Origin of the sequence: Rufibacter glacialis (assembly GCF_008271745.1) — a bacterium.
Taxonomy (GTDB): Bacteria; Bacteroidota; Bacteroidia; order Cytophagales; family Hymenobacteraceae; genus Nibribacter; species Nibribacter glacialis.
Window position 1 is genome coordinate 1 of the sequence record NZ_VKKZ01000022.1, and the last position, 57671, is coordinate 57671.

General features: G+C 51.0%; 48 protein-coding genes and 1 rRNA gene (1 of these 49 running past the window's edge). 25 read left to right on the forward strand and 24 right to left on the reverse strand.

Annotated elements, in window-relative coordinates; genetic code table 11:
• Window positions 1-9 precede the first annotated feature (9 nt).
• A 5S ribosomal RNA gene (rrf, locus tag FOE74_RS14060) occupies window positions 10-121 on the forward strand.
• Between the two features lie 490 nt (window positions 122-611).
• Here rrf and purB read toward each other — a convergent pair.
• Window positions 612-1964, reverse strand: a complete 1353-nt coding sequence (purB, locus tag FOE74_RS14065; protein WP_149099269.1) for an adenylosuccinate lyase — start codon at window positions 1962-1964, stop codon at window positions 612-614.
• 226 nt (window positions 1965-2190) lie between these two features.
• Here purB and FOE74_RS14070 point away from each other — a divergent pair, with 226 nt between their 5' ends.
• On the forward strand, window positions 2191-4191 hold the full coding sequence (locus FOE74_RS14070; protein ID WP_149099270.1) for a biosynthetic peptidoglycan transglycosylase: 2001 nt from the start codon (window positions 2191-2193) through the stop codon (window positions 4189-4191).
• Window positions 4192-4485: 294 nt separating this feature from the next.
• Here FOE74_RS14070 and FOE74_RS14075 read toward each other — a convergent pair whose 3' ends face one another.
• The 3 genes from FOE74_RS14075 to hemG form a co-directional block, all read right to left on the reverse strand.
• Window positions 4486-5445, reverse strand: coding sequence for a TerC family protein (locus tag FOE74_RS14075; RefSeq protein WP_149099271.1), 960 nt, complete (start codon window positions 5443-5445; stop codon window positions 4486-4488).
• 162 nt (window positions 5446-5607) lie between these two features.
• Window positions 5608-6369: a polyprenol monophosphomannose synthase gene (locus tag FOE74_RS14080; protein WP_149099272.1), complete on the reverse strand. Its 762-nt coding sequence runs from the start codon at window positions 6367-6369 to the stop codon at window positions 5608-5610.
• A 24-nt stretch (window positions 6370-6393) separates the two neighbouring features.
• Entirely contained in the window at window positions 6394-7734 is a 1341-nt protein-coding gene (gene hemG, locus FOE74_RS14085) for a protoporphyrinogen oxidase (protein WP_149099273.1), read from the reverse strand.
• A 134-nt stretch (window positions 7735-7868) separates the two neighbouring features.
• On the opposite strand from hemG, the gene FOE74_RS14090 reads away from it, so the two are divergent.
• Entirely contained in the window at window positions 7869-8408 is a 540-nt protein-coding gene (locus FOE74_RS14090) for a D-glycero-alpha-D-manno-heptose-1,7-bisphosphate 7-phosphatase (RefSeq protein ID WP_149099274.1), read from the forward strand.
• A gap of 310 nt (window positions 8409-8718) precedes the next feature.
• On the opposite strand, the gene FOE74_RS21255 is transcribed toward FOE74_RS14090, so the two are convergent.
• Together FOE74_RS21255 and FOE74_RS14095 are read right to left on the reverse strand one after the other, a co-directional pair.
• Entirely contained in the window at window positions 8719-8883 is a 165-nt protein-coding gene (locus FOE74_RS21255; RefSeq protein WP_188686759.1) for a hypothetical protein, read from the reverse strand.
• Window positions 8884-8969: 86 nt separating this feature from the next.
• A complete protein-coding gene (locus FOE74_RS14095) occupies window positions 8970-10370 on the reverse strand; it encodes a type III PLP-dependent enzyme domain-containing protein (protein WP_149099275.1) in 1401 nt (466 codons plus the stop codon).
• Window positions 10371-10455: 85 nt separating this feature from the next.
• Between FOE74_RS14095 and FOE74_RS14100 the strand changes: the two genes are divergently transcribed.
• The 4 genes from FOE74_RS14100 to FOE74_RS14115 all read left to right on the forward strand — a co-directional run bounded on the left by FOE74_RS14100 (window position 10456) and on the right by FOE74_RS14115 (window position 14942).
• Window positions 10456-11436: an arginase gene (locus FOE74_RS14100; RefSeq protein ID WP_149099276.1), complete on the forward strand. Its 981-nt coding sequence runs from the start codon at window positions 10456-10458 to the stop codon at window positions 11434-11436.
• Between the two features lie 6 nt (window positions 11437-11442).
• A complete protein-coding gene (argS, locus tag FOE74_RS14105) occupies window positions 11443-13239 on the forward strand; it encodes an arginine--tRNA ligase (protein ID WP_149099277.1) in 1797 nt (598 codons plus the stop codon).
• A gap of 169 nt (window positions 13240-13408) precedes the next feature.
• On the forward strand, window positions 13409-13993 hold the full coding sequence (locus tag FOE74_RS14110) for a glutathione peroxidase (RefSeq protein ID WP_149099278.1): 585 nt from the start codon (window positions 13409-13411) through the stop codon (window positions 13991-13993).
• Window positions 13994-14003: 10 nt separating this feature from the next.
• Window positions 14004-14942 carry a 1,4-dihydroxy-2-naphthoate polyprenyltransferase gene (locus FOE74_RS14115; protein ID WP_225840824.1) on the forward strand — a complete coding sequence of 313 codons (939 nt, stop codon included), beginning with the start codon at window positions 14004-14006 and terminating at the stop codon, window positions 14940-14942.
• A gap of 80 nt (window positions 14943-15022) precedes the next feature.
• Here the strand turns inward: FOE74_RS14115 and FOE74_RS14120 are convergent, their stop codons facing one another.
• Window positions 15023-16528 (reverse strand): DEAD/DEAH box helicase, encoded by a 1506-nt coding sequence (locus FOE74_RS14120; RefSeq protein ID WP_225840825.1) that lies wholly within the window; start codon window positions 16526-16528, stop codon window positions 15023-15025.
• A 599-nt stretch (window positions 16529-17127) separates the two neighbouring features.
• On the opposite strand from FOE74_RS14120, the gene FOE74_RS14125 reads away from it, so the two are divergent.
• The 4 genes from FOE74_RS14125 (at window position 17128) to FOE74_RS14140 (ending at window position 23763) form a co-directional block, all read left to right on the forward strand.
• The gene (locus FOE74_RS14125) at window positions 17128-18699 is read left to right on the forward strand and encodes a T9SS type A sorting domain-containing protein (RefSeq protein ID WP_149099279.1); all 1572 of its coding nucleotides are present in this window, start codon (window positions 17128-17130) and stop codon (window positions 18697-18699) included.
• 727 nt (window positions 18700-19426) lie between these two features.
• Complete coding sequence (locus FOE74_RS14130) at window positions 19427-21640, forward strand: T9SS type A sorting domain-containing protein (protein WP_149099280.1); 2214 nt, start codon at window positions 19427-19429, stop codon at window positions 21638-21640.
• Window positions 21641-21785: 145 nt separating this feature from the next.
• The gene (locus tag FOE74_RS14135; protein WP_149099281.1) at window positions 21786-22988 is read left to right on the forward strand and encodes a CaiB/BaiF CoA transferase family protein; all 1203 of its coding nucleotides are present in this window, start codon (window positions 21786-21788) and stop codon (window positions 22986-22988) included.
• Window positions 22989-23082: 94 nt separating this feature from the next.
• Window positions 23083-23763: a hypothetical protein gene (locus FOE74_RS14140; RefSeq protein WP_149099282.1), complete on the forward strand. Its 681-nt coding sequence runs from the start codon at window positions 23083-23085 to the stop codon at window positions 23761-23763.
• 535 nt (window positions 23764-24298) lie between these two features.
• Here the strand turns inward: FOE74_RS14140 and FOE74_RS14145 are convergent.
• On the reverse strand, window positions 24299-26197 hold the full coding sequence (locus FOE74_RS14145; RefSeq protein WP_149099283.1) for an ABC-F family ATP-binding cassette domain-containing protein: 1899 nt from the start codon (window positions 26195-26197) through the stop codon (window positions 24299-24301).
• 124 nt (window positions 26198-26321) lie between these two features.
• Complete coding sequence (locus FOE74_RS14150) at window positions 26322-26714, reverse strand: SPW repeat domain-containing protein (protein ID WP_188686762.1); 393 nt, start codon at window positions 26712-26714, stop codon at window positions 26322-26324.
• Between the two features lie 156 nt (window positions 26715-26870).
• Here FOE74_RS14150 and murI point away from each other — a divergent pair, with 156 nt between their 5' ends.
• The 4 genes from murI to FOE74_RS14170 all read left to right on the forward strand — a co-directional run bounded on the left by murI (window position 26871) and on the right by FOE74_RS14170 (window position 30618).
• A complete protein-coding gene (gene murI, locus FOE74_RS14155) occupies window positions 26871-27689 on the forward strand; it encodes a glutamate racemase (protein WP_149099285.1) in 819 nt (272 codons plus the stop codon).
• A 92-nt stretch (window positions 27690-27781) separates the two neighbouring features.
• Window positions 27782-28414 carry a hypothetical protein gene (locus tag FOE74_RS14160; protein ID WP_149099286.1) on the forward strand — a complete coding sequence of 211 codons (633 nt, stop codon included), beginning with the start codon at window positions 27782-27784 and terminating at the stop codon, window positions 28412-28414.
• A gap of 143 nt (window positions 28415-28557) precedes the next feature.
• Complete coding sequence (locus tag FOE74_RS14165) at window positions 28558-29730, forward strand: glutathionylspermidine synthase family protein (protein WP_225840826.1); 1173 nt, start codon at window positions 28558-28560, stop codon at window positions 29728-29730.
• A gap of 357 nt (window positions 29731-30087) precedes the next feature.
• Window positions 30088-30618 carry a flavodoxin family protein gene (locus FOE74_RS14170; RefSeq protein ID WP_149099288.1) on the forward strand — a complete coding sequence of 177 codons (531 nt, stop codon included), beginning with the start codon at window positions 30088-30090 and terminating at the stop codon, window positions 30616-30618.
• On the opposite strand, the gene FOE74_RS14175 is transcribed toward FOE74_RS14170, so the two are convergent.
• Window positions 30611-31210 (reverse strand): DUF1801 domain-containing protein, encoded by a 600-nt coding sequence (locus FOE74_RS14175; RefSeq protein WP_149099289.1) that lies wholly within the window; start codon window positions 31208-31210, stop codon window positions 30611-30613. The genes FOE74_RS14170 and FOE74_RS14175 overlap by 8 nt on opposite strands.
• 553 nt (window positions 31211-31763) lie before the next feature.
• Between FOE74_RS14175 and FOE74_RS14180 the strand changes: the two genes are divergently transcribed.
• The gene (locus FOE74_RS14180) at window positions 31764-33173 is read left to right on the forward strand and encodes an MBL fold metallo-hydrolase (protein WP_149099290.1); all 1410 of its coding nucleotides are present in this window, start codon (window positions 31764-31766) and stop codon (window positions 33171-33173) included.
• A gap of 222 nt (window positions 33174-33395) precedes the next feature.
• Here the strand turns inward: FOE74_RS14180 and FOE74_RS14185 are convergent, their stop codons facing one another.
• On the reverse strand, window positions 33396-33824 hold the full coding sequence (locus FOE74_RS14185) for a DUF6640 family protein (protein ID WP_149099291.1): 429 nt from the start codon (window positions 33822-33824) through the stop codon (window positions 33396-33398).
• A gap of 247 nt (window positions 33825-34071) precedes the next feature.
• On the opposite strand from FOE74_RS14185, the gene FOE74_RS14190 reads away from it, so the two are divergent.
• A complete protein-coding gene (locus tag FOE74_RS14190; protein WP_149099292.1) occupies window positions 34072-35346 on the forward strand; it encodes a replication-associated recombination protein A in 1275 nt (424 codons plus the stop codon).
• Window positions 35347-35504: 158 nt separating this feature from the next.
• Here FOE74_RS14190 and FOE74_RS14195 read toward each other — a convergent pair whose 3' ends face one another.
• The gene (locus FOE74_RS14195) at window positions 35505-36086 is read right to left on the reverse strand and encodes a hypothetical protein (RefSeq protein ID WP_149099293.1); all 582 of its coding nucleotides are present in this window, start codon (window positions 36084-36086) and stop codon (window positions 35505-35507) included.
• A gap of 323 nt (window positions 36087-36409) precedes the next feature.
• Here FOE74_RS14195 and sppA point away from each other — a divergent pair, with 323 nt between their 5' ends.
• The gene (sppA, locus tag FOE74_RS14200; RefSeq protein ID WP_149099294.1) at window positions 36410-38179 is read left to right on the forward strand and encodes a signal peptide peptidase SppA; all 1770 of its coding nucleotides are present in this window, start codon (window positions 36410-36412) and stop codon (window positions 38177-38179) included.
• 177 nt (window positions 38180-38356) lie between these two features.
• Entirely contained in the window at window positions 38357-39175 is an 819-nt protein-coding gene (locus tag FOE74_RS14205; RefSeq protein WP_149099295.1) for a purine-nucleoside phosphorylase, read from the forward strand.
• A 594-nt stretch (window positions 39176-39769) separates the two neighbouring features.
• Here the strand turns inward: FOE74_RS14205 and FOE74_RS14210 are convergent.
• From FOE74_RS14210 to trxA, 12 genes are all read right to left on the reverse strand, one after another.
• Entirely contained in the window at window positions 39770-40579 is an 810-nt protein-coding gene (locus tag FOE74_RS14210) for a DUF4249 domain-containing protein (RefSeq protein WP_188686765.1), read from the reverse strand.
• Between the two features lie 26 nt (window positions 40580-40605).
• Complete coding sequence (locus FOE74_RS14215; RefSeq protein ID WP_225840827.1) at window positions 40606-42879, reverse strand: TonB-dependent receptor; 2274 nt, start codon at window positions 42877-42879, stop codon at window positions 40606-40608.
• Between the two features lie 375 nt (window positions 42880-43254).
• Window positions 43255-45120: a M61 family metallopeptidase gene (locus FOE74_RS14220; RefSeq protein ID WP_149099297.1), complete on the reverse strand. Its 1866-nt coding sequence runs from the start codon at window positions 45118-45120 to the stop codon at window positions 43255-43257.
• A gap of 447 nt (window positions 45121-45567) precedes the next feature.
• Window positions 45568-45801, reverse strand: coding sequence for a hypothetical protein (locus FOE74_RS14225; protein WP_149099298.1), 234 nt, complete (start codon window positions 45799-45801; stop codon window positions 45568-45570).
• Window positions 45802-46648: 847 nt separating this feature from the next.
• On the reverse strand, window positions 46649-47236 hold the full coding sequence (locus FOE74_RS14230) for a hypothetical protein (protein ID WP_149099299.1): 588 nt from the start codon (window positions 47234-47236) through the stop codon (window positions 46649-46651).
• Between the two features lie 147 nt (window positions 47237-47383).
• Window positions 47384-47596, reverse strand: coding sequence for a PLDc N-terminal domain-containing protein (locus FOE74_RS21725; RefSeq protein WP_149099300.1), 213 nt, complete (start codon window positions 47594-47596; stop codon window positions 47384-47386).
• 168 nt (window positions 47597-47764) lie between these two features.
• Window positions 47765-48157, reverse strand: a complete 393-nt coding sequence (locus FOE74_RS14240) for a hypothetical protein (protein ID WP_149099301.1) — start codon at window positions 48155-48157, stop codon at window positions 47765-47767.
• 144 nt (window positions 48158-48301) lie between these two features.
• Window positions 48302-49003, reverse strand: coding sequence for a hypothetical protein (locus tag FOE74_RS14245; RefSeq protein WP_149099302.1), 702 nt, complete (start codon window positions 49001-49003; stop codon window positions 48302-48304).
• Between the two features lie 94 nt (window positions 49004-49097).
• Window positions 49098-49535, reverse strand: coding sequence for a hypothetical protein (locus tag FOE74_RS14250; RefSeq protein ID WP_149099303.1), 438 nt, complete (start codon window positions 49533-49535; stop codon window positions 49098-49100).
• Window positions 49536-49633: 98 nt separating this feature from the next.
• Entirely contained in the window at window positions 49634-50074 is a 441-nt protein-coding gene (locus FOE74_RS14255) for a hypothetical protein (protein ID WP_149099304.1), read from the reverse strand.
• A gap of 95 nt (window positions 50075-50169) precedes the next feature.
• Window positions 50170-50685: a hypothetical protein gene (locus tag FOE74_RS14260; protein WP_149099305.1), complete on the reverse strand. Its 516-nt coding sequence runs from the start codon at window positions 50683-50685 to the stop codon at window positions 50170-50172.
• Between the two features lie 524 nt (window positions 50686-51209).
• Window positions 51210-51569: a thioredoxin gene (gene trxA / locus FOE74_RS14265; RefSeq protein ID WP_262713750.1), complete on the reverse strand. Its 360-nt coding sequence runs from the start codon at window positions 51567-51569 to the stop codon at window positions 51210-51212.
• 146 nt (window positions 51570-51715) lie between these two features.
• Between trxA and FOE74_RS14270 the strand changes: the two genes are divergently transcribed.
• From FOE74_RS14270 to FOE74_RS14295, 6 genes are all read left to right on the forward strand, one after another.
• Window positions 51716-52912, forward strand: coding sequence for an alpha/beta hydrolase (locus FOE74_RS14270; RefSeq protein WP_192576619.1), 1197 nt, complete (start codon window positions 51716-51718; stop codon window positions 52910-52912).
• 111 nt (window positions 52913-53023) lie between these two features.
• Entirely contained in the window at window positions 53024-53836 is an 813-nt protein-coding gene (locus FOE74_RS14275) for an enoyl-CoA hydratase/isomerase family protein (protein ID WP_149099308.1), read from the forward strand.
• 196 nt (window positions 53837-54032) lie between these two features.
• On the forward strand, window positions 54033-54482 hold the full coding sequence (locus tag FOE74_RS14280; RefSeq protein WP_149099309.1) for a sterol desaturase family protein: 450 nt from the start codon (window positions 54033-54035) through the stop codon (window positions 54480-54482).
• Between the two features lie 29 nt (window positions 54483-54511).
• The gene (locus FOE74_RS14285; RefSeq protein ID WP_149099310.1) at window positions 54512-55408 is read left to right on the forward strand and encodes a MerR family transcriptional regulator; all 897 of its coding nucleotides are present in this window, start codon (window positions 54512-54514) and stop codon (window positions 55406-55408) included.
• A gap of 419 nt (window positions 55409-55827) precedes the next feature.
• Window positions 55828-56343, forward strand: a complete 516-nt coding sequence (locus FOE74_RS14290; RefSeq protein ID WP_149099311.1) for an RNA polymerase sigma factor — start codon at window positions 55828-55830, stop codon at window positions 56341-56343.
• Window positions 56344-56491: 148 nt separating this feature from the next.
• On the forward strand, window positions 56492-57671 hold the 5' portion of the coding sequence (locus tag FOE74_RS14295) for a phytoene desaturase family protein (RefSeq protein WP_149099312.1). 326 nt of this gene lie beyond the right edge of the window; 1180 of the gene's 1506 nt are visible here — the first part of the coding sequence; it begins with the start codon at window positions 56492-56494; the stop codon falls past the right edge of the window.

Genomic DNA, 57671 nt, shown 5'->3' on the forward strand with positions numbered 1-57671 from the left:
GCGAAAGATAATGGTGGCTATGTCGCGGGTGTCCACCTCTTCCCATTCCGAACAGAGAAGTTAAGCCCCGCCGAGCCGATGGTACTGCGGTCACACGCGGGAGAGTAGGTAGCCGCCAACCCCCTTATACCAGACACCCCACCCCCCGGAAGGAGGCGTGGGGTGTCCTGCGTCTATACCCTAGGAGAAGGGGGGGGAGGGAAGGGAGGGATTCTTACGCTCTTTTAGTGCTTATTCCTATAGCCTATCCCAGACCCAACCGCTGAAATTTCCTCAACTGCTGAGGGCAGCTCCTCTTTACTGGCTTCTTCATGCTCCCGTAGTTTACTCTCTTTAAGGTTCCTAGAAAGACCCTTGTTTACTGTTGCTGGAAGGTTCTTTATTGATTTAATATAGTATAAGTGAGAAATCAAGAGAGGTATTCAGTGGGATTAAGTTATTCAGAAGGTTTAGGAGTAAAGGGAAGTAAGAAAGTTGGTTTATCTTGAATGGAAATTCCTCTTTATCTTCATCACACGATAAAAGCGAAAGCCGGTGAAGCAGGAATGATCATTCCTGCTTCACCGGCTTTCGCTTTTAATTCCTTTGCTGTTCTTGAATTGGTTTCTGCCCTAGAACAGATTTACACCTGTGTAGGTGAAGGGGGTGATGGTATGCAATTCTTTTTTAAGAGCTTCAGAGATTGCTAGACCTTCAATGAAATTCCTGATGGATACCTCCGTTATTTTCTCATTCGTTCTGGTTAAGCCTTTCAATGCTTCATAAGGAGCTGGGTACCCTTCTCTTCTCAAAACTGTCTGAACTGCTTCTGCTACCACTGCCCAATTTTCTTCTAGATCCTGGTTGAGGGCTTCCTGGTTTAGCTGGAGCTTGCCTATTCCTTTCTGCAGTGATTTCAACGCTAATAAAGAATGAGAGATAGGTACGCCAATGTTCCTTAACACTGTAGAATCAGTCAAATCCCTTTGTAATCTTGAAATGGGTAGCTTTTCTGATAAATAGGCGAAAATCGCATTCGCTAATCCTAGGTTGCCCTCCGCATTTTCAAAATCAATAGGGTTCACTTTGTGGGGCATGGCGGAGGAACCAATTTCGCCTTCCTTGATTTTTTGTTTGAAGTAGCCCATGGAAATGTACTGCCAGATATCCCGGGCAAAATCCACCAGAATGGTATTGATCCTTTTTATGGTGTCAAAGAGAGCCGCTAAATGATCATAATGCTCAATTTGGGTAGTAACCTGGCTTCTCTGTAACTGAAGCTTTTCCTTTAGGAACGTGTTGCCGAAGGCCACCCAATCTATAGAGGGATATGCCACAAAGTGGGCATTGAAGTTACCAGTGGCTCCACCGAATTTCCCAGCAAAAGGGATTTGCTCTAGTAAAAAGAGTTGTTGTTCCAGACGCTCCACGAAGACCTGCACCTCCTTACCCAATTTGGTAGGGGAAGCAGGTTGTCCATGGGTGTGGGCTAGCATGGGGATATCCTTCCATTCACTTGCCAGCGTAGCTAACGTTTCTTTCAATTGAGACAAAACAGGGAAATACTCTTCCTGCAATGCCCTCTGCAAGGACATAGGTATGGCGGTGTTATTGATATCCTGCGAAGTAAGACCAAAGTGCACGAATTCTTTCTGATCACCTATTCCTAATTGCTGGAACTTCTCCTTTATAAAGTACTCCACCGCCTTCACATCATGGTTGGTGACTTTCTCGGTTTCCTTGATGGTTTGAGCATCTTCAGGAGAAAAGTCTTCATAGATCTTCCGCATGGAGGAGAACAGCGAGGCGTCAATGCCCTGCAACTGGGGGAGCGGAAGTTCACAAAGGGAGATAAAGTATTCTACCTCCACCAGCACCCGGTAGCGGATAAGGGCGTATTCAGAAAAATAAGCAGCCAGGGAAGCTACCTGACCCCGGTACCTACCGTCAATGGGTGAAATAGCCGTAAGCGCAGTTAAATTCATATTCACTAGATTTTACCCAAAGATAGGAAGGAAGATCAGAACCTCTAGTACCTAGAACTTATACCTACTGCTTTCGTGTTCCTTTAGATAAACCTTGTAAATAAGTCTTCGTATTTATCCAGTTGCCTTGCTAGCCGCGTTATTGTGTCAAGTATTGCATTAGTTTTGCAGTTTGGAGTAAAATTTGCGATGGCTCTCCGCAGTATCATTAACCATAGAAACCACCTTGTCAAAGTTCAGAGATTTTTTTGTCAGGAATAAAAAGAAGCTATTGATTGGAGCGGGCGTGTTCCTCTCCTTATTGATCATATCCTTTGTAGCCTTCCTGCTAAACCGCGAGAGGATCTTACAGTTCGCGGTAGCCAAAGTGATCAAGAAGGTAGAGAGCAAATACCCCGCTGATCTACAGATAGGAAAAGCAGAATTCAAGGACTTCAACACTGTTTTGGTCACCAACATTGCGTTACTGCCCCAAAACCAACCAAAGCTCCTTCAAATAGATACCGTAGAAGCTACCGTAAGTTTCCGGTCTCTCTTTCTAGGAAGAATGGTTTTCAAGCAATTTGACGTGGCCAATGGGATGGTAACAGCCTTCAAGCAAGACAGTACCGATAACTTTTCCTTCCTATTCAAGAAGAAAGGCAAGGGCGAACCGGCAGACACTACCGCAAAAAGCTCTAATTACGGCACCTTATTGAATAAATTGATTGAAACTGCTTTTGAGAATGTGCCAGATGGCGTGAATTTCCGGAACATGGGAGTTCTGTTCAAGAACGAGGGCCGCACCATCAGCATGAACTTGCCCACCCTTTTGGTGGAAGACGGAGGTATTGATGCCAGAATGACCATCACCACAGATTCTGTGACCAATACCATGTATGTGAAAGGGCTTATTGACCCTGCTAAATACCTTCTTTCGGCTAAGTTCTACGGAGACAGCCAATCAGGAAGTATTGAGGTACCCTACATTGAGCAGAAATTTGGGGCCACCATGCGTTTTGATACCCTCAGTCTTAGCATCACAGATAAGGTGTACAAAAACAACCAGCTGACCATCAGAGGGGAGTCTAGCGCATACGGCCTTGTCTTGAACCACCCCAAGATAGCCGATGAGAACGTAACCGTGCAGAATGGGGCTCTGAAGTATGTGATTACCCTGGGAGACCATTATTACGCCCTGGAGCCGGAGTCTGAGGTCCGGATCAACAAGGCCATCTTCTATCCGCAGCTCACTTATGAGACCAAGCCAAGCCGTAAAATCGGCATCAAGGTAGATTCTCCGGAGATACCAGCCAATGACTTGTTCTCCTCGTTGCCTCCAGGGCTTTTTGATACGTTCCAGGGCATCAAAGCCACGGGAACGTTCAAATACAAAATGAATTTCTTCGTAGACATGGCCCAGGTGGATAGTCTGAAGTTTGACTCAGACCTGGATGCCAAGAACTTCCAGATCACAGATTTCGGGCCAAACGACCTACGGAAGTTGAACACCGAATTTGTCCATACGGTGTATGAAAAGGGTAAGCCAGTGCGGTCTTTTGCCGTGGGACCGTCTAACCCTAATTTCACCCCATTCAACCAGATTCCCCGGTACCTGAAATACGCGATCTTAACGGCCGAGGACCCCCGGTTCTTTACCCATAAGGGCTTCCATGAAGGCGCCTTCCGCCATTCGCTTATCACCAATATCAAAGAAGGTTCTTTTGTGCGGGGCGGCAGTACCGTATCTATGCAGCTGGTGAAGAACGCTTTCCTGACCAGAAAGAAAACCATCACCAGAAAGGTGGAGGAATCCTTGATCGTCTGGATAATTGAAAACCTGCGCTTAACGCCTAAAGAGAGAATGTATGAGGTATACCTCAACATTATTGAGTGGGGCCCCAACGTGTACGGCGTAAAGGAGGCGGCGAATTTCTACTTCTCTAAATCGCCTAGCCAGCTTAACCTGGAGGAAAGCCTGTTCCTGGCCAGTATCGTGCCCAAGCCTAAACAATACCGTACCTATTTTGATGTCTACGGAGGGCTACGGGCGTACCCAAGGTATTTCTTCAAGCTGATTACCGGTAACATGTTGAAAAGGGGTTTGATCTCCTCCTCAGAGCACGCCAGCGTGTCGCCGTATGTGAACCTCAACGGCCGGGCCGGAAGCTTTATCATTGCCAAACCAGACACTACCCAGATCATGGATACCCTGCAATTGGCACCCATTGATCTGCTTGATTTTTAATTGTTCATTTCCCCCAACAGAAAAGGCTACGTTGCATAAACGTAGCCTTTTCTTTTAGGAGGATGTGTAGTAAGGAACGGGGTTACTAGTTTTACTGCTGTTTTTAAGAAACCAGCCTAGAAACAAGAAGAACCTTTCCAGCCTCCTTCACTTGCATAGCGAAGTATACTCAGCAATAAAGTAGGATAGGTAGACGAGGCGGGAGATGCCCTGAAAAAGCACTGCCCCCGTTTAGAGGCTGTTTTGCAGAAAACAATCTCTAAACGGGGGCAGTGAAATTAGAAAGGCAACGTGTTATGCCTGGTCTTCTTCCTGGCCGGTGAAAGGTACTGGCGGCTTCTCCTTCTTCGGGAAAATGAGGGACAGTACCACAGAGGTGGTAAGAATAAACGCGACTACCCCCAGCGCCACCAACATGTTAATGTGGTAGAAATCCTGCAGGATGAGCTTGGCGCCAATGAAGATCAAGATGACAGAAAGGCCGTAGTGCAGGTAATGGAACAACTGCATGATTCCCGCCAAAGCAAAGTACAGCGCTCTTAGACCTAGCAAAGCAAACACGTTGGAGGTGTACACAATGAAGGGGTCTTTGGAGATAGCCAGAATAGCTGGGATAGAGTCTGCTGCGAAGACGATGTCAGTGGTCTCCACCATGATCAGGACCAGGAACAGCGGCGTGGCAAAAAGGGTTTTATCAAGGCGTACAAAGAAATTGCCTTCATAGTGGCGCTTGGTGATGGGCATGTAACGGCCCACGAATTTCACCACCGGGTTCGCACTGGGGTCAAGGTCCTCGTCGCCGGAGGAGGTAGCCATCTTGATACCCGTGAAAATCAGGAACCCACCCAGGATGTAGACAATGAAGTGGAACTTAGCCAATAACGCAACGCCCACCAAGATGAAGACGGCCCTGAAAAACAAGGCCCCTAACACGCCCCAGAACAGGATTTTGTGCTGGTACTTGGCAGGTACCTGAAAGTAATTGAAGATCAAAATGAACACGAAGAGGTTGTCTACGCTCAGGGACTTCTCAATCAGGTAAGCCGTCAGGAATTCAAGGGCAGGGCCGCTTCCTTTCCAGTAATAGACAAGAACGTTGAAGGCCATGGAAAGGGCAATCCAGAAAGCACTCCACCACAGGGCCTCTTTGATTTTCACCTCGTGGGTTTTCCGGTGGAAGACGAACAGGTCCAGGGCCAGCAATAGGAGGACAAAGGCGTTGAATCCTACCCAAAATAAGATGTCTGTATTCACTGCTATAGGGTTGGGGTTAGAGACAAAGATATAGGTCGCCGGCAGGGTCTGAACCGCAGGCAAAGCATACCATCATAAAAAAGAAAGGGAAAGATACGCCTAAACAACCGCAAAACCATGATGACGGACCAAGGCAATTTTTTTGAACAGGCCTTGATTCTCTTACAAAAGAGCGGCCACAGAGGCAATCTTCCGGCGGTCAAACTTCCGGAAGTAGCTGGCTACCTTCATCTGGATAACGCCCAGGAACGCCTCTTTGATAATCCCTTTGCTCATCTTTGACTGGCCTTTGGTGCGGTCTGTGAAAATGATGGGCACCTCCTTTATCTTGAAGCCATACATGTAGGTTAGAAACTTCATCTCAATCTGGAAGGCGTAGCCAATGAATTTGACTCTGTCTAGGTTGATGGTTTCCAGCACCCGGTGGTGGTAGCATTTGAAACCTGCGGTGGCGTCATGAATGGGCATGCCCGTGATAAAGCGTACGTACCGGCTGGCAAAGTAGGAGAGCAGCACCCGGCTCATGGGCCAATTCACTACGTTCACGCCGTTGCTGTACCGGCTACCGATGGCCAGGTCATAGCCGTCTTCATTACACGCCTTGTACAGCTTGATCAGGTCTTTAGGATTGTGAGAGAAATCAGCGTCCATCTCAAAGATGTACTCATACCCGGCACGCAGTGCATATTTGAATCCATGGATGTAGGCGGTGCCCAAACCCAGCTTGCCTTTGCGCTGCTCCAGGAACAGGCGGTCTGGGTATTCGGTCTGGAGGCGCAAAACTGCCTCAGCGGTGCCGTCAGGGGAATTGTCGTCTACAATAAGAATATGGAAAAGGTGTGGGAGCGAGAAAATTTTCCTGATTATCGCTTCAATGTTTTCTATTTCATTGTAGGTCGGGATGACCACCACAGACTCTTTCATCCCCCAAATATAATCTATAAGGGTTTATGGAAAAGAGGGCCGTTGGGAATATATTTTTTGGGCCAGTTGTTTCGCGTGCCGCACGCAGTCGGGCACGGCGGGGCCGGTAAGCCAGTTGGCACAGGCATAGAGCTGCTCTGGCTCCAGAAGTTCCAGGAGCTGGTGCACATCATTGATGAACATGTCAGCCTGCGGGAAGCCAGTGGGCCACCGGTAGCAGTGCTGAAACACGGGAAGCTTGGACGAGATGGAATAGTTTTCCCGCAGTTCCTCGTGTACCTGCAGCAGAATCTCCGCCTCGGGCAATTGGGCAGCCTCCGGGGCCTGGCTGCCGCCTATGAAGGAAGTGAACAAGACTTCATCTGGTGGACAGGTGCCCGGAAAAAGGGAACTGCTCCAGACCGCCCCCAAACTGAAGGGGTTCTCTTTCTGCGGATGCAGCGCCCCAAACCCAGCCAGCGGATATCCAACGGCATGCTTCCGGTAGGCGGTATGCACCACTGTGAGGGGTACGTACGTCACATTATATAGGGCGGCCGCCAAACCAGGCGAGGTGAAGTCAAGCAGTTCAGCGGCGGCGTGGGCAGGCAAGGCGATGACCACGGCATCAAACTCCTCATCGCCTAGCCCTTCCACGTCATGCTGGATGCTGAGCAGGTATTTCCCCTTGGCCCGGTGGATCATCTCCACCTTGTGGTCCAGGTGCAGCGACACCAACTTGGAGGCAATGGCCTGGGGAAGGGACTGCAGGCCGTTCACCAGGGAAACCACCGGTTTAGATGGCAAGTCTTGCTGTAGGTCCAGCCCTTTCAGTACCGAGCCATGTTCCCTTTCCAGTTCCTTCAAACCCGGAAAGGTTCTCTCCAACAGGAGCTTGTCTGGGTCGCCGGCGTACAGGCCCGCCACCATAGGGTTGATCAGGTAGTCCACCACTTCCTGCCCAAACCGGCGCTGGAAAAACTGACTTACCGTTTCCTCCGGGATTTCCTGGGGGGGTAGTTGCGTCTCCTGGGAGATCTGGAGCTTGGTGCGCCAATGGAAGAAGGAATCCTGCAACAGGAGCTTCGGCGTAGACGGCAGACAATAGAATTCCCCGTCTTTCCTGATGTACCGGTGGGTGCTTTGGGGAGTAGGGCGGAGGACATCCTCTTCCAGTTTCAGCTCTTGGAGAAGCTCTTCCAGTTCCTGGTTCATTTGCAGGGAATGTGGCCCCAACTCAAGCTGATACGGCCCGTGTTGCATGCTTTTGATCACGCCGCCCACTTCAGGTTCACTCTCAAACAGGTCATAACGCACCCCTAGCTTCTGAAGGTAGTAAGCTAAGGCCAATCCTGAAATACCTGCTCCTATGATGGCTACGCGCATGAAGGGGGACGTTGGTGGTAGGTAGTTAACGTACGTAAGCGGGATTAACACGTTCTTCACCCATTTTAGAGAATATAGGGCAAAAACGGTATGCCCTGAAAAAAGCATGCTGCATTCTCTTTACTTTTGAGGCCATGGAGAAACAGCAACAACCGGTTCCTTTGGCCAAGGCGGTGTTTTTAGATCGTGATGGGGTCCTGAATGTGGAAAGGGGTGAATACACCTGGCGGCTACAGGATTTTGAAGTATGCCCAGGTGTGCCGGAAGCTTTGGCCCTCTTGAAACAGCACGGCTACCTGTTGGTAGTAGTCACGAACCAAGCCGGAATCACCAAAGGCCTTTATACCAAAGAAGATGTATTAGCCTGCCACGTCAAACTTCAGGCCGCCTGCGGCCACCTGATAGATGCGCTCTACATGGCGCCGGGCCATCCGTCTAAGTCAGAGTCCCTTTCCAGGAAGCCCAACAGCCTGATGCTGGAGAAAGCCATTGCCAGGTTCCACCTGTACCCGGCGGCCTGCTGGCTTGTAGGTGACCAACCGCGTGACCTGCAAGCGGCTCAATCTTGCGGCATCTCAGGCATATTAGTAGGGCCACACCCACCAGGTACCCATCCCCAGCAGAAAAGCAATCTACTGGAAGCCGCCCAATTCATTGTGGCCAAAACCGCCTGAGGAACCATACCAAAGCAGGCGCTAGAGAGCCTGCCAAGTGTAAGGTGTTCTAATAGTTGGTTGTAGGAGGAAGTGGCTAGCTGAAGGAACTGGTTTTGTACCCTCTTTAAGGCTCCTCTGGATTTTTGATTGCATAGCTTCTTCAAAGGAAAACTGTTTTCCAAGGCTTTTCTCAAAAAGAGTCTCAAAACAGCCGTTTCTCCCAAAAAGACAACAGGTAGGGAAGTTGTTTCTTCTGGGGCATTACATAAGAAAACCCCGGAAGAAAACTCCCGGGGCTTCAATAAGGTCGAGTATCGTCAGAAGAACGTTATCCGTTCACTTTGCTGGTAACCGGAGCCTTGGCAACGGCTTTCACCATTGCTTTCTGCTCTACAGAGCGATCAGATTTTTGTGAGTACGCAGGGCAGGTAGATGATTTGCAAGAGGCAAAGCCCAGTACGCAGATGGAAGCTAACAGAAACAGGTTCTTCATATTATTCAGTATACAAACATATAAGGTATTCTACTTCAAATCTAAGGTTTTTGTTTAGGATTAAAACCCTTTTCAAAAAATATTTCTTAGTCCTTATATCCTAGAATCTGAAGCATAGAATCCACGTTCTGCTCCTCAGCGAAAACCCATGATTTGAGGCTGCCGTCGGCTTCGCGGTCAATGATCACGTGCTTGGGCGAGGGGATTAGGCAGTGCTTGATGCCGCCGTAGCCACTAAGGCTTTCCTGGTAGGCGCCCGTGTGGAAGAACCCAATGTACTGCGGCTCTGCCTGCTCTTTCTGAACCTTGGGCAAAAACACCTGGAACGAGTGCATCTCAGAGTTGTAGTAATCCTGGCTGTCACAGGTTAAGCCGCCAATGTTCAGGCGCTGGTAGTCTTTGTCCCAGTTGTTGAGGGCAAACAAGATATAACGTTGGTTCAGGGCCCAGGTGTCTGGCAGGTTGGTGATGAAAGACCCGTCAATCATGTACCACAGCTCTTTGTCGTTCTGCAGCTTGGTATCCAGAATAGAATACACGTGCGCGCCGCTTTCCCCTACGGTGTAAATCCCGAACTCCGTGAAGATGTTGGGCTCCGGCACGCCTTCCTCACGACAGATGCGTTGGATGGTGCGTAGGATCTCCTCAATCATGTACCGGTAGTTGTAGTCAAACTGGATAGAGGTCTTGATGGGGAAACCGCCGCCAATGTCAATGGTGTCCAGGTCTGGGCACAGCTTCTTCATCTCGCAGTATTTGTGCACAAAACGGCTCAACTCAGACCAGTAGTAAGACGTGTCTTTGATACCGGTGTTGATGAAATAGTGAAGCATCTTAAGCTTGAACTTAGGATTGTTCTCTATCTTGGTCTTGTACAGGCCCACCACATCATTATAGTTGATGCCCAGGCGGGAGGTGTAGAACTGGAACTTAGGCTCCTCGTCAGAGGCCAGCCTGATGCCCACCTGGCACTCGCCGTTCACAAACTCCTCGTAGTGGTCAATCTCGCCCAAATGATCCAGTACCGGCGTCACGTTCTTGAAGCCATCGTTGATCATGGAGGTGATATGGTCGCGGTACAGCTCGCGCTTGAAGCCGTTGCACACCACAAACACATCTTTGTTTACCTTGCCTTTTTCAAATAATGCCCTGATAATAGGCATGTCAAAGGAAGAGGAGGTTTCAATGTGGATGTCGTTTTTCAGGGCTTCCTCCAAAACAAAGGAGAAATGCGAGGACTTGGTGCAATAGCAGTACGTGTAGGTGCCCTGGTAATTCAGTTTCTCCATGGATTCCTTGAACAGGATCTTGGCTTTCTGAATCTGGGAACTGATTTTTGGCAGGTAGGTAAGGCGCAACGGCGTGCCGTATTGCTTTACCAGTTCCATCATGGGAATGCCGTTGAAAGAGAGTTCGTTGTTATGGACAGTGAATTCCTCCGTAGGGAAATCAAAGGTTTGGTGTATGAGGTCTGTGTATTTATCCATTATAATGTAAAGGGGTATCCAAAGCGGATACCGTGCGAAATTGCTTGTATTTTACCATCTTTGCAAAAACTAGTTTCCGTTTTGCATGAAAAAAATCAGACTGATAGAAGTGAAATCTGAGTTGGGGGCAGGAACACGCGGAGCTAGTTTGGGCGTAGACGCCCTTAAAATTGCGTGTCTGAACAAACATTCAGATTATTTCAAGCGGTTCAACACCATAGAGGTACCCAACCTCAATGATGTCTTGTTTGAAAAGAACCTCTTCCCGCATGCCAAATACATTGACAGTGTGCTGCAGACGTACAAACGCATCAGTAACACTGTTGAACAAACATTAGGGCTGGGAATGTTCCCGTTGCTGCTGGCCGGTGACCATTCCAATGCCGGCGGCACCATTGCGGGCATCAAGGCCGCGTATCCAGACAAAACGCTGGGGGTGATATGGGTAGACGCCCACGCTGACATCCACTCGCCTTATACCACCCCCTCTGGCAACATGCACGGCATGCCCTTGGCCGCCTCATTAGCCGAGGACAACAAAGACTGCAAAGTCAATGACGTTGACTCAGAGACCCTGTTTTTCTGGGAAGCCCTGAAGAAAGTAGGTACTGACAAGCCGAAGATCAGACACGAGCACATTGTCTACATTGTGACCCGTAGCTATGAGAAGCCCGAGGTGTACCTCTTTGACAAGCACAACATCAAGAACTTCACCTACCCAGAAGTCATCGCCAAAGGCATAGAGCAGGTGGCCGAAGAAGCCTTGCACCGCCTTCGGGAGTGTGACATCATCTACGTCTCTTTTGACGTGGACAGTCTGGACTCCAAGTTCTCCAAAGGCACTGGTACCCCGGTAGAAGTGGGCCTGAACGTGGACCAAGCCAAGCAACTGTGCTACCACCTGGTCAGCGACCCCAAAGTGGTGTGCTTTGAGATGGTGGAAATCAACCCCACGCTAGACGCGGAGAACACCATGGCCCAAAACGCCTTTGACATATTAGAATATACCACTGAAGCCATTCAGAACCGTTTGGCCCAAGAAGCCCAAACGGCGCCTACTGCTTAACCACAGATGAAACAACTTGAAAACCAGATTGCCCAGGCCTTGAGCCAGGCCTTACAAGATACTTTCCAGCACGCCCTGCCCGCCCAGCAGATCAACCTGCAGCCTACCCGCAAAGAGTTTGCCGGTACGTTCACCTTTGTCACCTTCCCGCTCACCAAAGCCTTAGGCAAAGGCCCGGAGCAGATTGGCCAGGCGCTGGGAGAAGCCTTGACCCAACAAGCCCCGCAGGTAGCCGGCTACAACGTGGTGAAAGGGTTCCTCAACATTGAGATCAAAGACAGCGTGTGGCTGCAGCAATTCTCAGAACAGGTGGCAGGTTTAGGTGCTAATTCTGAGGAAACAGGTCAAAAACAGCGGGTGGTGGTAGAGTATTCTTCGCCCAACACCAACAAGCCCCTGCACCTGGGGCACCTGCGCAACAACTTCCTGGGCTATTCCGTGGCCGAGATCCTGAAAGCCGCCGGATATGACGTGATCAAAGCCAACCTGGTGAACGACCGCGGCATCCACATCTGCAAGTCCATGATCGCCTATGAGAAATTTGGGCAGGGAGAGACCCCAGAGAGTGCCGGCATCAAAGGCGACCACCTGGTGGGCAAATACTACGTGGAATTTGACAAAGCCTATAAAAAGGAGATAGATGCACTGGTAGCCCAGGGCATGGACAAGGAGCAGGCCAAGAAGCAGGCGCCCCTGATGCTGGAAACCCAGGAGATGCTCCAGAAATGGGAGCAGCATGACCCCGCCACCATTGCCCTTTGGGAAAAGATGAACGGCTGGGTGTACCAGGGCTTCAACGCCACCTACCAGAACATTGGGGTGGATTTTGACAAGTTCTACTATGAGTCAGGCACGTACCTGCTGGGCAAAGACCGCGTAGAGGAAGGCCTGGAAAAAGGCGTGTTTTTCAAAAAAGCCGATGGATCTGTCTGGATTGACCTCACCGAGGAAGGACTGGATGAGAAACTGGTGCTCCGCGCCGACGGAACTTCGGTGTACATCACGCAAGACCTCGGCACCGCCGAACTCAAATACCAGGACTTCCGCTATGACCAGTCTGTCTACGTGGTGGCTGATGAGCAGAACTACCATTTCCAGGTGCTCAAAGCCATCCTGAAGAAACTGGGCAAACCCTATGCTGATGGCATCTTCCACCTGTCTTACGGTATGGTAGACCTACCCAGCGGCAAGATGAAGTCGCGGGAGGGCACGGTGGTAGACGCCGATGAACTGGTGCAGGAGATGATTGACACGGCCCGCCAGAAAACCGATGAGCTAGGCAAGATTGACGGGTTCTCTTCTGAGGAGGCCCAACAGCTGTACCATACCCTGGCCATGGGTGCGCTCAAGTACTTTCTTCTGAAAGTGGACCCCAAGAAGCGCATGCTGTTCAACCCAGAGGAGTCCATTGACTTCAAGGGCAACACCGGGCCGTTCATCCAGTACACCCACGCCCGTATTGCTGCTATCCAACGCAAAGCCCAGGAATTGGGGATCGTTGCCGAGGCCGGTTCTTTCTCTGAGGTGGAGGTGCTGCATGAAACGGAGCGCGAGGTGCTGGTTTTGCTCAATTACGCAGACTCCATCATTGCCGAGGCCGCCCGCAACTACGCGCCTTCCATTATTGCCCAATATGCCTTTGACGTGGCCAAGAGCTACAACCGGTTCTACACCGAGGTACCTATCTTCCAGGAGGCGAACGCGCAGGTGTTGAGTTTCCGGATTGCTTTGTCTGCCCAGGTAGCCAAGACCCTGAAGCGGGTGATGGGCTTGCTGGGGATTTCCGTGCCGGAGAGAATGTAAGTAGACGGATGCTGAAACGCCGGTCCCGGTTTCTGGTCTAAGAGACGGCGGCCGGCGTTTCAGGCTGCTTTTCTGAAAAAGGGCTTCAAAACGCCCAGGGGTATCGCCTGGAGCGAAGAAAACCAAAGTGCCCCAAACCGGGTTAAAGAATAATAACGCATTGATTGTCATGCAAAAACTGATCACCCTTTTCTCGCTCACCCTGTTGACTGCTTGTTCCAGTCCGGGAGTTACCTCTAAAGAGAAATCTACTTCTACCACTATGAATACCGCCCAGGAATCTTCTATCTACAGCATTCCGTTGCACACCATAGACGGAAAAGAAACCACCCTTAAGAACTACAAGGGAAAGAAAGTCTTGATCGTGAATGTGGCCTCTGAGTGCGGCTACACCCCGCAGTACGCAGACCTGGAGAAACTACACAAACTGCACGGTGACAAGGTAGTGGTGCTGGGTTTCCCGGCCAACGATTTCGGCGCCCAGGAAAAAGGGAGCAACGAGGAGATTGCCCAATTCTGCCAGAAGAACTTCGGAGTAACGTTCCCGCTTTTCCAGAAGGCCTCTGTGGTGGGCGCAGAACAGCAGCCTTTGTACAAATGGCTCACCAGCCAACAGGTGAACGGCAGTAACGCCGCGGCGCCTTCCTGGAACTTCTGCAAGTACCTGATCAGTGAAAACGGCAAGGTGCTTAAATTCTATCCGTCTAAGGTTTCTCCGCTGAGCGAGGAGTTGCTGCGGGACATCAATAGCTAAGCGTTTTTAGGTGGAGGTACAAAAAACGGCCCTGAAACGGCCATCCGCCGGCACCTGGGTGTCGGCGTTCAGGTTACGTACGTTGCCTTTGGCCTTGTCCTGTATAGGCATGGGCGGTTTTCTGGCGGCCGCCGACCATCTTTCCAGGTGGCCGGTGTTGCTGTTGTGCGTGCTCACCACCCTGTTTCTGCAGATCCTCTCCAACCTGGCCAACGACTACGGCGATACCAAGCACGGCGCTGACAGCCAGCACCGAGAAGGGCCGCAGCGGGCGGTGCAGGCCGGGCAGATTTCGCCGGCGCAGATGCGCGGCGCCATTATCGTGTTCAGCCTGCTGTCATTGGTGTCTGGGGTGGCTTTGTTGTGGGTGGCTTTGGGTGCTTCGGGGTTGTACCTGTTTTTGTTTTTCCTGCTGCTGGGCTTGGGGGCCATCTGGGCCGCCATTGGGTATACCAACGGTGCCAAGCCGTATGGCTATGCCGGATTAGGCGACATCTCAGTGTTTTTCTTCTTTGGCTGGGTAGGGGTGGTAGGCACCTATTTTCTGCAAACAGAACGTTTTTTCTCTGAGATGCTGCTACCGGCCTCCAGTCTGGGCTTTTTCTCGGCGGCGGTGCTCAACGTGAACAACATCAGAGACCTGAAATCAGATGCGCTGGCCGGCAAACGGTCAGTGCCGGTACGGTTAGGGGCTTTGCAGGCCCGCCGGTACCACTGGTTCCTGCTGTTGGCTGGCCTGCTCTGCACCGTGGTTTTTGTGTGGGTGCGGGAGAACAGCACGTATTGGCCCTGGCTTTTCCTGGGTTCCCTTCCCTTGCTGGTTTATAACGGGCGGGAAGTGAAACGCCGGCAGACAGCCGCCGATTTGGACCCTCTTCTGAAGCAAATGGCCCTGGCTACCCTCTGCTACGTGCTTTTGCTGGGCATTGGGTTGCTGTTGGACCGGTAGTACAAGCATAAGGGGTAATCCACGAAAAAGGGCTGTTTTCTGCAAAACAGCCCTTTTTTGTGGAAGGAATAATCTAAGCGCTATTCAGCGGAAGCAGTTGGGGTGCTGGCAGCTGATTGTCCGCCCTCCGTAGGTTTTGGTCCCACTGGTTTCTTACGCCGTTTCTTCTTTCTTTTCACCTCTTCCCCTTCGGCTCTGGGAGCCTGGGGCTGGCCCTCGGTACGGGGTGGGCGAGGGGCGGCGCCTTCCGGGGTAGTGCCGGCTGGTCTATCTGTCCGGGGTTTCCCTTCCCGGCGACGGTTGTTGTCGCGGGAACCGCCGCTGCTGCCTTCTCTGCGCGTACCTTCGGAGCGCCCGCCGCCTGAGGGGCGTCCGCCACGGCCAGCGGGCGCGCCGCTTCTGCCACCGCGGCCTCCTCTTTTGCTGTTGCCTACCGGGTCAAAGGCCGGGCCTTCGCCTACGCCTTCTGGAAGGGGTAGTTTAGGAAGCTCGCGCTCAATCAGTTTCTCTATTTTCACCAGTCTTTCCTGGTCTTGTTCGTTCACGAAGGTGATGGCCACGCCGGAAGTCTCTGCCCGGGCGGTACGGCCAATGCGGTGCACGTAGTCCTCGGCATCCTGGGGTACGTCAAAGTTCACCACGTGGCTGATTCCCTCCACGTCAATCCCTCTGGACATCACATCTGTGGCTACCAACACCTGCAGTTGCTTGTTCCTGAAGCGCTGCAGGGTGGCTTCGCGCTCATCCTGGGTGCGGTCAGAACTGATGCCTTCGGCCTCAAAGCCCATTTTCTGCAGAGAGCGCACAATGTCATTCACCGCGTTCTTGCGCGAGGTGAAAAGAATCATGGTCTGGATCTGGGCGTCTTTGAGAATGTGTTGCAGCACCCGTAGCTTCTGGTTGTCATACACCAGGTAAATGCGCTGGTCAATGTTAGCGGCCGGCTTGGAGATGGAGAGGCTTATTTCCTCCGGTTCCTGTAGAATCTGCTTGGCGAACCCTCTGATCTTAGGCGGCATGGTAGCCGAGAACATGAGGGTCTGGCGCTGTTTGGGCAACTGGGAGATGATCTTCATCAGGTCTTCCATGAACCCCATGTCCAGCATCTTGTCGGCCTCGTCCAGGATCAGGTATTTCACCTGGTCCAGCTTCACGTACCCCATCTGCATGTGGGCGATCAACCGGCCGGGCGTGGCAATGATAATGTCAGCCCCGCTGGTGAGGGCTTTTTTCTGCTGGTCCCAGTTCTGGGCGTTGTTGCCGCCATAGATGGCAATGGAAGTGGCTCCCGTGAAATAACTCAGGCCTTCCACCTGGTCGTCTATCTGCTTGGCGAGTTCACGGGTGGGTACCAGCACCAGGGTGCTGGTGAAGTCATACTTGGCCTCTGTGATCTTGCTGAGGGTGGGTACCAGAAAGGCCGCTGTTTTACCTGTGCCGGTCTGGGCGCAGGCGATCAAATCCTTTGACTCTAATATATAGGGTATGGCCTGGGCCTGGATAGGGGTAGCCTGTTTATAACCCATTGACCGAATACCATCTAGTAAATCGGGCTGCAGGTTGAAATCATCAAATGTTACGCTCATTGTTCTGTGTCATCTTGTTGGCCAGTGCATTGGTTATACTGGCTCTTGTATAATGGGATTGTAAAGATAACCTTTTCTTACAATTAGACTGATCTAGTTTGACTGGGAGCGTGGTGAAAAGAGACCGGAACCGGAAATCAATATATGTTGTACAATGTATAGAAATTGCACTATATAGAAATTTGGGTTTTGCTTGAGCATCCAAATTCATGGTAAGAATACAATAAACAAAAGTGTGGTTTTTTAGTAAAAAGGACAAAATATGCTTGTTTCGCCTGTAAACAAACAAAGTATTATAATATTTCAAAGAAGTTGTTTGGAACATTTTGCTAAAATACAATTGCGTGAAACCGCAAGTAAGTTGGTTCGTTAAAGCAGGTATAGAAAGAAATTGAAGATAACCAAGTTGTTGAACTAAAGTAAAATTAAAGAATATGAATCTAACTATACTTCCCTTCTTCTTAGATACAGATTAAATTTTCCTTGCTTTTTTAATTGCTATCCTAGCTTTCAAAAATTACATATAGCCTTGCGGTTTGCAAGGTGACCAGGACAACTACGTCTAAAAACTATCCAATTCACGTTTAAAATCTCCTATCATGAAAAGAACTGTACTTTCATGGGTTAGCACCCTTATGCTTATCCTTTTTGCCTTCATTGGCCAAGCCCAGGCCCAATGCAACACCTCTCAGCCAAGACCCATCAGCGGAAACCAGCATCCCTGCCCAGGTGATATTGAGGTTTACTGCATTGAGAATGACCGTGGTTATACTTCTTTTGAGTGGGATGTTCCAAGAGCACACGCCGGCGAGCCGCCTGTAGGCTGGGAGATTATCTCTGGCCAGGGCACCAACTGTGTGACCGTGAGAGTAGGTCAGAAAAGCGGCACCATGAAGGTGAAAGTGACCGATCCGGTTTGTGGTACCAAAGTTGCCACCCTTCCAGTGAAGCCGGGCAAAGATTTTGAGGTGACCATCGCTGGGCCAGATTCTATTTGCGTGAAAGAGCCTCAGACGTATACCGCTTCAGTGAAAAAGGTCAACGGGAACGGTAATGGAAAAGCTCCCGCGAAAGGCGAGTTTATCTTCAACTGGACCGTGCCGGCTGACTGGACAATCCAAAGCGGACAAGGAACAGACAAAATCGTAGTGATTCCAGGTTCAACTGACGGCGAGGTTAACCTGTACGTGAGTGACAATACCAAAGTAAGCGGCAACGGCAACAACGGAAACGGAGTAGGCGGTTACAAAAAAGGCTATTGCGGAACTGCCTCAGACGGAATCTACGTGAAGACCAATGACAACTGCGGTGGCGGTGTTTGCCCGGCCCCAAATGTAGCCCTGATAGCCCCAGATACTATCTGTAACTTAGCTGACGAGCCTACTACCATCAGAGTAGCTGAAATGCAAGCAGGTGTTACCTATACCTTCAATGTGCCAGACGGCTTCCTGGTGTTAGAAGAAGGAGAAGGTTTTGTAACAGTAGTGGCCGTGTTTGAAGAAGAGCAACTGGGTCAACCACAAACCATCACCGTTACCGCCACAAATGACTGCGGTACTGAAACGGCAGAAGTGAAAATGGTAGTAGCTGATTGTGGCCTTGGTAACCCACTTCCTGTCACCTTGACCAGCTTTACCGGAGTGTCTCGTGGTGGTGCCATTGTACTGAACTGGACTACTGCCTCTGAGAAAGACAATGACCGGTTTGAGATTGAGCGCAGCACCAACGGCAAAGACTTTGTGAAAGTTGGCCAGGTGAAAGGTAACGGAACATCTTCTGCCACAGTAGACTACACTTACACAGACCGCAGCAGCGCCTCTGGAACCGTGTACTACCGCTTGAGACAAGTAGATTTCAACAATGCCTTTGAGTATTCCAAAGTGATCTCTGTGAGCCATGTAGCCGCAGCCGGTAGCGCAGCCACCGTGAGTGTGTACCCTAACCCAGTGACCGATGGAAGAGTGACCCTCCGCTTCAATGAGGCAGTGAAAGGGTCAGCCACCATCCAGTTGGTAGACATGAGCGGAAGAGTACTGCACGCCCAGCAGCTAAGCAACGTAGCGTCAGAAGTAGCCTTGAACCTGGCTAACCTGAACCTGAAGCCTGGGGTGTACCTGATCAACATCACCACCAACGGCCGCAGCACTACCCAGCGGGTAATGGTGAGATAAGGCAAAGATTTTAATTGATAGGATGCTTAGCAGGCAGTAACCTTTGGTTGCTGCCTGCTTCCTTTTTATAGGGTTCCCATTGCTCAGATTCAACAGTCGGTCATAGGCCGTCTCATTCAGGTTATGCCCCAGGATGTCCAATTGAAGTGGGCCGAATAATGCCGAGGTGGGATCACCGTATCTGCATCGGTTCCAGCTTGTGTGGCTGGTGCTGGTGCCGGACTTACGCCAAAGGAACAGAGTGTCGGGGAAAGTAGAGGTTGGGAAAGGGGTGGCTAGGTAAAGAAATCAGAGAGCTGAAGGTATAGGAGAAGGAGTAGGTAAAGGCTTTCTATTTATTGGTTATTTAATATATAAGGTAATTCTAATACTTTTCGAAAACCCGGTTTGGTGGTGGTAGGAGACGACAAAGTGAAGGATGGCTTGTGTTTAAATAAGATAAATTTAAAATATAATGCATGAAAGTGCAAAATAGGTGAAACCGCCCTTGTTCGGGGCCGTTAAAGAGGTAGATACTGAAAATATAAACTAAATAAGGTATATACATAAGATAAACAAGTTATGACTCCACCTATACGTCCCCCGTTTCTTACGTTAGATTCATAAAGTCCCTGTAAATTAATTGTTTACAGCCTTTATTGGCTTGCCCCTCTGCATTGTCCCTGTTCGCCAGGGGAACTGAGTTACTACCTCTGCATCTATCCTATTAATTCCAAAAAATCTCGTCATGAAAAGAACTCTACTTTCATGGGTAGGCACCCTCATGCTTCTACTTTTAGGGCTAACCCATCACGCGCAGGCCCAATGTTCTGGTACCAAATTAGATGAATGCTTTGATTTCAACTTCAAGGGAGCTGCGCTGAACAGTAGCAATGGCACCGTGACCATTTCCTTTGGGGTGCGGGTTACCTGTAGCCATGATTTGAGCCATGCCTCCTTTGAGCTTCCCAGCGGAGCAAAGGCTTTGTCGGCTACCGGGCCCTCCGGCTATGAGAACGGGACCAACAATCCTTTCTACTCTATCAAATTCAATCTTGGTTCAGGGTATAAGAACGGCAGAACCGCTGATTTCTCCTATACCGTTGCCGCGGCAGATTACAACCGGATGACTTCCCTGCGGGCTGAGGCAAAAGCCTCCACTACGGTAGGGGAGGTTTCATTTGATCTGAGCGGATGCAAGACTTCTGGCGGCGGCGGCGGCGGTGGAAATGACGGCGGCGGTACGGGAGGTGGTGATTGCAGTTCCTCTCATCCCCGGCCTATGGAAGGCCCTTCCAAGCCCTGTCCCGGCGAGATAGTGGAATACTCCGTTGCCAATGAATATACTTCTTATGATTGGGAGGTGCCCAGAGCCAAGGCCGGAGAACCGCCCCTTGGCTGGGAAATTGTAAGTGGCCAAAACTCCAACAAGGTAAAAGTACGGGTAGGCATGAAGAGCGGAACCATGAAGGTGACGGTAAACCATGCTGAATGTGGTACCAAAGTGGCAACCATGCCGGTGAATCCCGGCAAAGGAATCGCGGTTTCTATTTCCGGGGGAGCGGCCTTCTGCCCCGGAGACATCATGGTGTTCAAAGCTTCTGGCAACAAGGTGAACGGCAGGAACAATTCCCATGACATGGTCTGGGGGGTACCCGCCGGGTGGACTATTGTCTCTGGCCAGGGAACCGGCACCTTGATTGTGAGAGCGGGGGCCACCGCCGGAAATGTCTCTCTGATGCTGGCCAGTAACCCCACTAAAAACAAGGAGCTCTGTGAGGCTGGTGAGGCTGTGCTAGCCCTTACCCTCAAGCCAAGCTGTAGCCCATGTGCCAAGCCTCCGCTCAACGTAGATGCGCCAGAAGTGGTATGCGCCTCCGGCAGCAAGATCTATACTTTCTCCGTGGACAACAGAGACCCTAAAGGCAAGGTGAAATACCAGTTCTTCCTGCCAGATGAGTTTATAAAGGTCTCTGAGGGATATGGCTATGTGAACATAAGAGTAAACAACGCCAAGCCAGACTCCACGCTCTTTGTGACGGTGGTGGCAGTGAACGGAAATAATTGCGGGGCAGAAGCGGTTTGCCTGCCGGTACGGGTGGAGAATTGCCCCACTGGGCCGTGTACCCCACCTGTAGTTGCCCTGGTGGTGCCAGAGCGCATCTGTAACATAGGGGACCCGGTAACCTTCAGCGTCCAGAATCCGCAGGCCGGAGTAACCTATGAGTTCAACGTACCGGAAGGCTTTATCATTCTAGAGGAAGGGGCAGATTATGTGACGGTGTTGGCTGCTTTGGAAGAAGGGCAAGTAGGGCCAGCGCAGGTTTTCCGGGTAATTGCCACCAACAACTGTACCAGTGCCATAGCCGAGAGAACGGTGACCGTGATTGAGTGTGAACCTGGCAATCCGCTGCCGGTTACCTTGACCAGGTTTGTGGGTGTCTCCCGCAACGGGGCCGTGGAACTGGCCTGGAATACCGCCTCTGAGAAAGACAATGACCGCTTTGAGGTGGAGCGCAGCACCAACGGCAAAGACTTCGTGAAAGTGGGGCAGGTGAAAGGAAACGGCAATTCAACTGCCCTTGTCGCCTACGCTTATACAGACCGCACCGCTGCTTCAGGAACCGTGTATTATCGCTTGAGACAGGTAGATTTCAACAATGCCTTTGAGTACTCTAAAGTGATCTCGGTGAACCATACCGCAACCGGTAAAGCAGGGGCCATGAGTGTGTTCCCTAACCCGGTAACAGACGGTAGCCTGAGTATTCGTCTGCCGGAGGTTGCCAACGGGAACGCCATCATCCGGCTGGTAGACATGAACGGGAAAGTGGTGCATAGCCGCGAAGTGAGCAACGCAGGCGCTGAGATGGGAATGGAACTCAAGAACGTGAGAGCCGGCATGTACCTACTGTCAGTGACGGTGAACGGCCGCAGCACCACCCAACGGATCATGGTGCGGTAAAAAGAATTTACTTGAATTGGATTGATAGGATGACAAGCAGGCAGCGACCTTTGGGCGCTGCCTGCTTTCTTTTTGGCGGCTGGCGGGCTGTCAGATTTCCGTTTCCCCTTTTTTTGCCCATTTTTGGGAAAACACCTGAAAAACAATGGGAGAAACCAAAGGCCTTTTTCATGATCTGCTGGTAGTGGAGTTTGCCAGTGTGCTGGCCGGGCCCAGCGTGGGGCAGTTCTTTGCTGAAATGGGGGCCGAGGTATATAAAATAGAGAACCTCAAAACCCGCGGCGACGTGACCCGGCGCTGGAAACTTCCCACAGAGCCCGTTGACTCCTCCTTGTCGGCTTACTTCGCCTCCGCGAACTGGGGCAAGAAGTCAGTGGCGGTAGACCTTTCAGTTGAAGAAGTAAAAGACCTGGTATATGCGCTGGTGAAAAAGGCGGACATCGTTCTTTCCAGCTTCAAGCCCGGTGACGCCGAGAAGCTGGGCATGGATTATAGCACGCTATCTGGCCTCAACCCTGGGCTGCTGTACGGGCAGGTCACGGGGTATGGCCGTCAGGTGCCACGGGCAGGGTATGATGCCGTGCTCCAGGCCGAGGCGGGTTTCATGTTCCTGAACGGCGAAAAGGGAGGGCCGCCGGTGAAAATGCCCGTTGCCCTGATAGACCTCATGGCGGCGCACCAATTGAAAGAAGGTTTGTTGGCTGCCCTCTACCGGCGCCTGAAAACGGGTTTGGGGCAGTACGTAGAGGTGTCGTTGCTGCATGCCGCTATCTCCTCGCTAGCCAATCAAGCCACCAACTATCTGGTGGCGGGCCAGGCACCGGTGCGCATGGGTTCTGAGCATCCCAACATTGTTCCGTATGGCACCATCTTCCGGACCCTTGATGAAAAAGAGATCGTGCTGGCCGTGGGGGATGACCGGCAGTTCCAGGCGCTTTGCCGCGTATTAGGGGCGGAAGAGCTGGGTTCGGTGGCACTCTTTAAAACGAACAAAGACCGGGTGATGCACCGCCAAGACCTGCTCCCCCGGCTCCAGCAACTGGTGGCCCGGCATCACCAGCAGGAACTGTTGCAGGCATTAATCCAAAATCACGTGCCGGCCGGGGCAGTCCACTCTATTCCTGAAGCACTGGCCCAGCCCCTGGTGCAGCCCCAGTTGATCCAGGCTGAAGGGCAGGGGCCGCAAGGGGTACGGCAGGTGGCTTTTTCGGCCCCTGAAGGCCATTTGCCACTTTCTCCCCCTCCCCAGTTAGGGCAGCACACCTGGCAGGTCTTGCGGCAGCAGGCAGAAATTTCTGAGGAAGATTTGCGGGAACTCGTCCGGAAAGGCTGTATTTTGGTGCCCTGAAAGAAAATTGATAACTAAAAGGTGCTGCGGAAAGTACAAGAAAGGTACTTTTGTGGCCTTTTGTCCACACTTAGGTTTTACCAAACGGCGTACTATGGAAGATAGAATAGAGACCATTTTTGAAGGATTGCGGCAAAAATCCTCCACCAAGCAGACTATTTTCAGAAATACCCGGGATATTTTTGAGCAACTCAGGAGCTGTTCCATTGAATTGGTGGACAACCTGAAAAAGCGGATCGCGGAAGTAGACGCAACTGTAGTGATAGAGTACCGGAGCATCAATGACTTTGAGTTCCATATCAAATTCTCCGGAGATCTGCTGGTGTTCGTCATGCACTCCAACGTGATCACCCTGCCAGACGAGCATGAGCTCATGAAAAGCCGCTACGTGGACGAAGACTTCCGCCGGCGGTTCTTTGGGCACATCATGGCCTACAATTTCATGGCCGACTCCATCAAATATAACCGCCTCAATGACCCTGGCTACCTGCTGGGGCGCGTGCTGATCAATATAGAGAACCACTTCTACCTGGAAGGCGTGAAGCAGCTGGACCTGACGTACAACGACATGGCCAAGAATGTGATCACCGAGGAAACTTTGAGGCTGTTCATTGAAAGCGCCATGGTGGCCTCCGTGAACAATGACCTGGTAGCCCCAGACGTGGAAGAGATCAGGAAGATCACCGTCAAGCAGAAGTTAGAGGAGCAACAGGTGAGCACCCCGCAGAAAGTAGGTTTCTCCTTCAGTTACCAGCGCAAACCTAACGTTTATTAGTAGCAGGTATCAAGTAAGTATATTAACCTGTTTAGTGAAGCAGAAAAGTAGAACGCTTGGTCCAGCCGCCTTACCTCGTTACAGTGTAACGAGGCTACATGATCGGGTATCCTGTAGCGACGTTACACTGTAACGTCGTACGCATTGTCGCTTGGCCTAAGGGTAATGGTGAGAACACCGGCAATTCAAGCCGGAGCCTTATGGCTTACTGGTGAGAATCCACAGCGAGGGCAAATTCTTTTTGTCCCTTTCTTTACTAAACAGGTTTTATAATAAAGCATATAGCAATCAGGCCCGGGAGGACTTTGTTCCTCCCGGGCCTGATTGCTATATGCCCAACCCCATGCTTCGCTTTTGTTCCCCTTTGGTGGGATAAAGAAGTTGCCGGGCGTTTCACGGCCGGTTTGCTTAAATCAGCCTTAAAACAACCTGTTAGCAAAAAGTAAAGGCTCCTGTTTAAGGCTCGTTTTTCTAAAACGAGCTTTAAACAGGAGCCTTTATCCTGCTACTTGATTCGTGCTACCTGGTCCTACAATCAAACGAATTCAGCTAATTCCAGCCAACGTTCAGTCTTGGTTTCCACGGCTGAGTCAATCTCCTGGATGCGCTGGGCCAGTTCGGCTAACCGGAAGTGGGTGGCATCACCGGCGTTCATTTCCAGGACCAGGGTTTCTTTCTCCGTCTCCAGATCGGCTATCTCTTTTTCCAGTTTGTCATATTCCTGTTTCTCCTTGAAAGAAGCCTTTCGTTTAGGGGCTGTTTCTGGCAAAGGGGCCACGGGGGCGGCAACCGGTGCGGCTTTGGCGGGTTGAGAGGCAATTCGGGCCGCTTCCTCCGCCTTCAGGCTTTCGCGCTCCTTGGCCCACTCGCGGTAATCTGTGTAGTTGCCTGGGAAGTCACGCAGGTGGCCGTTCTCCTCAAACACGAAGAGGTGGTCTACCAGGCGGTCCATGAAATAACGGTCGTGGGAGACAATGAGCAGGGAGCCCCCGAAGTTCAGCAGGAAGTCTTCCAGGATGTTGAGCGTGGGGATGTCCAAGTCATTGGTAGGCTCATCCAAAATCAGGAAGTTGGGGTTCTTGATGAGCACGCGCAGCAATTGCAGGCGGCGTTTCTCGCCGCCGCTCAGCTTGCTCACAAAGGTGTACTGCTGGGCCGGCGGAAACTGGAAGTGCTGCAGGAACTGGCTGGCGGTGATGACTTCGCCGTTACCGGTCTCCACTACCTCGGCCACCTCCTTCACCACGTCAATGACCCGTTGGTTTTCATTGAAGGTGAGTTCACTTTGGGTGTAGTAACCGAACACGGTGGTCTGGCCGGCGATGATCTCGCCGCTGTCTGGGGCCAAGCGCCCGGTGAGCATGTTCAGGAAGGTGGTCTTGCCCGCTCCGTTAGGGCCTACAATGCCCACCCGGTCCTTTTTCTTGAAGATGTAGCTGAAATCGTCCAGCACCACTTTCTCCCCGAACCGTTTGCTCAGGTGGTCAATCTCCAGGATCTGGTTTCCTTGCCGCGTGCTCTTAACGGATAATTCCAGCTGGGTGCGGGTATCTTTCTGCGATGTTTTGTCTTTTAAGTCATAGAAAGCGTCAACCCTTGATTTGGATTTGGTGCCCCGGGCGCGGGGCTGCTTGCGCATCCAATCCAGTTCTTTCTTCAGGAGCTGCTTCGCCTTGCCCATCTCCGCGGAGTTGGCTTCTTCCTGCTCGGCTTTTTTCTCAACGTAATAGCTGTAGTTGCCCTTGTAGGAATAGAGCTGGCCCCGGTCCAGTTCCGCGATCTCGTTGGCTACCTGATCCAGGAAATAACGGTCGTGGGTAACCATGAGCAGGGTGGTCTGTTCCGTGGTGAGCAGGTTCTCAAACCACTCAATGGTCTCCAGGTCCAGGTGGTTGGTAGGCTCATCTAAGATCAGCAGGTCTGGTTCCTCAATCAGCACCCGGGCCATGGCCACGCGTTTTTTCTGTCCGCCGGAAAGGTGCTCTACCTGCACCTCCAGGTTCTGGATGCCCAATTTGCCCAGGATCTGCTTTGTGCGCACCTCGTATTCCCAGGCGTGCAGGGTTTCCATGCGCTCCATGACCTGTTGCATGCGGGCGTCAGTTGTGTTGGGGTCCTCCAGGCAGGCTTCGTAATCCCTGATGGCATCTAACACTTCGGTTTGGCCAGAGAAGATGGCTTCCTGTACGGTGGCTCCGGCCGGGAATTCTGGTTGCTGCCACAGGTAGCCTACTTTCACGCCGCGGCGAACGCTCACGGTGCCGTTGTCAGTGGGCAGGGTGCCGGCCAATATCTGCAGCAAAGTGGTTTTGCCGGCTCCGTTGGCGCCGATGAGGGCCACCCGCTGTCCGCGGTTAATGCCAAAGTTAAGGTTCTGGAAAAGCCAGCGGTCGCCGAAGCTTTTGGAGATAGAGTCTGCTGAAAGGTAATTCATGGGGCAAAGGTACGCAAACGGAAAAGGGTAAACCAGCCAGAGGTTTAGCAAAAATAAGGGCGCACAAAAAAAGCCAGGCTATGCCGGCTTTTTTACACTGTATTTAAGGTAATTGGCTTATCCCTTAGTGGGAGTGGCCGTGGTGGATGGTGCGGTTAGAGATAGCCCCGTGGGTAGGAACTACCCGAGTTATGGCGGCTTCTATCAAAATCATGATCCCCACAACCAAGTGAGGCAAGTACACATACTCATGGAAATTGAAGATCCAGGGAGAGATAGCCAGGAAAATACCGATCAGGTAATCCATGGTCAAGTGCATGTTCATGGGGATGGTCTTGAACAAGCCCACCTCAAAGTTGGTCATGAGCGCCTGCAATATAATAACAGCACCTACTATGATAGGCACCCACGTTTCGGCGCCGCCACGGTCAAAGTCCAGGATAAAAGGAGCGGCAATCAAAAGTAAGCCCACCAGGTAATCCATGATTCCGTGGGTACGGGTTGATAATACTTTCATTTTTATTCCTCCTATTTTAGTTCCAACTTGTATGGTCTTTCTACGCTTCTGTTTTTGTCTTGTTGCGGGAAAGTGCATCTTAATTTTGTATTTTAGAAATATAGGTATTTCTACTGAGGGCGAATTTATTCCCCTGGGTAGGACCTTGATAAAGGCATGAACAGTACTGAGAACAAAGCCCGCCCCATTGGGGTGTTTGATAGTGGAATAGGGGGCTTAACCGTGGCTAAAGCCATAAAAGCGCATCTTCCGGAGGAACAACTGGTGTATTTTGGTGATACCGCGCACCTGCCGTACGGCGATAAATCTACGGCCGCTATTCAGGCCTACTCCGTTAAAATCTGTGATCTCCTCATTAAGCAGAATTGTAAGATTATTCTGATTGCGTGCAATTCCGCCTCGGCGGCAGCCTATGAGTTGGTGCGGGAATACGTGGGCAGCAAGGCGCTTGTCCTGAATGTGATTGACCCGGTGGTGGCCTATGTGGGGCAGCAATTCGCCCAAAAAACCGTGGGTCTAATTGGCACCAAACAGACGGTGCTTTCCAACGTCTATAAAAAGAAGATTGACAACCTGGACCAGGGCATCATGCTCAAGTCATTGGCCACGCCTTTGCTGGCGCCCATGATTGAGGAGGGATTCTTCAACAACACCATCTCTGAGAGTGTGATCCAGACCTATTTGTCAGACCCGGCCCTGAACGGCATTGAGGCCTTGATCCTGGGCTGTACCCATTACCCGCTCATCAAAGAGCAGATCACGCAGTTCTACGGGGGTAAGGTAGAGGTGCTGGATGCCTCTGAGCTGGTGGCCCGCCACCTGGGCCAGGTACTAACACAATCAGGCATCGCGTCTGATCGTTTACCTGGTGAACCCCACTTTTACGTATCAGATTATACGGTTTCCTTTGAGGCCTCTACCCAGCTGTTTTTCCAGCAGAAGGTACACCTGGAGCACTATCCCCTTTGGGAGTAAAGTAGCCGCCAAAACCGCGTGGTGGGTAAAAACCACCTTTTTAAGGTATATTTACAAAAACAAGCCAGAAATGGCCTTCGTACCCTTACTATATGAAAAAGCGTTATTTCCTTATAGGTGATTTCTCGCGCAACGTACTGTTGGTGAGCGCCGCCGCGTGCCTGGGCCTGGCTTCCTGTTCAGACAACCGTTCTGCCCAGAATGAGACCTCCACGGAGTGGAATGCCGGCGAGGCCGCGCCGCAATACAGCCAGGGCGTGATCACGGAGATGACCGAGACCAGCCCAGACAACTGGAAAATCACCGACGAGCGTCCGGCCGAGGCGGGTAAGGTGATGGCCATCCTGAAACACAACGACGGCAAGGTAGATACCTTGCAGGGCCTGGAGCTGGAGCGCCGCATGCAGGAGTATTCGCAGGCGAACCCCACCAACGGTTCTGGGTTCAATATGATGAACGTGCTCATGTGGAGCGGGATCGGTTACATGGCGGGCCGTATGCTTTCGCCTAACCGGGCTTACTATGCCAACCCCAACACCGTGCAGCGCAATGAGGCCTGGCGCCAACAGACGGCTGCTGAACGGTCACGCGGCGCCCAGGCTTTCAAAGGAACCACCGGTGCCTACAGCAAGCCAACCACTTCCTCCGGTAATGTGCGGGCCACCCGCCCTACCAATAGCCGGTCCGGTACCTTTGGCGGAAGATCAGGCGGTTTCGGAAGCTGATTTTTTTCCTTCTTTTGTGTAACGGGAGCCAGCGGCCCAGCCTCTGGTTTCCGGCCTATTTTCAGAAATCAGCCCCTAAACGAGGTTGACAGAGTCTTTGTAACATAATTTTTTCACGCAAACCTTCTTACCTCATGGCAGATATGTCACTTCCCGTAAAGTTAATGCCGCACCACGGCGATGTCACCACCATGGTGAGGCAGATGGGCTGGGAATGGGTAGTGGAGGAGGAATGCCAGACCTACCTTTCCGGGGAAGCCGTGGTCTTAACCCAAGCCGCCGCTGATGACCTGTTGGAAGGCGCCACCACCCTATACCAGATGATGGTGGAAGCCGTGCCGGAAGGCGTGCCAGATGATTTCCTCCGCAAGATCGGGATTCCTGAGCGCCTCTGGAAAGCGGTGCGCCACTCCTGGGAAGACGACCGCCACTGGCATATCTACGGCCGCTTTGACTTCGCCCAAACCCCGGAGGGCGTGAAACTGCTGGAATTCAACGCTGATACCGCTACCTCAGTCCCAGAGACTGCCGTGGTGCAATGGGCCAGCCTGGCCGCCGCCGGTAAGAATGAGGCGCAACAGGCCAACGGTCTGTATGAGGCCTTGGTAGAGCAATTCAGAACCTGGCAAGGGCTGAACCCCGAATTGGAGCCTGCCCTGCTGTTGGTTTATTTAGGAGGCAGTAAAGAAGACAGCACCAACTGTGAGGTTTTGGCTGAGGCGGCCCGCGAAGCAGGTTTTGATACCCATGTCTGCCCCGTAGACGAGATGGAGGTGTCTACATTAGGGGCAGAGCGTGGCATCTGGGCCCAGGTGGGCGCAGAGCAATGGCGCCGCTTCCCGTTCCTGTTCAAGCTGGTGCCCTGGGAGCTGTTTGTGCAGCTGGAACCGGAACTGTGCGCCGACCTGGTGGACCTGCAATTCAGCCGCAGCGTGATGGTGGCCAACCCGGCCTATTCCCTGATCTTCCAGAGCAAAGGGTTTCTGGCCTGGCTGTGGCAGCAATTTCCATATCACCCTTTGCTTTTGCGTACCGAGTTTACCCCCTTTACCGGAAAAGCGGTGGAGAAACCCTACTTCGGCCGCGAAGGCCAGAACATTTTGGTGCGCGAGAACACAGATGTCTCTTCCACCACCGGGGAGTACGGAAACCAGCCCCACATTTACCAGGCCTGGGCCGAATTGCCCCAAGACCCCCAAGGGTACCGCTACCAGGCAGGCGTCTTCTGGGCCGGTGAGGGCAGTGCCATCGGCTTCCGCCGCGAGCGGGGCATCATCACCAACTTGTCTCAGTTTGTAGCCCACGTGGTGGAATAACAGCTGGTTTTACCTGCCTTGGCAATAGAAGGAGGGATAGAGTTAAAGAATAAGCTGGAATAAAGGCGCAAAGCATTATCCTGCGCCATTCCAGTTCTGAGAATAGTCTGATGCTTGGTCCAAATCCTGGAGCGAGTCTTCAGACTCGTGCCTACTGATAAAGGATATTCTCCAGACTACCTTCGTGCCCGCCGCGATGCCAAGCGTGGCTTGAATAGAAGGTTCATGTGTTATCTTAAGGGTAAAAAGGCCAAAAGTTTGCGCATGGTTCCCAGCTAGCCTTGAAACTCGCCTCATCCCAAGGCCCTAATCTTTAGACGCGCGCCAATAGTTGAATGCTTTTCCGTTTCTTAAGCTATGCAGGAAGTTCCGCTCATCGTATTGGCCAGCGCCCGCAAAGACAGCGATACCAAGCGGTTTCTGCAAAAGGTGTTTCAGGAGACCCCGCACCAGGTAGTGGATTTGCTGGAGTACCGCGTTTCGCCGTACCGCTATGAGCAGGATTATCCGCCGGAAGATGATTTCCAGGAATTGGCTCAAAAGCTGGTGCAACACCAAGTCATTGTGTTCGCCACGCCCGTGTACTGGTATGCCATGAGCGGGTGGCTGAAAATGTTCTTTGACCGCCTCACAGATCTGGTCACCGGGCAAAAGCACCTGGGCCGGAAGCTGAAAGGCAAAACCATTTTCCTGCTGGCCGTGGGCGCTGACCCTGTCCTGCCCGACGGATTTGAGGTCCCGTTCCGGTTAACCGCCAAATACCTGGACATGAAGTACGGGGGCAGCCTGTACGCCTCCACCGAGGAGGTGGAAACCGATATTTACCACGTGGGCGACCATCGGGAATTCCTGCGCGACCTGGCAGAGGCTCTCAAAGACCTTAGCTGAATTTCTTTCCCTCGGTAATCCTTTCCACCGTTTTCAGGATGCGGTTTTCTCTGGTCTCAGGGCGTTTCGCTTCCAGCACCCAGCGCACGTATTCTTTGCGGTGCGTGTAAGCCAACTGCTCAAATCTCTCCAGTTGCTGGGCCTGCGCCAGGGCTTGTTTCAGATCTTCTGGTATTTCAATCACGGTTCGTTCCGCAGACTTGGCGGCCGCCCCGGGGGCCAACTGGGTAGCGGCCCGTATGTACTCTACCAATACCTCTTCCTGCACCTGGTCTACCTGGGTGAATTTGATGCTGCGCATGCCTTTGGCGTCCTGGCCGGTGAACAAGCCGTGGCTATCCTCTAGCAAAGCGCCCTGGAAGAACGACAAACTCACATGCTGCTTGAACACCCCAATGGCGCAGACCAGCCCGGGGCCTTTCTTTTCGTATACCGGTACACTCCATTTCCAGGTAGAAGTAAGGGCCGGATCAGCGGTGGCAATGACTTGCCGCAGCTTTTCACAAATGGGTTGCGCAAACGCCGGGGCTTGGGCAAAATACGTCTCTATTTTCTGATCGCTTGATTCTGAGGGGAGCTTGGGCATTGCCATAGGGTTGGGTAGGAGGTGAAAAGATCGTTTCTTTTAGGGTTGTTTCTGCCAAAAGAGGCCAAAAGCGGTGCCATCAGGCCGCAGGAAAACCCGACCCGGCTGGCAGGACCCTCGGTAAGGTGGCAAGGAAAAACAGCTTATAAATTGCTTCGTGCATCACTTTGCAGGACCAAAGCATGAAACAGCTGCCTAAAGTAAGGAGATATTCTGAATCAAGAAAAAAGCGGTGGTGGCAGGTGCTATGGCAAAGATGAATAAGGTACCTGGTAGAAAGACTCTTCCGCCTTCGGGAGTAAAAGCGTCAGGCGGTTTCTGGTTCCTTTTTTGAGAAAGGGTCAAAAACTAGCTGGCTTTGGTTGCTTCCTCCTCTGGCATCAATCCACAGGAAAATTTTATCTTTAGGCCCCATTTGCCTTGGTAGATGTTTCTTCTAAAGCGGGAAAGGTACCCCAGCCAGAAGAGACCTAGCCTGCAGTGGGTGACCAACGTCACTTTACACCCGGGTTTTTCTTCTGAGATTTGCGGGCAGATGCTACATACAACATAGGAAGACATGAAAGTTGAACAGATATATACCGGCTGCCTGGCACAGGGCGCCTACTACATTGAAAGCCAAGGGGAAGCCGTCATCATTGATCCCCTTCGGGAGATAAAGCCTTACCTGCTCAAAGCAGAGAAAAACGGCGCTAAGATCAAATACGTGCTGGAAACCCACTTCCATGCTGATTTCGTGAGCGGCCACGTGGATTTGGCCCAGGCCGCCGGGGCAGAGATCGTGTTCGGGGCAGCGGCAGCGCCTTCCTTTCCGGCGCATCTGGCCCAGGACGGGGAAGTATTGAAAGTAGGCGAGGTGACCTTCCAGGTGTTGCATACCCCGGGCCATACCCCTGAGTCTGTGACCTACCTACTAAAAGACGAAACTGGGAAAGATTACGCCCTCTTCACCGGTGATACCCTGTTTATAGGGGATGTGGGCCGCCCAGACCTGGCTGCCAAATCTGACCTGACCCAGGAAGAACTGGCGGGCATGCTGTATGATTCCCTCCGGAACAAGATCATGCCGCTGGACGATGACGTGTTGGTATACCCGGCCCACGGGGCGGGCAGCGCCTGCGGCAAGAACATGAGCAAAGAAACCTTTGACACGCTGGGCCACCAGAAGCAAACGAACTATGCCCTGCGCGCCGATATGACCAAAGCGGAGTTTGTGCAGGAAGTGACTGATGGCCTGCTGCCGCCCCCTGGCTATTTCCCGCTAAACGTGCAGCTGAACAAGCAAGGGTACGCCAACATTGAGCAGGTCTTGACCAATGGGTTACAGCCCCTGTCGGCGCAGGCGTTTGAGGCGATGGTGAAGGAGACCGGCGCTTTGGTGCTGGATACCCGCAAACCCACTGTTTTTGCCGCTCAGCATATCCCCAATTCCATCAACATTGGCATAGACGGCAGCTTCGCCCCTTGGGTGGGTGAACTGATACCTGATATCCAGCAACCCATTGTGTTTGTTTCTGACGAGGGTAGGGAAGAGGAAGTGGTCACCCGCCTGGCCCGGGTAGGCTATGACAACACCCTGGGGTACCTGCAAGGCGGCCTGCCCGCCTGGACCGCAGCCGGCAAGGAAACCGCCAGCCAATCCTCTATCTCGGCGCAGGAGTTCGCCCAGCGCCTACAGGAAAGCCCGGCTTTGGTGGTGGATGTCCGGAAACCCGGTGAGTTTGACGCGGAGCACATAGAAGGTGCCCTCAACGTTCCGTTGAGCAACCTGAACGAGCACCTGCCGCAAATCCCGAAGGAAAGGACCGTCTACCTCCATTGTGCCGGCGGTTACCGTTCCATGATTGCAGCCTCCATTTTGAAAGCCAGGGGCTTTTCTAACCTGGTAGATGTGGCTGGCGGCTACAAAGCCATCTCTGAGACCCAGATTCCCCGTACCGCCTTTGTGTGCCCATCTTCCCTGAAATAGAACCTGTTTAGTACAGAACAAAAATAGACAACCCAGCCGCCATTGTTGGTGTTCCCAGAGGCCAACAATCCAGATCCAGGAGCATTTTCGCTTGCTGGTGAAAACACGCAGCAAGGGCAAGAGGTAGTGGCGGTTTCTTTACTAAACAGGTTCATAGTAAAAGAGGCATGCTTCAAACACCAAAGGGTGCCTTACCGGCGCCCTTTGGTGTTTGAAGGCAGTTTAGGAGTTGCCTTTCCGGGCCAGCAGATAACCGGCGCTAATAGCCGCCAGCATGACCAGTGAGAACGGCCCTTCGTTCAGCCGGAGCCGACCAACGGAAGGAATCTTCTCCGGGAACTCGGCGTCCATGCCCTCGGCGCCGGGAAATCCGAAGCTCCCAACTTGGGCCAGGTAGAAGAATGCCGGAAGCAGTGCCGCGGCCTTGAGGTTCTGCGCCGCCTGGTTTCCGTCTTTTTTCTGGAGCAGATACAGGCTGCTTCCGCCCAGCAGGGTGCCCAGCAAAATGGTCATGGAGTCATGGAGTTTGGCGTGGGGCGGCCAGTTGGCGTTGAACAGGTGGGTTTTGTTCCAGTCCATCAAAAAGCCTCCTACGGTGGTGAAGGCCGCTACTGCGGTCAATAGGGTGCGGCCGGCTACTGCAGTTTTCATCTTATTTTTGATTAACGGGGCAGAAACCCTCTGCCCTTCTGCATACGCAAGAGGAATAAGCCGGTTTAGGAATCAGGCAGGAGGGAACCGGCAGGACACTACCCCAAAAGTATCTTCATCCTTCAGAACCGTTTGCGGTGTATTTAAGTAAAGCAGGCAGGAAACAGTGGCAGAAAGAAAGTAATTTAGCCTTTTGTTTCCGCGCTTCCCTGCAAGGGAAAGCCACTGTACCAGACACCTGCTTTCTATGTTCCAAACCACAAAAGCCCCTTTGCCGGAGCGCATGCGCCCCCACAACCTGGATCAATATGCCGGTCAGAAACACCTGGTAGGCCCCAAGGGCGTGCTGCGGCGGTACATTGAGGCAGGCATGGTACCGTCCATGATTTTCTGGGGACCGCCAGGCGTAGGCAAAACCACCCTGGCTGGAATCATAGCGGGCCAACTGAAGGTGCCGTTCGTAGCCATGAGCGCCATCAATGCGGGCGTGAAAGATATCCGAGACGTGATCGATCAGGCCCGTAAACGGCAGGGAACGGTGCTGTTCATTGATGAGATCCATCGGTTCAACAAATCGCAGCAAGATGCTTTGCTAGGGGCGGTGGAGAAAGGAACGGTCACCTTGATTGGCGCCACCACAGAGAACCCCTCGTTTGAGGTAATCCCTGCTTTGCTGTCGCGGTGCCAGGTGTACATCCTCAAGTCACTGGAGAAAGCGGAACTGGTAGAGCTGGTGCAGAAAGCCCTGACGGAAGACGAGATCCTGAAGAAGCAGAACATTGAGGTGCAGGAATACGAGGCACTGCTCACCATCTCGGGTGGTGATGCCCGTAAACTGCTCAACCTGCTGGAGATTGTGATTGACGGCAGCGGCCAGACGGAAAAACTGGAGATCACCAATGAGCTGGTCAAGCAGATCGCGCAGCAGAACCTGGCCCTGTATGACAAAGGCGGCGAGGCCCACTATGACATCATCTCGGCGTTCATCAAGTCCATGCGGGGCTCAGACCCCAACGCGACCATCTACTGGCTGGCGCGCATGATAGAAGGCGGCGAAGATCCTAAATTCATTGCCCGCCGCATGCTCATCATGGCCTCTGAGGATATCGGCAATGCCAACCCTACGGCCATTATCATGGCCAACGAGTGTTTCCAGGCGGTGAACGTGATCGGGTACCCAGAGTGCGACATCATCCTGTCGCAATGCGCTATTTACCTGGCTACCTCTCCCAAGAGCAACGCTGCCTACAAAGCGATCCGGAGCGCCCGGGCCCTGGTGCGGGAGCAGGGCAGCCCGCCGGTGCCGCTGCATCTTCGCAACGCGCCCACCAAGCTCATGAAGGAAATTGGCTATGGCGACGAGTACAAATATGCCCATGACTATGAAGGCAACTTCGTGCCCCAGGATTTCCTTCCTACTGACCTGAAAGGCACCATCTTCTTCAACCCCGGCAACAACGCCCGCGAAAACGAGATGCGCAAGAACCTGCGCAACCAATGGGGAGACTGGTATAGGTACTAGTGATTGATTGAGAGATTGAATGATTGAGAGAATGGGTTTTATTGGAGGATTTGGAAATTTGAATATTTGGAAATAATTCCTTGTGACGGATTGTTGCTAAATTCATTCAATCTCCCTATCACCCATTCTCTCAATCTATCAATCATTCAATCTCTCAATTAATCCTTCAACCAGTATCGCAGCCCAAACGAGAGGCTCATGATGTCTGGGTAGCCTGGCACGAAGGAGGTGGAGAAATCAACGCGGTCAGAGAGGCGGTAGTTGTATTCGAATTCGCCGGCGTACCAGATCATTCTTGATTGCCACTTGTCATTAGGGTTGCCCCCGAAGAAGGAGGTAGCCTTGTTATAGCCGTCTAATTCAGACCAGTTGCGGCGGTAGACCAGGGTAGGGCCCAGGCCTCCGTTCAGTGAATGCCTGCCCGCCTGGAAAATCACGGCCCGCAAGCCCAAATGGGTAAACCCGGCAAAACGCATGGCGCAGTCGGCGTACAGGGCCTGGATGGCTTTCACGGAGAATTTACCGGGCACCAGGAAATGCTCATACCCCACGCTGGCGCCCACGTTCAGCACCAGGTACCCTTTGCCGTCTGGGTTCAGGGGCATCAGGTCGGCATTGTCGTCGCCTTTGGGGTGAACGGTGAGCCCAAAGTACTTGACGTTCAGGTTCCGCTTGTATTGCGCCTGCCCTCTACTTACCCCAAGTAAAAGCAGCAGCGTGAGTAATACCCATTTCTTCATGCCCTTCTCTATACGAAGCAGGTCTTATTTAGCTTATGTGGTGGTGATTCAGATACATGGTGGCGCCAGCCTTCCTTCACAGTATAAATCTTTGCTTGGTACCCACCCAGGGAAGGGTAGGACCCGTAGAAACCAGAGAAGGCGCCCCTGAACTCCTGTTATCCATTCCCCCGGCGTTTAAGCCGCCACTTGCTTTTAGGTACTTTTCCTGATTTAGGCAAAGAAACAGAAGAAAGCGAAAACTTTGTAAGGATTCTAGTTACTTTTCGACAAATGTAGGAACATGACCGGGTGCTGCCTGGCCGCTTGATTTGATTTAAAATATGCGACAATTTTTGAAGTTTGTGCTGGCCACCATGGTGGGGCTGGTTTTATTCATGATCCTGGGCTTCGTGATCTTGCTGGGCATTGCGGCAGCGGCCTCGTCCAGTGACACCGTGACCATTGCCGAAGGCTCTGTGCTGGAGATCAAACTGAACCAGCCAGTGGTGGAGCGTTCGCCCCGCAGTCCGTTCGCCGAGCTGGGTTTGGAGGATATGTTCGGGCAGCAGGGAATTGGCCTGGATGATATCAAAGCCTCTATCAAGAAAGCCGCGGCTGATGAGAACATCAAAGGCATTTTCCTGAACCTGGATATGCTGCAGGCCGGCATGGCCTCCGTGGAGGAAATCAGGAACGCCTTGCTGGAGTTCAAGAAGTCCAAGAAGTTCCTGGTAGCCTACAGCGAGTTCTCTTCTGAGAAAGCCTATTACCTGGCTTCGGTGGCCGACCGCTTTTACCTTAACCCGCAGGGAACCATGGAACTGAACGGTCTTAGCTCTGAGGTGATGTTCTTCAAGGGTACTTTGGAGAAACTGGAGCTGCAACCGTACATCTTCAAGGTAGGCGAATACAAGAGCGCTGTGGAGCCTTTCCTGCTGGAAAAGATGAGTGATCCCAGCCGCGAGCAGACCCAGTCTTTCCTGAACTCCCTCAATGATTTCATGCTGAAGAACCTGGCCCTGGCCCGCAAAAAGGATTTCGGTCAACTGAAGAACATCTCTGATTCCATGCTGGTACACAATGCCCAGGATGCGTTGCGCTACGGTCTGGTGACCCACCTGGGGTACTATGACCAGGCCACCAGCTACATGAAAGGCAAAGCCGGCGTGAAGAAAGACAAAGAACTGAAACTGGTGAACCTGGGCACCTACAAGAAAGCCGCTGATCCTACCAAGAAGTCGGGTTCCTCGTCTAACAAGATCGCCGTGATTTATGCCACCGGGGAGATTGTGGGCGGCAAAGGCGATGATGAAACCATTGGGGGCCAGGGCATGTCTGAAGCCATCAGAAAGGCGCGTCTGGACAAGAACGTGAAGGCGGTGGTGCTGCGCATCAATTCGCCGGGCGGAAGTTCACTGGCCTCAGATGTCATCTGGCGGGAGGTGATGTTGACCAAGAAAGTGAAGCCTATCATTGCGTCTATGTCAGATATGGCGGCCTCAGGCGGTTATTACATTGCCATGGCCTGTGATACCATTGTGGCGCACCCCACTACCATTACCGGCAGCATTGGTGTGTTTGGCATGATGGTGAATTCAGAGAACTTCCTCAGGAACAAGCTGGGCATCACCACAGATCGGGTGAAGACAGGTAAATTCTCAGACGTGCCTTCGGTGACAAGGGCCATGACGCCTTATGAGAAAATGCACATTCAGCGGGAAGTAGAGCGCATTTATGAGGATTTCACCTCTAAAGCCGCCCAATCACGGAACATGCCTCTGGCCGAGCTGAAGAAAATAGCCTCGGGCCGCGTTTGGTCAGGGATTGAGGCCAAGGAAAGAGGTTTGGTTGACGTGTTAGGGGGGCTGGACAAAGCCATTGCCATTGCCGCCCAAAAAGCCGACCTGAAAGAAGGCGAATACCGCTTACGGACCTTGCCTGCCCAAAAGTCTTTCATGGACAATCTTTTCTCTGACACAGAAAGTCAGATCAAGGCCTACACGCTGCAAAAGGAGTTGGGCCCGCTTTTGCCCTACTACCGGCAGTACCAGCGCGTGATGCAGATGCAAGGCATTCAGGCCCGGCTGCCCTACGAGATTGAGATCCAGTAAAGGTTCTTCCTAACCTCTACAACAAAAAAGACTGCTCCCGTGCAGTCTTTTTTGTTGTAGAGCCGGGCCTCCGGTTCTCCTCTTTTTTTCCGACCTTGCGGCTTTGTAGAACCACCCTGGTTTTGGGTCTTTTTTCTGAAAATCGCCCTTAAACCAGTTAACCTTACCACCATGACCATGATGACCACCTTGCAAGAAGCCGCTCGTTTCATTCAGGAGCAGACAAACCAGTACCAGCCTGACTTTGGGATCGTGCTGGGAACCGGCCTGGGCGCTTTGGTGCAAGACCTTCAGGTAGCCTTCAGCCTGAACTATGCCGATATCCCGCATTTCCCGGTATCTACCGTGGAGAGCCATTCCGGAAAACTGATCTTCGGGGAACTGGGCGGGCGTAAGGTGGTGGTCATGCAGGGCCGCTTCCATTTCTATGAAGGCTACAGCATGGAGCAAGTAGTGTTCCCTATCCGGGTGATGAAACTGCTGGGCATCCAGAAGCTGTTTGTGAGCAACGCCGCGGGTGGGTTAGACCCCGCATTCAACACCTCTGACCTCATGGTCATCACTGATCACATCAACCTGTTGCCTTCCAACCCGCTCATCGGGAAGAACCTGGACGAGTTAGGGCCCCGCTTCCCAGACATGAGCGAGCCCTACAGCGAGCACCTGGTACAGCAGGCCCTGGAAATCTCGCAACTACACGGTCTGAATGTAAAAACCGGCGTCTACGTCAGCGTGCCAGGCCCCATGCTGGAAACCAAAGCTGAATACAACTACCTCAGAACCATTGGCGCCGATGCCGTGGGCATGAGTACCGTACCGGAAGTGATTGCCGCCGTGCACCTGGGATTGCCTGTTTTTGCGGTCTCCGTGATCACCGACCTCTGCGTGCCTGGTAAGATCAAGAAAGTAGTACTGATGGATATTTTGGAATCTGCCGCCAAAGCAGAGCCGAACATGACGCTGCTTATCAAGGAACTGATCAAACGGCAGGAGTAAAAGAAGTCCTGAGTCCTGAGTCTAGAGTCCTGAGTTTTGTATAGAGTCATTATTGCTTTTTGCATCAGCCTCACCCTCTCATCCGCTCTCCATCTCTAACTCCATCTCCTTCTTTGTCATCCTGAAAGGATCTTGTGGGCGAAATAGACAGGCTTCTGCTATTACTTCCAGCACCTAATGTTGTCCCAGAGAAACCGAATCCCGTTTCAAGGCACCTTTTCAGAAAACGCCTTCTAAACAGAAGTACCCTTTGAAAGCAGAAGCAGCGCCGAGAATCTCCATTGCTGCTTCTGCTTTTAGGTCATTTTGTGAGCATGCAAAAGTATGACTGTTTCTAAGTGCACCTTCTCCCCTTGAGGATTGCTCAAACGGGAGTTTGAGCAATCCTCAAGGGGAGAAGCTTAGGGATGGTACTTCAAAGACTTTGTCTTTTCAGGCCCTTTTCTGAAAAATAGTCTCCAATCAGAACTAAACAAGAAAGCGGAACCGGCACTGGGAAATACCCTGGTGCCGGTTCCGCTTTTACTTTTTAGTCGTTTCTGATTCTTCCCTGATTTCCCAAAGGAAGCTTCAAACAGGTTACCACCTGCGGTCTTACTTGATGATGACTTCCTTCGTCTGAAAATTCAAATGCGTGAACACCCCAAAGCCTCCGGCCACAGTTGATTTGATGGTAACCGGCTGCGCGAAGGGGTTTCCGTTGGCCCGACGCGCATCTTCAATGCTGCTGATGAACTCGTAGTAGGACTCGTCTAAATGAAATAACTTGATGGTGAGGGTGTCGTTGCGTTGAAAGCGATAGGTGGTGGTGTATGTGATCTTTTTGCCGTTGCGCAATTGGTCGTCTACTTCAGCATCTAGCTGGCTGTCAATCCCGCTGGTATCGGCTTTGTGCACCAAGAGCCGGTAAAAGTTCTTGGAAGCGGCATCGTCCTGCCACCGCACCAGTAAGTACGCCTCCTGGCTCTGCTCAGGTTTGCTGTTGAATTTCCAGCCCACGCTGTCAATGGGCACGGGAGGCAACACCGTGGTGGTGCCGGTGAGCCGCCGGCCCTGGGTGTCTGTGATGAGGAGTTTAAACACATCGCCGGGCGCGGTCCGCACGCGGCGGCGGTTGTAATGGGTGTACACCTTCTGGTTTTCCTGGTCTACCAATACCGTGTCTCTCAACACCACCGGCGCCTCGTTGTTTTTGGTGATGGTCACGGTGGCGCCTTTGACAATAATGGCCTCAGGTGCGTCAAAATAGCCTGCCGACTCAGACAAGGCCAACTTCATGGGTTCATTGTTCACCAGGTAGCACTCCACCACCAACTGGGGCGGAAGCTTGGGCAGTTTCACCTCAATCTCCTGCTCCATGTCACAGGAAGCCAGCGCACCGCCCAGGGCCAGGCACAAAAGCATTGAACGGAAAGAAAAGGCCACGTCCATTAGAATTTAAAGTTATAGGTAACCGAAGGAATGACCGGGAACAAGGAGACCTGTTTGGCCACAAACCCGGTGATCTGGTCAGAGTCGTCTTCTTTCAACGTCTCAAAGTAAACGAAGTACGGGTTACGCCGATTGTAGACGTTGTAGACACTGAAGGTAAGGTCAGCCGCGCCGCGCTTAGGCCGAAGCTTGTACACCAGCCCAAAATCCAGCCGGTGATAAGCCGCCAACCGGAACGAGTTGCGCTCCGGATACACCGGAATCACGGTATAGTCTTCGCCCGGTACGTCCTGGAACACGAACCGCTGCACCGGCAGCGAGTAGGCATTTCCTGTGCCGTACACGAAGGTGGCCGTGGCGCTTATGCGTTTGCTCACTTCCTGCAGGGCTACAACGGAGAGATCATGCCGCCGGTCAAACCGCGTGGGAAAGGTTTTGCCGTTATTCAAGTCTGGGAACGTGCGGGTAGACCAGGAAAGGGTATAGCCAATCCAGCCGGTGGTCTTACCTTCTTTTTTCTCCACGTAGAACTCCTGCCCGTAGCTATCGCCGGTGCCAAAGACGAACTCCTCTTCCAGGGCGTTGTTGCCGAAGATCTGCGCGCCGTCTTTCAGGTCTAGCTGGCGGTTCATCTTCTTGTAATAGGCCTCTGTGCTGAACAGGTACTTGTCTTTGTGCAGCTTGGTCAAACCCACGGTAAACTGATCTGAGCGCTGGGGCCGCACCCCGGGGCTGGACGGGTACCAGATGTCGGTGGGGAGGGAGGCGCCGGTGTTGGAGACCAGGTGTACGTACTGGAACATGCGGGTGAAGTTGGCCTTGAGGGTAAGGGTCTCGGTGAACCGGTAACTGGCCGCGGCCCGGGGCTCCAGGCCCAGAAAGTTCTTGCCGTCGTTGAGGAAACCGGAAAGGCGCAGGCCGTAGCTCAAGGTGAAGGCGGGGCTGAAGGTCCAGTCATCTGAGGCGTACAGACCGTACTCCTGCCCGCTGTACTCGTTGCCCGCGCCCACGTTCACAGAACCGTCCTGGCTATTAGCTTCCAGGCGGCCCACCACAAACCGGTGATCCGTAACAGCCAGGCCAAACCGCAGGTGGTGTTTCTCTGAGGTAATGTACTCAAAGTCCGATTTCAGGGTAAGGTCAGTGATGTTGGAGGTAAGGCTGAAGGAGTAGATGTCCAGCTGGTTTTTGATGGCGTATTCGTAATTAGACGATGAAAACGTGGTGTTTACGAAAAAACGGGGCGAAAACTGGTGCACCCACCGGGCAGAGGCCACCCGGTTCCCCCAGTTGAAGTTGAAATTGAAGTCTTCGTCTTTGAAGGTGAAGAAGTCACGGCCGTAGTAGCCGCTGATGAAAAGGCGGTCGTTGGGGCCCAATTCAAAACTGGCCTTGGCGTTGAAATCGTAGAAATAGTAGTCGGGGATGGGGCTGAAGTCCGGGTCACTTTCCTTCGCCTTGTTGATCATGCGGGTGAACACATCCACGTACGTACGGCGGCCCGAGACCAGGAACGAGGACTTGTCTTTCTGGATGGGGCCCTCCACTGATAAACGGGAGGCAATCAAGCCCAGGCCGCCGGTCACGTCATATTCCTTCCGGTTGCCTTCGCGCAGTTTCACGTCCAGTACGCTGGAGAGGCGGCCGCCAAACTGGGCCGGGAACCCGCCTTTGTACAGTTCCACGCCCCGTACCGCGTCTGGGTTGAACACGCTGAAAAACCCGAACAGGTGACTGGGGTTGTATACCAGGGCATCGTCTAAGAGCACCAGGTTCTGGTCTGAGCTTCCGCCCCGCACAAAAAGCCCGCTGCTACCCTCGCCACCGCTCTGGATGCCGGGCTTCAACTGCAGGGTCTTGATGATGTCTACCTCGCCAAACAGGGCAGGCAACAACTTAGCCTCCCGGGAGGAGAGGGTTTCCATGCTCATCTGGGGCGTGGAGAGGCGCTCCTGAAAGGTATTGCGTTCGGCTTCCACCAGCACTTCGCTTAGTTGGCTCGTGTTTTCCTCCAGTTCCAGGTTCAGGCGCGTGTTGGTGGTAAGGGCAATTTCGCGGGTGAGGGTCTTGAACCCGATGTAGGAGAACTGGATCTGGTAGGTGCCCGGCGCCAAGGAAAGCGTGTATACCCCATTGGTGTTGGTTTCCACGCCCGTGGTGGTGCCAGCCACCGAGACACTGGCGCCTATAAGGGCTTCCCCCGTAGCCGCAGACCGCAGGGTACCATTGAGCGAAACCCGTTCCTGGGCCTGGGAAAAGGAAATCGGCAGCAAGAGGCAAAAAAGAAAAAACACGGCTCGTTGCCCCAGCATTGGCCACTGGAACAGGAAATGTCTGGCAGAGTTATACACGCTGGAGAAGGTCATATACAAACACAGAACACCGCACCCGCTGCTTTGTTTCTTTACCTGAGAAAACGGACAAGGTGCGCAGAAATTCTGCGGAGATGGTAACAGTTTATCTGTTGTAAGATAAGAAATTTAGGCAAGGGAATCATGCTCTCCTCCTATTTCTTAAAGCCCCGGTATTGGCCTGCGCCAAGACAACTCGCCTGACAAGCAAGGAATGCTTTTTAACCTAAGATCCGTTTAAAGACTGTTTTAGATGAAACACCCCCTAAACGGATCTGGGAAAAAGAGAGGTTGCCCTTACAGGACTGAATAGAGCCAGGCTTGTCTCAGGGCTACCTGTTCTAGGGTGGCTTTGGGGTCTGCGGTGAGCAGGTGCGAAACGGTTTCATCAGTGGCGGTGAGGGGGGCCTTTAGCACCACGGGTTGCACGGTACCATTGGCGTCTTTCCGGCCTACCGTGATGGCCAACGGGCTGCCTTCTGAAGCATTGGTTACGTGTTTGTTGATTAGGTCGGTGGCGTTGCGCAGGTTCAGGTCTTCGCCGTTGATTTGCCATAGTTGGTCCCCGGCTTTGTAGCCCATCTGCTTCCCGAAGGCGTTCAGGTTCTCCACGCTGGCCACCATCAGGTGCCCTGAGGCCTGGTCATAGCCCAGCGTGGGCTTGCCCAACGAAATGCGTTTCTGGGTGCCGGTGGGTTGGTAGGTGATGCCCACTTTCTTGAACAGCTCGGTGTAGGGCAGGGCTTCGGTGCCTTCCACGTAGCGCCGGAAGAAATCCCGCACCTCAGGATAGGTGAGGGCCGTGATCTTGTCAAACAGTTCCTCGTCTTTGAACGACTTGTCTTTGCCGTAGGTCTGGCTCAGGTCTTTCATCAGGTTGATGAGGCCGTACTTGCCCCCCGAAAGCTCGCGCAACCTGATGTCCAGGGCCAGGCCAATGAGGGCGCCTTTCTGGTACACGTTGCCGTATTCCTTCTCGTGCTTGTCCAGGGCGCCCAGGCTCAGTTCAGTAAACGCGAGGGCGTCATTGTATTGTTGTTTAGAGGCGATGATCTTGTTGCGGGTCTCAGTCAGGAATTCAGGCAGTTCAATAAGGCGCTGGTTTACCTGAACATGGTGGGCAAAATATTCGGTCACGCCCTCATACAGCCAAAGATGTTTTGACATTTTGGGGTTGCTGAAGTCAAAGTTGCCTATTTCCTCTGAGTGAATGTTCAGCGGCGTGACAATGTGGAAGAACTCGTGCGCCGAGATGTTCCGGACTTGTTCGGCCAGCATGGCCGGGGGCATCTCGGGGAAATAGTACACCGAAGAGTAGGAGTGCTCCAGGGCCCCGTATGAGCCGGTGCGGTTGGGTTTGTTGTCAATGTAGACCAGAAAAGCGTATTTGTCTACCGGCAAGGTGCCACCCAGGTACACCCGTTGGGCTTCCAGAATGGGCTTGATGCTTTGGGCGAGGTTCTTGGAACGCGCTCCGCCCCCGGCGGCATAGGTGGCCACCAGCACATCAGCGTTGCCTACCTTGAGCAGGGCGGTGTCAGGACGGCTGTAGAGCATGGGAGCATCTACCAGGTCATTGTAGTTCTGCAGCAAATAGGTGTCTGAAGTGGGGGTAGAACTGGTGGCTCTCAAGGGGGTGGCCCCGTAGAATTCCTCTGGTTTGTTTACCGTGATCTGGTAAGGCTCTTTGGTTCTGTTGGCAAAGTAGCCGAAGAACCCGTGCGTGTTGATGAGGAACACCTTGCCGGCCTCAATGTCTGTGGCGGCGGGCTCAAACACAATGTCTTCTTTCTTGGGCGTGTCCCAGGTGTCGTCTACCAGGTAGGTGAGGCGGGCCAGTTTATTCGCTTTCTTGATTTTCCAGGTGTTCTGGTCCAGGCGCTCCACGTTTAGTTTCTTGCCTTTCTTGTCAAAGGCATTGAACTCTGACACAAACTTCCCGAAATCATAGACGGCATAGGTACCCGGCACCATTTTAGGCATCTGGTACAGTACTTCGTCTTCTTTTATGTCTGGGGTGATAAGCGTTACCTGCAGTTTGTCGTCTTTCACCTGACCCAGGTCAATGGAGAAGCGATAGGTGGGAGTAGCGTTGTTCTGCGCCAGCAGGGGGAAGTGCAGGAGAGCGGCAAACGCCAGGGCCGCCAGAGATTTTTTAAACATAGGTTTTGGTTTCTGAGAATGCTAAGGAAACGAAAGTTATGGGGTTTAGGTGTCACTGCCGGAAGAATCCTCTGGTAACGGCCCCTAATTCATCGGTTTTCTCCACTGGATTTGTCGTGGTAAAGGCGCGAAACTTACAGATACCGGTATGTGGTGGTTAAGGCGAGACCGGATGGGGCAGAATAAAAATCCCTTTGGAAACTGTTTTGGCTCTGTTTTATTAAAAATGGCTCTAAAACAAGATGGGTTAGGCAGAAAGCCTTTGGATTTAACCGAGTCATCTGGTCCTAGAAGCAGCATGCTTGGGAAGCAGATTGGCGGAAAAATTGGAAAGGGTCTGATAGTAGTTGTGAACATGGTTTACAGGCTGTTTTTTAGAAAAATGCCTTATTCCACGAAGCCTAAATCCTCCGGTGCTGGGGTAGGAGGGCAATGGTTTTCATCTTCTCAGACGTGTTCTCCTCTTTCCGCGCCCCATCCTGTTTTCGCTCTGATTATTTTAAACAGGAAGTAAAGGATGGCATACACCGTTCCCCATATGGCCACATCCACCAAGAAGTTAACCGTCATTATTCCTTCCTTAAATGGGTTGTAATTAAATCCGATCACTTTCTTCACCACTTTAACCACCACATAGGTTAGCAGTATTAATACCAGGTCAATGACTTTCTTATTTCTCATCTTAGGGCAGAATTTGTTTTGGAGAACTACTGGTTACTCACTTTGCTATCTACGTAGAAAAGGAGTGAGATGTAGAATAATCAGGAGCAACCAGTAAGGTAGGCTTTAAAATATGTGATTATGGAGAATTTTTTAGCAAGCTAGTTGCTGATTGATTTCATGCTAGGTAAATGGCATTTTAGGACGTTTTAGGTCGAAGTTTGTCTATGGCTCATTCAATTAATCACCAATCTTAATTTTTTGGTTTGGAAGTAAACTTCTTGAAGAAGTGGTAGGCAAATAAAATGGTTATTAAGCAGTAAGAATACTTATTGATATGGTGGTGCCAACCTGCATAATTACTAGTTTTTAGTTTTCCATCCATGTAGAAAAAATTTATATAGAACAAAAGGCAGAATAATAGAATATTGCATAACAAAGAATAGATTAAAGTTTTTTTTATGAAGTTCAGTAAATCAAAATTGCGTTTTTTGTGATAAGCAGATACGTGCGACAAAATCGATGAATACAAGACATATTTTAAAGTCTCTGTAATCGGATAAACTAGTAAACTCAGCAGGAGGATCATAGAATAAAAAAATTATTTTTTTTATAGTGATGTGTTTATAAAGTATGACTAGTTACGTAGTTGTATATGTAATTGAGACAGAGGGTGAATAAATTTCAATAATTCAATTATTTTTTAACTGTAAAAGCTAAGTTTGTATATTTATAATTTGGTTTTGGATCACTGCACCAGTATCTCCCTTGGTTCTCTATTTATTTATTTCTAATTGCTTGCCTATTGAACATATAGAGCAAAGTGCCATTGATGAAAATGAAATTGTAACCGGAGGTTTATTCTTCCTTATTGCTGCGGCTTGTGTTTGCTGGAGGTGGCCAGGAGAGCAAGCTTTGAAAAGATATACCTGATTACTGGCCGGATGTAGCGATACAACACCAAACTGACTAAAACCAGGAAAAGGCCGAATCCAGTAGGGAGGATTGCCCCAAAAGTAACCGTCATGGCCATCACAAATCCTAATAAGCACTCAGCCCTATAAATTGGAAAGAAGAGGGCCAACGGAAGCAGCCCTAACACCAAGTAATCCGTTATCTCTGAATACCCCAATGAAAAACAGGTAGAAATTGCAATCCCGAACAGCAGGGCACCTGCAAATCTAACAAGGGTTGGTAGAAAGTATTTTTTAGGGTCTTGGCTTCCCTCTCGGTTGTCAAAAATTCTTCTTTGGATCCGATAGGTGAGGAACCAGGCTAACAGGGGAAGTACTAACGCACCCCATCCATTTGAAATGGCCGGCAAATCCTTATTAGCCGCAAGGTGGTGACTAGGGACCCCGCCGTGGTAATGGTTCCAGGCCAAAAGTGACCAAATAGATACCGCAATAATTGCTGTAAAATAGAGCCTTATCTTAAAGAATTCCTTTTTGGTCATGGTGAAGGTTTTCTGGTTTACGCTTTACTAGGCTATCGTTTCGCCTGAGTGGGATTTAAGGAAGCAATTTCTTTTACTGAGGAATTTACATACCTCTTCCATTCTCTTAGAGGATATCCGCTTTTAAACAAAGAGTAAAAGGTAAAATTAAATCACCACGCGTTGGCTTCTTCCAAATAGCAAGTATAGCAAGACTCCTAGAAAGGGAAGTAGAATTATCACCAGAACCCACACGATCTTAGTAGCCCCATCTTTAAAATTGCTTTTTAAAACATCTAATAGTGCCCAAATCCATAATAGAAAGGGGATTGCTAAGAAAAGTAATTCTCCAGGGCCTAGATTTCCAATGAACAGCATCATGTTTGTTGAAATATTTAATGAGATAAAGGTATAAATTAAAGCAACTTAATATTTAATAATTTGCTAAGCACCATTAGATCGTGAATTTCCTATATACATGTGATGGTTTAGTGTATGAAGGTGCAAGGCCTTCGGCCGAGGCTGACGTATTTATAGTGTTCCCAGTTGTTATTTTATAAAATTCCAATAGACATAAATTATCAAAATCAGGAGTGAGATGATGGATAGTGTATATTTCCTTTGACGATGCTTTGTTATATACCCGTTTTTCTTCATATCCCAATCACAGAGCATTTCAAGAAGCACATGGTGAAAGTCGAACATGAAATCATGCCATTCAAAAGCTTCCCTTGCTCTTCTCTTGGCAGCTATTTCCTTTCTCTTTTGGTCATAACGGTTTAATACTGCCACTTTTTTATTCTCGTAATCTATTGGAACATTTCTTATCAACAGTTCTTTCTTTGCCTGTTCAACGGCCAAAGGGTTCCAATTATCAGGAAAGTTTGCTATCCTAATTAAATCGTCTGTCTCTCGGGCACTTATAGGAGGTTTGAATTCCATAAATATAAATTACTGCCAACGGCTAGTATAAAAACGTGCAAGGCCGTCGGTTGTAGCATGGCTCATGCTCAATGTTGTTGGTAGCTTCTTTTTATTAATAAGTTCAAATCTCAGGAGTTTTCTATTTCCTTGGCTTCCCCTGTTCTAAAGCCGACTTTGTTGTATAAACTTCCAGTCGTCGTACCCATACCTCTCATCTCCCCGAACCTTTGAGTAATATAAATCCTCTGGTCGGAACAGGGCGCTGAATACGGTGTCTTGTTTAGGGTGACTCTGGTTTACCAATGAGATACCCTTTAATTCCCTCTTGCCGATGCGATAGGGAACAAACTTGAAATCGGGGAAGTAGTCCGATATCTTCTCCTGAAGGTTAAGAAATGCCACTCCGAACTCAAGGAAGGGAGAGACGGTCAAAGCCATATTCGCAGAGAAGGCCCCATCCAAACTTTCCATCTCAGCCCTGTCCACCCCAACGATGGTGTAGTAAGGGCCAAGGAGGCTGATGTAGATATGCACTTCCTTCCTGAGCGTGTATTCTTGGAATTTCTCAGCCTTCAAGGTGACAACCCCTGAATAACAGGGGTAAAAAGCAATCATTGTCTCTCGGAAATGCTCCTTGATCCCCTTTTTTAGGAACTTCCTAAATCCGCCCCATCTTTCCCTGTAGTTTTTCTGGATATAGAAATTGTTATATACAATCTCTTCCATCCTCTCCACCCCTGTAAAGCCGCGGACGCTTTCCTCGTCAAATCCATCAGGATTCTCAATTGGGTAGTATTCTTTTATAGTCCTCAAGACAGACCTAAAGTCATGTTTGGTAACCACCCAATTTGCTTCCTCTAGCATATTATTTGAAGTTGCCGCCAACGGACTTGTGTAAAAAGTGTGCGAGGCCGTCGGCCGTAGCATGACTTATGCACTTTGTTGGGCTACGTTATTTTTATTCTCCTTCATTCAAATCAAGAGACCAATTTTTGTTCTTTCTTTTTTCCTTCCAGTCCCAGTAAGTCTCATAAAAGGAATCATGCAGAAACTCTTGATGGTCGTCAAAATCCTCGGGTTTGTCAATTAACAGAACTTCGCTCCACTTGCCTGTTTCAGGGTCGGCTGTCCCGTCAAGTATATTGAAGAAATCGAAAAAGACGTCAGCAGTGTTGCTCGCAATCACTTTCCTGAATGCTGATTTCAATACTTCATTTTCTTTTATTTGGCCCAAGGCTACTTTCTCTTCTTCTGTTAGTCCGCCGTTTGATGGGTAATTTATGAACTTGTTAGTCCTGCTATGGAAAAGATGATTAGCTGTGTGTCCTGCATATTCTTCGATAGCTTTATGAACAGAGAGCAACAATGTCTTTTTATTTTCTTCTGACAATTCCATTTTTTATTAATTATAATGAAGCCCAACGATCTCGTGTAAGCGGCGGGGAGGCCGTCGGCCGTGGCTGACGTTTAGGTGTTGTTAGGTCAATTGATTTTTCATTCATGCAATTTTCCTTGAAGCCACTCCTCATTCGTCACGTGGTTATCCCAAGTGAATTCAAAGCTTTTAAATTCAAATTCCAAGTTAATCCAGCTGTAATCAGGTAACTTCGTGTAAACCCCGCTTATTCTTATATAGTTATCGCTGGTGCTTTTGTTTTCCCCTATCGTTTCAAAATAGGCTAAGAAATCGTCAGGGATGCTGATTTCAGAGATAATCCCTTCTGTTATTTCCTCAGTATATTTCTCCGATTTTACATTTTTTAACACGATTCGGGATGTTCCAAGGATAAGCGGGCCCAAGTTCATTTCAGCAAAGTCGGCTAGCTTGGCCCAATCAAAGTCAATGACAACATCAGTTCCAACCCTTTCCAACTTTTCAATAGAAGAATCGTGAAGTTCTAGTCTACTAAGCCCAGTGTTAAAGCTATACTTCATTGATTTTTTCTCATTTGACCTAACGTACTTGTGTAAACGGCGGCGAGGCCGTCGGACGAAGCTGGCGTTTACACGTTGTTGGCACATCGTGCTTTTTAATGCTTGATAATAGATTCTATTCTAAAAAGCTTCTGTCCTCTATTAAGAAGCAAATGATGATATTCTCCATTAAAGAAGTCTCTTAAAAAATCCCAGTCGCTTGCGTTCATGCTCCCGTTTCCGTTTTTATCTAGATTGTTGACTATTTCTAGGTTTCCAATTATTTCGAAGTTCTCCTGGAAACGCATAAAGTCTTTTCTCCAAATAGTCAGTCCATAAGAACCAATGTAGTATGGTTTGACTTCAGGATGAACAGACCACATCCGTTCTAGTTCTCTATCAGAGTATTTGAAGTAATCGTCCTTTCTGTTGCCAACACCGTAAAATCCGCCTTCGATTACTCTATGTTTTGTAGGTTTTTCCTGCTCGTCAACTGTCAGAGCGGCAAAAGTATAATTTTGAGGACTTTTATCTTTATAGGTGCTTGTACATAGGAGTACTTTATACCGCCCGTCAGCAGCTCTAAATGTTAAAAGGTCACCTTGATTTATATCCTTAATTTTCTCTTTCATTTTTAGCATGTGTGCCAACTACTGGATAAGAGTAAACCTACGCTTATCTGCACTATATGTGGAGATGTGATACTTATAGTCAAACTTTAATTTGGCACTAAGAACTGCACAGGCGTCTAATATAGTGGTATTTAACTATTAGTCAACTAAAGCTGTGTTTCATATGGTACAACTAAACGTAAAAAAGGAATAGGCACTATTTTTTGGCCTACTTTTAGAAAAGACCCTGAAAACAGGTGTCCGCTTAAAGAGAGAAGGTAGAATAAATAACAGGGAGTGTGGTAATAACAGAAAACCCTACAGTGTGATGGTGCCTGCGGGCATTATGTAGGTTTGAAGAAGCGCAAAAGAACCATAGAAGTAACAGGTAGGAATGTAGTCCTGCGCTTTTACATACTTCTTTAAAAAAGTAATCCCTAAACCATTAGGGTTTAGGGATAGAAGCAAAATAAGAATAACCTTCCTATTGAAGCAAAACCTGTTTAGCACCCATTTCTGGCAAAACAGGTGCTAAACAGTCAAGGTTACGGCAGATGCTGTTGCACTACCTGGCTGAGTTGGTGGGCGGGTACCACGCCAGACTGCCGCCAGAGCTGCTTGCCCTGGTGGAACAACAGGAGCGTTGGAATTCCCTGTACCCGGTACTGCTGGGCCACCGCTGGGTTCTTGTCCACGTCAATCTTGATCACCCTCAGTTTGCCCTCGTACTGCCGCGCCACCTGTTGCAGGATTGGCGACATGGTTTTGCAGGGGCCACACCAATCGGCGTAAAAGTCTACCAGCACTGGCATGCCCGGACTGTTGATGATTTCCTGGAAAGATTTCTTGGCCATGGTCGTTTCAAAGTGGTTCCTGCAAGTATACGCAAAAAGGCTGTTTTTGATGGGAAAAGCCAGTTTTAGGCAGAAAACACAAAAGTGGTCTTAGACTCAAAAATGGGCCTTTTGTAGCCAGATCCTTGGAACTTTACCTTACCGCTTATCCTTGTCAGATAGACAAACACAACTTTTTGATTCCTGTGAAAATAACCTTGTTTTCTATATTATTGGCTGGCTCCTGCTGGTTTGCCTCTTGCAAAGACACGGTGGTGTTAGAAGAGAAACCGGTGCAGGAAGTCCAGAAAGACCTGTTGGTCTCCGCTGAAAAACTTACCACCATTCCAGCCGCCGGATTGAAGGAGATCGCCGTCTCCAACGGCCGCCCGGAGTTGGCGGCTTTGATCAAGTACAACGTGGATGTGTACCGCCTGGTGTACCTCACCAACTACAATGGGAAAGAGATCCAGGCCTCAGGCTTGATGGTAGTGCCCTTGAATCTGACGGCCCCGGCGGCTATCCTCAGTGCCCACCACGGCACTACCTTTGACCAAAAGTACGCACCCAGTAATTTCCAGATAAACTCCCTCACGGGTTTTGAACCCTTCGGCGCTGCCGGGTACCTAACCCTGGTGCCCGACTTTATAGGTTACGGGGTTTCCAAGCAGATCCTGCACCCATACTATGATGTAGAGCATTCTGGTACCGCCGTCGTGGACATGATCAAGGCCGGGAAATCTTTCTTCCAAAAGAACAAGCTGGCCTTGTCGGGTGAATTGTTCCTGGCTGGCTATTCAGAAGGAGGGTATGTGACGCTGGCGGCGCAGAAGGAGATTGAAGAGCATCCGGGCCATGGGTTAACCGTAACGGCTTCCGGCGCCGGCGCGGGAGGGTATGACCTGGAAGGAATGCTGACCCGGATCATAGGCGGGGAACCCTATGAATACCCGGCCAACCTGGCTTTTATCCTCCAGGCCTACAACAAGACCTACAACTGGAACCGGCCTTTGACTGATTTCTTCCAGCAGCCGTACGCCACCCGCATCCAGGAACTGATTGACGGTACCCGCACCAGTTCTTCCATCAACAGTGCCTTGGCCAAAGACCCAGAAAAGCTGTTCAATACTACTTTCTTAGCGGCCTTGCGTGGCAACGGAGAACAGGCGTTGAAAGCGGCCTTGAAGAAAAACAGCCTGAAGAACTGGGTGCCTAAAAGCCCTACCCGGTTGTACCACGGTACCGCAGACATCATGGTGCCTTTCTTCACGTCGCAAAGTACTTATGAGGCCATGAAAGCGGCCAATGCGCCCAACCTCAAATTTGTTTCCATTCCTGGCGGGGGCCACGGCAGCAGCCTGGAGCCCATGATCAAGGATCTGATCCCCTGGATGGAAGGCTTCCGCAGTAAGTAACCAGGAAAAATACGACAGTAAAGCCCGGCCCCGTAGAGAGTCCCGGCTTTTTTGCGGGGTAGGCGGTATAAAATTTTCCTACCTTTCACGGGCGGTTTCGTAAAAAGAGGCATGGAACATACGTCTACGCCATCCGCAGAAACCCTTTTGCTTACCTACATCAGCTACCACTGTCAAGACCGGGTAGGCTACATCACCTTGAACCGGCCCGAGAAACGCAATGCCCTCAGTGATGTGGTGGTAAAGGAGCTGAACCAAGCCTTTGACTATGCTGAAGACGATGAGAACTGCAAAGTCATTGTGCTCAGGGCCACCGGCCCGGTGTTCTGCGCGGGCGCCGACCTTAGATATCTGCAGCAGATGCAGCACAACAACTACCAGGAGAACCTGGAAGATTCTACCCTGTTCCTGCACCTCCTCTACCAGATATATACCCTTAAAAAAGTAGTGATTGCCCAGGTGCAGGGCCACGCCATTGCCGGTGGCTGCGCTTTGGCCACGGTCTGTGACTTCACCTTCACCGTGGAGGCGGCCCGGTTTGGCTACACCGAAGTGAAGTTCGGCTTCCTGCCCGCCATTGTCAAGGTATTCCTGCTTAAAAGGATAGGGGAGGCCAGGGCGAAGGAATTGCTTCTGACCGGTGACCTTATCTCCGCGGAGAAAGCCAAAGCCTATGGGCTGGTGAATGAGGTGGTGGCAGAAAACCAGCTGGAGGCGCGGGTGCAGGAGTTGGCGCAGCGGCTCTGCGTACAGAATTCGGCCCAGGCCATGGAAGGCACCAAAGAACTGTTCGCCCTTCTGCAGGAACTCCCCCTGAAAGAGGCCTTGGATTACGCTGCCGAGCGCAACGCCCTGGCCCGGGCCACCGATGATAGCCAGACGGGCATTGAGGCATTCTTGAAGAATGAACCCATTCTGTGGTAGAAAGAGCCGCCAGTCTCCCTTAGTCAAGCTCCATGGAAAGAGCGGTTTTGCCTTGGTTTAAAAAAAGCAGGCCTGAAAAGTAGCCAGGGCAGCGGCAGTTTTCTACATTTAAGGTGTCTTTTCAGGTAATTATATGCTCCTTCGTTCCTAAAGACAGATATTTTAAACAAAAGACCCACCTGCTGGTTGAGAGAATATGCTGACGAATGCGGCGATAGTATTAGGAACCTTTGTTTCCATGGAGTTGGTGGCATGGGCCGTCCATAAGTATGTGTTGCATGGGGTCTTGTGGAACATCCACAAGTCGCACCATACCAGGCACAACCATCTCTTTGAGCTCAATGATGTCTCGTTTGTCTTTTATGGGGTTATTGCCGCCTTGTGCTTCATTTATGGCACAGAGACGCTGGACTACCGGTTCTGGATAGGGGTAGGCATCTCTCTGTATGGGGCGGCGTATTTCCTGGTGCATGATCTGTTTATCCACAGGCGGGTGAAACTGTTTGGGAAAACCAGAAGCACTTACCTCAAGGCCTTAGACATTGCGCACAAAGTACACCATAAAACCAAGGGAAAAGACGGCTCAGAGTCATTTGGTATGCTTTGGGTCCATCCTAAATTCTTTCGTGTCGCCCGGAAGCGTTAACTTTATGTTTCGTTTCTAATCTCTCTGCCGTGGCGCATTACTCTATTAAAGAGTTAGAGCATTTGTCTGGAATAAAAGCCCATACACTTCGTATCTGGGAGCAGCGGTATCAACTGCTGGTTCCCAAGCGGACCTCTACCAACATCAGGTACTATGATGACAGTGACCTGAAGTGCCTGCTCAACGTGGCCCTGCTGTACCAGGAGGGCTACAAGATCTCCAAGATAGCCCTACTCACTCCCGCCCAGATAGCCCAGGAGGTGCTGAAGGTCACGGAGAAAGAACTGGGGCAGGAGCAGCTGATCAGCCAACTGGTGGCCGCCATGGTGGGGTTAGACGAGATCCTGTTTGAGCGGGTTTTGGGCAGGGCCGTGCTGCAGTTGGGCTTTCCGGGTTCTGTGCAGCAGGTGGTGTATCCTTTCCTGGACAAGATTGGGCTCTTGTGGCAGACAGACAACATCACCCCGGCCCATGAGCACTTCATCAGTCAATTGATCAGGCAGAAGATGCTGGTGGCCATAGATGGCCAGCGCCTCAACCGTTTGCCAGAAGCCCCCAAAGTACTCTTGTACCTGCCAGAAGGCGAGTTGCATGAACTGTCCCTGCTCTACAGCCATTTCCAGTTCAGGGCCATGGGTTTTCATACCTTGTACCTGGGCCAGCATCTGCCCCTGGAAGACCTGATCAAGGCGGCCCATCAGTTCCGCCCAGAGTATCTTTGTTCGGTCTTTACCACTTCCCCGCCCCGTGACCAGATAGAGGCCTACCTTGATCAATTGCTGCAGGAGGTTCCTTTCACCCAGCTGCTGGTAAGCGGGTATATTTTACAGCCCTTTTTGGCGGAACTTCCCGCCAGGGTCACCTATTTCAAAACCCTGGAAAGTTTTGAGCAATGGTTAGCTTCCGCGGCCCTGACGCCTGCGTGAGGTAAGGCTCCGGTTTCTTTTCCGTCATTTATAGCTCGCTGCCCACCTAAGGGACGCCTTGGCCTGCCATTTCAACTTTTTTCTCAGAGATGGTTTTCTGTCTGTTTTTAGAAAAAGAAAGCCAAAAGGAAGGTGTTGTTCCTGCCCTCACTCCCGTGTGCCCTTCCCTTTCCTCCCTTTTGCTTTCCTACAGGATGCATGCGAGGGAGGTAGACTTTCTTGCTTTGGCCAGCGGGAGAGGCCTGCACCTTTTTGCCTTTGTTTGCTATCTTAAACCTGAGGAATTTTAGGGTAGAAGCGAAGGAAGGCGTTTGTTAGGTATTTTGTTTAAATAAAATAAAAAATACTTAAACATACATTAGCCATTCTTCCTTTTGATTCGTAATATTGTTTAGCGTTTGATATTTAACATTAAACAAATGACAGCACTAGATTTTACTTCCGTTGTAGAGCGCATGGCGCCCACCCTCCGTCCAGCTGCGTACAACCTGACCCGTGATAGTGATGATGCGAAGGATTTAGTGCAGGAAACCCTCCTCAAAGCCTTCGTGAACCGGGACAAGTTCAAGCCTGGCACCAACCTGAAGGCTTGGTTGTATACCATCATGCGCAACACGTTTATCAACCATTACAATAAAATCACCAAACGGTCCAGCTCCGTAGATACCACTGACTACATCCAGAGCCATCCGGCAGATGCCCGTATGGTTTCGGCGAACGGAGCCTCCGGTGAATTTGCCCTCAATGACATCTATGCCGCCATTGACAAACTGCCTGATGACCTGCGCACCCCTTTCATGATGTACTATGTAGGCTACAAGTACCTGGAGATCTCTGACAAACTGCAGCTGCCCATTGGTACCGTCAAAAACCGGATCCACCTGGCCCGCAAAGAACTCAAGCAAGACCTGAAAGGGTACGCATACGCCGACTGACAAAGGGCCTGTTTTCCTTTTGCAGGCATCTTTAAGAAGGCTTTAGTGGTATACTGCCCTAGAAATAATGTATCTTGTTACTGTAAAAGGTAAATTTATCTTTCACAGGTTTCCTAATCAGACGCCATCGTACTACTCCATCCTATATATGCACGACCTTGCCAAGAAGAAAGTAATTGTCATAGGGGCCGGCTTTGCCGGATTGGCGGCCGCGGCTAATCTAGCCCAGGCCGGGTATGCAGTTACGCTCTTGGAGAAAAATGAAGGGGCCGGCGGACGCGCCCGCGTGTTCCATGCCTTGGGCTTCACGTTTGACATGGGCCCCAGCTGGTATTGGATGCCCGACGTTTTTGAGCAGTTTTTCAAGAAGTTCGGGAAAACCACCGCTGACTATTACCAGTTGGTGCGGCTAGACCCCTCGTACCAGGTGCTGTACGGGCCGGGTGATGTGATGGAACTACCCGCGGCCATGCCGGCCCTGGAGGCGCTTTTTGAATCGCTTGAGCCTGGCTCGGCCGTTAAATTGCGCACCTTCCTCAAGCAGGCCGCTTATAAGTACGAGGTAGGCATCAATAATCTGGTGTACAAGCCCAGCCGGTCGCTCACGGAGTTTTTTGATGTGAAGTTGCTGCTGGACGTGCTACGGCTAGATGTGTTTCAATCCATGCACAAGCACGTGCGCAAATTCTTCCAGCACCCCCGGCTTATCCAGCTCATGGAGTTTCCTATCCTTTTTTTAGGTGCCTTGCCCCAGAACACGCCCGCCTTGTACAGCCTCATGAACTACGCAGACATGGCCCTGGGGACCTGGTACCCCATGGGCGGCATGCACAAAATAGTGGAGGCCATGGTGGCGCTGGCGAAAGAACAAGGGGTAGAGTTGCGGTTAGGCGAGGAAGTGGAGCGCCTGGAGGTCCTTAACGGGCGCATCACCCGGGTGATCACCGCCAAAGGCCAGTATGAGGCAGAAGTGGTTATTGGCGGTTCAGACTACCACCATTTGGAAACGAATCTGCTGCCCCAGGAGGCTCGCAGTTACTCAGACAAATATTGGGATTCCCGGGTCATGGCGCCCTCGTCGCTTATTTTTTACCTGGGCGTAGACAAGAAGCTGGATGGCCTGCGCCACCACAATCTGTTCTTTGACGAAGACTTCGGGCCCCATGCCCATGAGATCTACACGCACCCGGCCTGGCCCAAGAATCCGTTGTTTTACGTGTCGGTGCCCTCCAAGACAGATCCCTCTGTGGCCCCCGAAGGGAAGGAGAACCTGTTCATCCTGATTCCGGTAGCCCCGGATTTACAGGACACTCCGGAAGTGCGGGAAA

Coding starts and splice junctions, on each gene's coding strand:
- FOE74_RS14245 (WP_149099302.1), bottom strand. CDS start 49,003: ATGCTAGAGGAAGCAAATTGGGTGGTTACCAAACATGACTTTAGGTCT.
- FOE74_RS14130 (WP_149099280.1), top strand. CDS start 19,427: ATGAAAAGAACTCTACTTTCATGGGTAGGCACCCTCATGCTTCTACTT.
- argS (WP_149099277.1), top strand. CDS start 11,443: ATGAAACAACTTGAAAACCAGATTGCCCAGGCCTTGAGCCAGGCCTTA.
- FOE74_RS14135 (WP_149099281.1), top strand. CDS start 21,786: ATGGGAGAAACCAAAGGCCTTTTTCATGATCTGCTGGTAGTGGAGTTT.
- FOE74_RS14240 (WP_149099301.1), bottom strand. CDS start 48,157: ATGGAATTCAAACCTCCTATAAGTGCCCGAGAGACAGACGATTTAATT.
- FOE74_RS14205 (WP_149099295.1), top strand. CDS start 38,357: ATGATGACCACCTTGCAAGAAGCCGCTCGTTTCATTCAGGAGCAGACA.
- FOE74_RS14090 (WP_149099274.1), top strand. CDS start 7,869: ATGGAGAAACAGCAACAACCGGTTCCTTTGGCCAAGGCGGTGTTTTTA.
- FOE74_RS14255 (WP_149099304.1), bottom strand. CDS start 50,074: ATGAAGTATAGCTTTAACACTGGGCTTAGTAGACTAGAACTTCACGAT.
- FOE74_RS14170 (WP_149099288.1), top strand. CDS start 30,088: ATGCAGGAAGTTCCGCTCATCGTATTGGCCAGCGCCCGCAAAGACAGC.
- FOE74_RS14110 (WP_149099278.1), top strand. CDS start 13,409: ATGCAAAAACTGATCACCCTTTTCTCGCTCACCCTGTTGACTGCTTGT.
- FOE74_RS14095 (WP_149099275.1), bottom strand. CDS start 10,370: ATGGATAAATACACAGACCTCATACACCAAACCTTTGATTTCCCTACG.
- FOE74_RS21255 (WP_188686759.1), bottom strand. CDS start 8,883: ATGAAGAACCTGTTTCTGTTAGCTTCCATCTGCGTACTGGGCTTTGCC.
- FOE74_RS14220 (WP_149099297.1), bottom strand. CDS start 45,120: ATGTTTAAAAAATCTCTGGCGGCCCTGGCGTTTGCCGCTCTCCTGCAC.
- FOE74_RS14165 (WP_225840826.1), top strand. CDS start 28,558: ATGTCACTTCCCGTAAAGTTAATGCCGCACCACGGCGATGTCACCACC.
- FOE74_RS14260 (WP_149099305.1), bottom strand. CDS start 50,685: ATGAAAGAGAAAATTAAGGATATAAATCAAGGTGACCTTTTAACATTT.
- FOE74_RS14250 (WP_149099303.1), bottom strand. CDS start 49,535: ATGGAATTGTCAGAAGAAAATAAAAAGACATTGTTGCTCTCTGTTCAT.
- FOE74_RS21725 (WP_149099300.1), bottom strand. CDS start 47,596: ATGATGCTGTTCATTGGAAATCTAGGCCCTGGAGAATTACTTTTCTTA.
- FOE74_RS14140 (WP_149099282.1), top strand. CDS start 23,083: ATGGAAGATAGAATAGAGACCATTTTTGAAGGATTGCGGCAAAAATCC.
- FOE74_RS14190 (WP_149099292.1), top strand. CDS start 34,072: ATGTTCCAAACCACAAAAGCCCCTTTGCCGGAGCGCATGCGCCCCCAC.
- FOE74_RS14125 (WP_149099279.1), top strand. CDS start 17,128: ATGAAAAGAACTGTACTTTCATGGGTTAGCACCCTTATGCTTATCCTT.
- FOE74_RS14120 (WP_225840825.1), bottom strand. CDS start 16,528: ATGAGCGTAACATTTGATGATTTCAACCTGCAGCCCGATTTACTAGAT.
- FOE74_RS14150 (WP_188686762.1), bottom strand. CDS start 26,714: ATGAAAGTATTATCAACCCGTACCCACGGAATCATGGATTACCTGGTG.
- FOE74_RS14195 (WP_149099293.1), bottom strand. CDS start 36,086: ATGAAGAAATGGGTATTACTCACGCTGCTGCTTTTACTTGGGGTAAGT.
- FOE74_RS14290 (WP_149099311.1), top strand. CDS start 55,828: ATGACAGCACTAGATTTTACTTCCGTTGTAGAGCGCATGGCGCCCACC.
- FOE74_RS14275 (WP_149099308.1), top strand. CDS start 53,024: ATGGAACATACGTCTACGCCATCCGCAGAAACCCTTTTGCTTACCTAC.
- murI (WP_149099285.1), top strand. CDS start 26,871: ATGAACAGTACTGAGAACAAAGCCCGCCCCATTGGGGTGTTTGATAGT.
- hemG (WP_149099273.1), bottom strand. CDS start 7,734: ATGCGCGTAGCCATCATAGGAGCAGGTATTTCAGGATTGGCCTTAGCT.
- FOE74_RS14185 (WP_149099291.1), bottom strand. CDS start 33,824: ATGAAAACTGCAGTAGCCGGCCGCACCCTATTGACCGCAGTAGCGGCC.
- FOE74_RS14175 (WP_149099289.1), bottom strand. CDS start 31,210: ATGGCAATGCCCAAGCTCCCCTCAGAATCAAGCGATCAGAAAATAGAG.
- FOE74_RS14080 (WP_149099272.1), bottom strand. CDS start 6,369: ATGAAAGAGTCTGTGGTGGTCATCCCGACCTACAATGAAATAGAAAAC.
- purB (WP_149099269.1), bottom strand. CDS start 1,964: ATGAATTTAACTGCGCTTACGGCTATTTCACCCATTGACGGTAGGTAC.
- FOE74_RS14160 (WP_149099286.1), top strand. CDS start 27,782: ATGAAAAAGCGTTATTTCCTTATAGGTGATTTCTCGCGCAACGTACTG.
- FOE74_RS14280 (WP_149099309.1), top strand. CDS start 54,033: ATGCTGACGAATGCGGCGATAGTATTAGGAACCTTTGTTTCCATGGAG.
- FOE74_RS14180 (WP_149099290.1), top strand. CDS start 31,764: ATGAAAGTTGAACAGATATATACCGGCTGCCTGGCACAGGGCGCCTAC.
- FOE74_RS14100 (WP_149099276.1), top strand. CDS start 10,456: ATGAAAAAAATCAGACTGATAGAAGTGAAATCTGAGTTGGGGGCAGGA.
- FOE74_RS14230 (WP_149099299.1), bottom strand. CDS start 47,236: ATGACCAAAAAGGAATTCTTTAAGATAAGGCTCTATTTTACAGCAATT.
- FOE74_RS14225 (WP_149099298.1), bottom strand. CDS start 45,801: ATGAGAAATAAGAAAGTCATTGACCTGGTATTAATACTGCTAACCTAT.
- sppA (WP_149099294.1), top strand. CDS start 36,410: ATGCGACAATTTTTGAAGTTTGTGCTGGCCACCATGGTGGGGCTGGTT.
- FOE74_RS14145 (WP_149099283.1), bottom strand. CDS start 26,197: ATGAATTACCTTTCAGCAGACTCTATCTCCAAAAGCTTCGGCGACCGC.
- FOE74_RS14210 (WP_188686765.1), bottom strand. CDS start 40,579: ATGCTTTTGTGCCTGGCCCTGGGCGGTGCGCTGGCTTCCTGTGACATG.